Source organism: Pararhizobium sp. (genome assembly GCF_965279435.1).
In the GTDB taxonomy this organism is placed as follows: Bacteria; Pseudomonadota; Alphaproteobacteria; order Rhizobiales; family Rhizobiaceae; genus Pararhizobium.
This window is the reverse complement of the sequence record NZ_CBDIHY010000002.1, coordinates 310,001-366,793: the sequence shown is the minus strand read 5'-3', so window position 1 is coordinate 366,793 and position 56,793 is coordinate 310,001. Positions and strand designations below refer to the sequence as shown.

Below are 56,793 nucleotides of genomic sequence, written 5' to 3'. Positions count from 1 at the left end.
GCCGGCACGGTCGGTAAAAAAGCCGCGGCCCTGGCTGGACCAGGCGAAATTGGGCATCTGCGTTTCGGTCAGCCAGTGCTTCCACTCGTCATCGGAGGCAGCCACGCAACCCGCCCAGATTGGCTCGCGCATTTCCGCCAGTGAGAAGTTGTTGGAAAGAGCTCCGGGCACTGCCTTGCCGTTTGACTGCGCATAGGCAACCGCCTCTTGCAGCCGCGCGCGGGTCCAGTTCGACCCACCAAAAACACCACGGATGCGCCCGGCGCGAACCTCAGCGTCCATCGCATCGACGAATTCGCCGACCGGCACCTGCTCGTCGTCGCGGTGCATGAAATAGACATCGACATAATCGGTCTTGAGACGATCAAGCGATTGGGCAAGCTGCTTGCCGATCTGATCCGGATAGACCAGGGGCGAATGGGCGCCCTTGCCGATCAGAACAACCTCCTCGCGCGGCACGCTGCGGCTCGTCCACCATTCGCCGAAGATCGCTTCGGTGACCCCGCGATTGTAGATCCAGGCCGTATCGAAGACGTTGCCGCCGGCCTCGTAAAAGGCATCAAGCGTCAGTGAGGCGGCGGCGAAGTTTGGAAAGAATTCGAAGCCGAGCGCCACCGGCGACATCGGCTTGGCAATTCCAGGAATCGTCCGCCGCCGCAGGGTATTGCCGGGGCGAACGATCTCGCCACGAATGTTCACGCGGCGTTCGGCCGCCTGTTCATGACGATATTCAAGGCCGATGGCAGCGCGCCACTGGTCCATCACCCGCAGATTGCCGATGGTATCGGCCCAGGTCACGCCGGGCGCGGCAAATTCCCCCCGGCCGTTGCGGATCGCGTCTCCGGCGGCGTCCACCTCGAAGGAATAGAGCCAGCCTTTTTCATCGATCTCCACCGTCTCGCGGTTGCCGTCATTGTGGATGATGTCGATCCTTCCGGTACCGCCGGTATGGCCCGACGCGAACCAGAAATCGGCAACCTCGATCCGGCCCTTAGCACCTATGATCCGCAACACATTGTCCTGCCGTGCGCGAATGGAACACGAAACCTCGGCGATGATGCCGTTTGGAAATTTGAGCAAAGCGGATGCCCATTCATCGACGTTGGTTTCGCCGATTTGACCGGTGCCGAGGACCTGCAGCGGCTCAAGGAAAGGCTTACCACACGCTGCACCGGCAATGAGCCGCGCCATGGAAACCGGATAACCACCAACGTCGAGGATACCACCACCGGCAAGCGCGTTGGAAAATAGCCTGTGTTCTGGCTTCACCGCGCCCATGTCGAAGCCGAAGCTTGACTTGATCATCCGAACAGCGCCGATCGTGCCGCTGCGAACCAGCTCGGCGATCTTGCGAGTTTGCGGATGCAGGCGGTACATATAGGCCTCGCCGGCAAACACGCCCGCCTTTTTGGCCTCGTGATAGATCGTTTCTGCCTCATAGGCCGATAAGGCGATCGGCTTTTCGACCAGCACATGCTTGCCGGCACGGATGGCCTTGATCGCCCATTGCGCATGACCGGTGTGCGGTGTGGCGATGTAAACCGCGTCAACCTGCGGATCGGCGAGCAAGGCCTCGTAACCGTGCAGAATACGCGCATTGGGGAAATCGTCCGAAAGGCCGGGTTTTTCCGGATTTCGCGTCGCAATCGCCGTCAATACACCGGTTCGGGAATGGGCAATGCCACCAGCAAAGGTTTTAGCAATGCCGCCAGGACCAATGATCCCCCAGCGTATCCGTTGTGTCTCGCTCATGGCGGCCGCCTCCAAATGTCTTTATCGAATACGATTTCCGGTGCTGTCGAAGAGGAAGGATTTTTCCGCCGAAAGGCCGACAGTCAGCTTGTCCCTGGAGCTTGCCCCGCGGAATCCCTCATGCTCGACGATGATCCGCTCCTCTGGGGAGATGTGGGCATAGACGTAGCTCGTATTGCCAAGATGCTCGGCAACATCGACTTCAAGCGTCAGGTCGGCATCGCCCATTCCGGCTCCAAGAAAATGCTCCGGCCGAACACCGAGACTGACATTGTCACCGGGATTAAGCGACGATGGGGTCAGCGGCAGGCTGAGCTTCACATCTGGCTGCTCGACAAGCACTATACCGGCACGCCCTGCCTCGACGGCGATAATCCGGGCTTTCAGAAAATTCATGCGCGGCGAGCCGATGAAGCCGGCGACAAAGGTATTGGCTGGGTCATCGTAGAGGTCGAGCGGCGCCCCGACCTGCTCGACCACACCGGCCCGCAAGACGACGATCTTGTCGGCAAGCGTCATTGCCTCCACCTGGTCATGCGTCACGTAGATGACTGTCGATTTCAGCGCCTTGTGCAGCTTGGCAATTTCAACGCGCATATGCACACGCAATTCGGCATCGAGGTTTGAGAGCGGTTCGTCGAAGAGGAAGACGTCCGGGTTGCGCACAATGGCGCGGCCGATGGCGACACGTTGGCGCTGGCCACCCGACAGCGCCTTCGGCTTCCGCTCCATCAGCGGACCCAGCTCAAGGATGCGGGCGGCATCGTTGACGCGCCGGGCGATTTCCTCTTTGGCCATGCCGGCGAATTTCAGGGCAAAACCCATGTTCTCGCGCACCGTCATGTGCGGATAAAGCGCATAGGATTGAAAAACCATGGCGATGCCGCGCTTGGACGGATCGACATCGTTCATCCGTGTCCCGCCGATCGTCAGTTCGCCGGACGTAATGTCTTCAAGGCCGGCGATCATCCGCAGCAGGGTCGATTTTCCGCAACCGGACGGCCCGACGAAGACAACGAACTCGCCAGTCTTGATCGAGAGGTCCACGCCCTTGATGATCTCCAGGGCGCCGAAGTTTTTGCGTATGTCGGTCAGGCGAACATCGGCCATGGGAGCTTCTCAGTTGATCGTGAAGGTGATGGTCTGGGTGTCGAAGCGGTGGCTTTTGACCGTAAGGTTGAGCACACCCGGCTCGTCGCCGGCTTCCACCCAAAACCCCGTGGCGCCGCCTTTGAGCGTGTGGTCGATAGGGCCGATGATGCGGCCGGGGCCTTCAAGCGCCAGCGACACCGGCTCTTCAAAGAACGGCAGCAGATTGCCGCACTGATCGAGCGCGCGGACAACAACACGAACGGCATCCTTCTCGCCACGGCGCAACACCGTCTCGTCGGGTGTGACGTCCAGTGTGGTTGGTACGGGATCGGCGGGCATGGTGATCGTCTTCACGGGATTGCCATCGACAAACCCTGTCAGCGTGCCTTCGCGCCAGACGCGCCCCCAGGTGCCGAATTCCTCGGGCGTCACGGTGCGCAGGTCGAGTACCACGGGCGGATGCGGCAGATGCGGATAATTTTCCGTGTCGGGATAGATGCGTTTGGCTGGCCACTCTCCAAACTTCACATCGATATAATCGCAGTTGGTCAGGATGATCAGCGGCAGCACACCACCAATATTGCGCTCGCCGCGCGCCCAGAACGTCACCGGCTGCAGCACGACATTGTCCTTCGGATCGCCCTGCGACGAGTAGGCGTAAGCAGCGAGTTTCGGGATGCGGTACATGTCGAGCACACCGTGATAGCAGATGCGGTCGCCGGAGCCGAAGTCCTTGTGGGTGTTGTAGTCGAACATGCACCAACCGGTGGAGCCGGAGATATTCGTATCACCGGCCACGGCATTGAGGATCAGCAGGTGACGGGTGACATGCTCGGCCTGGCGCTGCTCCTGGTCGAAGCGTTTTGTCGGATACATGTGGCCGTTATACTCGGTGATCATGTAGGGGATCGGCTTGGTAATGCCGGTTGTCTCCACCCGGTCGCGCAGGACGACCCGGCCGCGATTGTTGCCCGGCATTTCCTCCTGGCCGAGAATGAAATCGTTCATCGTGTAGACGTCTTCCAGCATCTCCGAATTGGTGATGAAGCGAACTCCGCCGGTCTGGCGTGACGGGTCGAGTTCGCGCGCCAGCCGGTTCGTCTCGGCGTAAAAGGCGTGGTTGTCCTGGCTTTCATTGATGCGGACGCCCCAGATGATGATCGAGGGGTGGTTCCAGTCGCGCTCGATCATGCGGCGGACGTTTTCGATCGATTCCTGTTGCCAGGCTTCGCCGCCGATATGCTGCCAGCCGGGGATCTCCTCGAAGCAGAGCAGACCGATCTCGTCGCAGCGGTCGAGGAACCACTTCGACTGCGGGTAGTGCGAGGTGCGCACGATGTTGCATGCGAGTTCATATTTCAGGATGTCGGCATCTTTTTCCTGCGCCCGGCGTCCCATCGCATAACCCGTGTGTGGCCAGGCCTGGTGACGGTTGAGGCCACGCAGTTTCAGCAGTTTGCCGTTGAGGAGGAAACCATCCGGCGTGAATTGCGCGGTGCGAAAGCCAAAACGACGGGTCAGGACGTCTTCGCCATGTTCCGTTTCCAGCTTGAGCGACAGGGCATAGAGAATGGGGTTGTCGAGATCCCACAGGTCGATGCCGGAAAGATCCGAGAAAGTCAGGAAGGCTTCTTTGCCGCTCACGGTCACTGTCGCGGAAGCGACTTCGCCGCCGCCCGGCCGGCGGATTTTTGCAGCAAGCGTGCCGGAGAGGCTGAGGCCTTGCGGGTTGGCGAGGAAGACGCGCACCGTCGCTGTCTTCACTTCAGCAAGGGCATCCGGCGTTTCGATCTTGACGTTTGCGATCGAGACCGGGCTTGCGATCTTCAGCCAGACATCGCGGTAGATGCCGGCATAGCAAAGGTAGTCGATCTGGCCGCCGAACGGCGGGATTTCGGGGTTTTCCGAACCGTCGACCTTTACGGTAACCAGGTTTTCGCCACGCTTCAGATGCGGTGTCAGCCGGGCCTCGAACGGCGTGTAGCCATCCTTGTGGGCGATGATTTCCTTGCCGTTGAGATAAACGACGCTGTCGGCCATCGCCGCATCGAAGACCAGCGATACTTCGCGGCCCTCGAATTCCGGCCGCCACTCAAAGCGCTTCTGATAGGTGAAGGGCTTCTGGTATTCGGTCTCGTCGAAATAATTGTAAGGCAGTTCAACGGCGCTGTGCGGCAGGCGTACCGTTTCGCCCGGCTGCGGGCTGTTGACGCTGGCCTGATCGAAGCCGTGGCTGAAAATCCAGTTTCCGTTGAAACCTTCTGTAATGCGCATTGACGGAATTTCCTATTTCACTGAGCCCAGCATGCCTTGGACGAACTGGCGCTGCATGACGAAGAAGACGAGGAGGGTGGGGAGCGTGGCGAGGATCGTGCCGATCATGACCACGCCGTAATCGGGGTAATAGGCCGAGGCGAGCGAGGAGACGACGAGCGTAATCGTCTTGGTGTCATTCGATTGAAGGACGATGAGCGGCCAGAGGTAGTTGTTCCAGTTGACCATGAAAACGATCACGAAGGCGGCCGCATAGGTTGAGCGCATTACCGGAACATAGATGTAGAGGAAAATCTGCCATTCCTTGAGCCCGTCCACCTTGGCAGCATCCCGCAGCTCCGTCGGAAATGCTTTGGTCGACTGGCGGAAGTAGAAAATGATGAAGGCAGAGGCGATCGTCGGCAGCATGATGGCGACATGCGTGTTGATCAGGCCTGTCTTTGCCATCATCATGAACAGCGGGATCATCAGCGCGGCAAAGGGGACCATCAGCGTCAAGAGCACGAGCGAATAGATCCGGTCGCGTGCCTTCGATTTAAACATCTCGAAGCCATAACCTGCGAGCGATGAAACGAGGATCGTCAGCAGTGTCGCGAGTACGGCGACTTTCGCCGAATTCCAGAAAACCAGTGGCACATCGACCAGCGTGAAGAAATTCACGACATTGGTGCGCAAGGCGTCGCCCAACCCCATCCGGCCGCTGATAATGTCGATCGAGGTGTTCGTCGAACTGATTACCATCCAGAGGAACGGGAACAGCGACAGGAAAGCCGCGACACCAAGGAAAACGTATTGCGACGCCGTTGTCAGGATGCGCGAGATGTTCATGAGCGGTCCCTCGCGGCATAGAACTGCAGGAAGGACAAGAGAGCCACCATGAGCACGATGACGTAGGAGATCGTCGCCGCATAGCCGAAACTCGGCATGAAGCGGAAGGTCAGATTATAGATGTAGAGCGATAGCGTGATGGTCGCGTTTGCCGGGCCACCGCGTCCCTCGGTGAGGTTGTAGACTTCGTCGAAAAGCTGGATCGTGCCGATCGTCGAGATGATCGTGGTGAAGAGGATCACTGGCTTCAACATGGGCACTGTGATGTAGAGAAACCGCGCCCATGCCGGCACGCCGTCAATCCGCGCCGCCTCATAGATCGACTTGTCGATGTTCTGGAGCGCTGCCAGATAGAAAATCATGTTGTATCCGGTCCAGCGCCAGGTGATGGCAAGGATCACCAGAACCTTGGCCCAGAAGGGTTCCGTCAGCCAGCCTATGGGTGTGTCAATGAAGCCAATCGCGAACAGGGCCTGGTTCACGACGCCATCGACCGAAAACATGCTCTTGAACAGAACCGAATAGGCGACCAGCGAGGCGACGCAGGGCAGGAAAATCGCCGTGCGGAAAAAGCCGATAAATTTCAACCGGTCATTGTTGAGCACGGAGGCAAGCAGCAGCGCCAGCACGATCATGATCGGCACCTGCACCACGAAGAAGGTGACGGTGTTTTTCAGTGCCTGGAGGAATACCGGATCGTTCCACAGCCGGACCACGTTTCCGAAGCCGGCAAACTTCATCATCATGCCCTTGCCGGAAAAGAATGACAGATAGAGCGAACGCAAAATTGGAAAGACAAGGAATACTGAGATCAGAAGCAGCGAAGGGGCGATGAACAGCCAGCCATTCAGATCATAATAGCGTTTCAACCCGCCTGTTTTGCCGGCAGCCATGGGACGACCTTCATTGCCAAGGGACAAGGACCGGAATGCCACGCGCCAAGGGACGCGCGACATTCCGGGAGAGAGGCGGGCGGCGACCGCCAGCCGGGGAGGATTTTTACTGAATCTGGCCCTGCGCCTGGCTGTCGATTGCCTTGAGCACATCGTCAACTGGAGTTCCCTGTCCGAGGGAGGGCAAATGTGCCGTCACGGCCGTGTCCACCTCGTTGGTGAAAACGCCATAGTTGACGGCGGGAACTTTCACCAGCCAGTCGGAAAAATTCTGCCAGACCTTTTCACCACCGAAGAATGGATCGGCTTCCGAGTAAGCCTTGCCGGTGCGCGCGGCGAGCAGTGAACCGACGGCGCCCCGCTCGGTCAGAATCTTCTGATAGAAATCGATGTCCTTGGCGTAGACTTCGTTCAGAAAGTCGATCGCCTCGTCTTTTTCTGCGGAATTCGCGGTGACGTACCAGCTCGACCCGCCGAGGTTCGAGGCATTCGAAGCGCCCTCGACATTAAGTTTGGGTATCGGCGCGACGCCCCACTTGCCGGACTGGTCAGCCTGCGCCTTGACGGTGCCGGTAATCCAGACGCCCGTCGTTACAGTCGCGACATCGCCCGTGGTGAAGGTTCCGACCCACTCGGTCCAGCCGGCGGCCGGCTTGTAGATGCCTGCCTGCAGGATCTTCTGTTCGGTTTCAAGGGCTGCCTTCAGCGCCGGATTACCCTCGATGGACAGCGCGCCGTCCTTGTCGAAATACCAGCCGCCGGCGGACTGCATCAGGATACGGATGAAGCCGGCGTCGTTGACATCCAGGCCAAGCATCTTCTTGCCGGTCTTGGCCTCCACCTGCTTGCCGATCTCGATGAAGCGGTCCCAGGTGAGGTTCTGCATGTCCTCCGGCTTGAAGCCGGCCTGTTCGATATAGTCTTTTCGGTAGTAAAGGCCGGTAACGCCGGAATCGAATGGCATGCCGTAAACGGCCCCATCGACCGTCATCAGCTGAACCTTGTAGGGAGCGAACCCGGAAAAATCGATCTTGCTGGAAAGCTCGGCGAAAGCGCCGGGGAAAGATTGGAGATATTTCTGCGCGCCGTAATCCTCGATCAGGACAATGTCCGGCAGCGCGTCCGTCGTGCCGGAAGCAAGTGCGGTCTGCAGCTTCTGCTCGACGTCGGCCTTGGCGAAATCGACGATGTTAAACGTGGTGTCGGGATGCTGCGCCGTGTAACGCGCGGCAGCTTCCTTCATGATGGCAACGTTGAAATTCGGGTCCCAGCACCAGATGGTGACTTCGCCTGCAAAAGCAGCCGTGGATGCAAAAAGGCTTGCGCCGGCAAGGGCACCAGCCACAAAGCGCGACAGAATCGTCCTGTGATACATCGTTTCCTCCCAAGAAACTCTAATGGGGCAGGGTTCTCCTCTCCTGCCAGCCACACAAGATTTACCGAATTTGGGAAAACACGCAACAGAAATTTAGTAAATATTTATCTCGTTATTACCAAGCACAAGAAAGCGCTACAATTCCAGCGGCTTGCGGCAACTGTTCCGCCAAATCAGCTCTGTGGCGATGCGAACCTGCTTCCCGTAGCTGCGGCCGGAAAGGCGCTCCAGGAGCAGATCGACGGCGGTCTCGCCGATATGCTCACCGTGGATCCGCACGGTGGTGAGCGGCGGCGTCAGAAACTGTGCGACGGGAATGTCGTTGTACGAGATGACGGCAATATCGCTCGGGATCGAAAGACCGGCTTCTTGAATGGCACGATAGGCGCCAATTGCCATGTTGTCGTTCGAGGTTACGATGACGTCCGGCCGCTCTGCCAGAGCCAGAAGCTCGCGGGCAAGGCGGTAGCCGGTTTCAAGTCTCAAGCTCTGCCCGCCTGAGCAATCGGCGAGCGCCAGCAAGGCAGGATCAAATGTATTTTTTTTCTTCTGCCAGTCGATATATGCCGCGCAGCGCCGTTCGGCGAAGCGCTGCACGCTACCATTGAGGCTCTCGTGGCTACCGATGAACCCTATCCGGCTGTAGCCGCTGGATTTCAGAGAATCGAGGATTTTCAGCGTCGCAAGACCCATGTCGGAGAAAACGCTGTCGATCCAATCTCGGCCGGGATCGAAATCGGCAAAGACGACATGTCGCGCATGGCCGCTCAGCCATGTGATCTCGTTGTCGGAATGCTTGCCAATGACGATGACGCCGGAGGCGCTTTCGAGCAGCCCAGCCTCGGGCAGCGCGTCGGAGTGGAAGACTTTGACAATCTCCGTCTTGAGATCCCGGCAGCGGGTTTCGATGCCGAGCCGGACGCCGACATAGTATGGATCGGCGATCTCGTCGGATGGCTCCAGGAAGTGGACGATGACAAGTTTGGTCAATGGGCTGGGCGCCGTTGCCCCATTGGCCTTGTTGCGATTGCGCGGCGTCTCGTAGTTCAGCGCCTCGGCGGTCTCGATGATCGCCTGTCGCTTGGTTGGGGAAATCGACAACACCGGGTCGTAATTCAGTACCCGCGACACGGTGGCAGAAGACACGCCGACCGCCTTGGCGATTTCCTTGATCGTTACCATGCCCGTCATTCCGTTCTTTTCAAGCACCGCACTCTGCCATATTCGACAAATTTCCGAAATGGTTTCAGTAAATTTTTACTTCGAAATATGAGGCATGCCAGTACATGAGCGCCATAGCCCATTCGCGGGAAGACAGCAAAGGCCATTGGGGAGGGAGAACAGGCGTTCTTTACAGATGAGCCTTCAGGAAGGCCCAACCGCCTGAAATTCGGGGATCAAGACGCGAAGTCTTCAAGCCGGCAACACCGCCGGACATAGGGCGATGCGACCGGTCAGGCTTTGGCCATGCTCCAGCGTCACCAGCCCTGCGCTTGACGGCATGTTGTGGGCATTGGGCAGGTGGGTCATCGGTTCGAAGCAGAAAAAGCCGGCGTCGGCATCCGGCGAATAGATCATGAAGCAGTCGAATGGGCCTTCGGCTGTGAGCGTAAGACCAAGGCCGTGTTCCGGCCACTCTATCCGTGCCTTTGCGTCCCACCCATCATAGGCATTGTTGATCCAGTGCGGGGGAAGGGGACCCGCTTCCGTAAAGTCCAGATGTCTGGGGATTAAGGTAGGAGCATCCGGCAAGTGCCCGCTACGTTCGCTCCAAAATCGGCTTGCCTTTGCCTTCAGGCGGGTTTGCGGTGTGCGCGCAAAGAAGGGGTGAAATCCGATCCCGAACGGCAACGGTTCGTAGGAGGTGTTGGTGACCGTCAGCGCCAGTGTCAGCGCATCGCCATCGAGCCGCACCGTCTGGATGACATCGTAGGCATACGGGTCTGACGGATTTTGACGATGGATATACCGCAGCACCGCTTCGCCGCCGTATTGCGACAGGATTTCCCATTCAGCAAGCCAGCCGTCGCCATGCAGGCAATAAGGATCGGCTGTGTTGGGCACCATCGAGAAATGCTTGCCCGAAAAATCGAAGGCGTTCGCCTCGATCCGGTTGCCGTAGGGCACGAGCGGAAAGCTTGCCTCGGCTCCGAAACGGTGCGACGCGAGCCCGGCGGTCGTCGTTGGCTTCAGGAAAGGGACGCCGCGATAACTTCCAGTTAGAAGCGAGCCACCGAAGCGGCTCACGTCTACCGAGAGATCGCCATTCCGCAGATGCAGAACGTCCTGATCCATCCGCGGATCACCCACGCCGGCCGGCGGCCACGGAGCGCAGATTGTCGAGCAGAACCGCCAGCAACAGGATCAAACCGCGCACTACATATTGGTAGAAGGCCTGGATGTTGAGCAGGTTCATGACATTTTCGGCAATGCCCATGATCAGGACACCGACGATGACACCAGCCATGGCAGCGCGACCGCCAGCAAGCGAGACGCCACCGAGAACACAGGCCGAAATAACCGAGAGTTCAAGGCCAGTTGCGGCATTCGGCTGGCCGGAGGTGATCCGGGAGGCAAGCAGCACGCCGGCGATGCCGCAGACCAGTCCCTGCAGCATGAAGATCCAGATGCGCATGCGGGCGACGTTGACGCCGGCCAGCCGCGAAGCCTCGGGATTGCCGCCGATTGCCAGCGTGTTCTTGCCGAAGACGGTGCGGTTCAGCAGAAAGCCGAAGGCGAGGAAGAGGATACCCATGACCCAGATCGGTGTCGGCACACCGAGGAATTTTGACAGGGCCAGCTGGTAGAAACCGGAATCGTTGATGCCGACGGCGCGGCCGTCTGACGAGATTAACGCCAGGCCGCGAACGATCTGCATGGTCGCCAGCGTCGTGATCAGCGCATTGATGCGAAAACGGGCAATGACGACGCCGTTGACCAGGCCGACAAAGCCGCCACAAACCAGCGCCGCAAGCAGGCCAAGAACGATCGATCCAGTGGCATTCGACGCCATGACGGCGATCATGCCGGAAAACGCTACCGTCGAGCCGACGGAAAGGTCGAAGTCGCGCGACGCCAGGCAGAACATCATGGTGCAGGCAACGATGCCGATGGTGACCACCGACTGCAGCAGGCCGAGCATGTTGCGCTCGGTCAGGAAGTTGGGAACCGTCAGCGAGACGATCGCGAAGGCAAGGGCGAAAATGACGACCAGTCCCTGTTCGCCGAGAAGAAGTTTTTTCAAGGATGTCATCGGCTCTGTACCTGTTGAATGGGAAGGTCGGCGGCATTGGAAACGTCCGGCAGGGCAGCGGCCAAGATGCGCCGATCGTCGAAATCAGGTCGCTCGATCTCGGCAGCAATGCGGCCTTCGCACATGACCATAATCCGGTCGGTAATGCCCATGATCTCCGGCAACTCGCTGGAGATGACGATGATGGCCATGCCTTGTGCCGCAAGCTCATAGAGGATTTCGTAGATTTCCGATTTGGCGCCGACGTCAATGCCGCGCGTCGGTTCGTCGATCAAGAGAACCTTGACGCCCTGCTCGGAAAGCCAGCGGCCGAGGATCACCTTCTGTTGGTTGCCACCGGACAGATTGATGATGTCCTGCTTGCGGGACGGCGTGCGCACACGCAGCTTGGCGATAAAGGTTTCGGCCAATTCACCTTCCTTCTTCGGGTTAAGGATACCGAAGGGCGAAAAGTGGCGGCGCGAGGAAATCGCCATGTTCTCTTCGATGGACCGGCCCTGAATGATGCCGTCCAACTTGCGATCTTCGGGACACAGAACCACACCGGCACGGATCGAGTGCGCGGGGCTATCGGCGGTGACCGTTTCTCCGTCTACCGCGACCGTGCCCTGTGACCGTGCATCGGCGCCATAGAGGAGCCGCGCCATTTCGCTGCGCCCGGCGCCGATCAACCCGAAAAAGCCGAGGATCTCACCTTTCCGCACCGTGAAATCGATTGGTTTGGGAAGTTTGGGGCCGGTGATATTTTCGACCCGCAGCCGTTCGGCGCCGAGCGGCCGGCCGCGCCATCCCCAGATATTGGCGATCTCGCGCCCGACCATCTCGGCGATGATCTGATCGCGTGTCACCTTGGAAATGTCCGAATGGTGGGCGGCAAGCTTGCCGTCGCGTAGCACTGTCAGGCTGTCGCAGAGGCGAAAAATCTCGTCGAGACGGTGCGAGACATAGAGAATGACAGTGCCGTTCGCCCGTAGGCGGTCGATCAGCGAGAACAGGATTTCGCTTTCTTTGGAAGATAATGAGGAGGTTGGTTCATCCAGTGCGATAACGCGCGCATCGACCATCACGGCCTTGGCGATCTCGACCATCTGCCGTTCACCGATGGACAACGAGGCGACCTTCGCCGCCGGATCGACATCGATGCCCATTTCAGTGAGTTTTTCAGCCACGACACCGAGCAGCTTGCGCCTGTCGAGCACGCCGGCTTTGGCTGGGAAGCGGCCAAGCCAGAGGTTTTCGGCAACAGTCAGCTCGGCGACCAGCTGCAATTCCTGGTGGATGACGATCACGCCGGCTTGAAAGGCGTCGCGGACGGATTTGTACACCTGCCGTTCGCCACCGATGCGGATTTCACCGGTATCGGCAGCCTGATCACCGGACAGAATACGGATCAGGGTGGATTTCCCGGCACCATTTTCGCCCATCAGGCCGTGAACGGTCCCTTTCCGGACGGAGAAAGAGACGTCGGACAGAGCCTGAACGCCGGGATAACCCTTTGATATGGATTTGAAGTCGAGAAGGTCTTGCATAGCCGCGCTCCGAATAGGGGCGCCCAGCGGTTAAAGCCGCCGGGCGTTTTCGTTGATGCGACGATTATTCGATACCAAGTTCCTTGCGGACCGCTTCATAATTGTCGCGCAAGGCGACCTGGCCTGCCGTCAGGGTCAGCTTTTCCGGCTCCTTGCCGTTGGCGATCCAGTCGTACATGTTCAGCGCAGTCTCATAGCCGTGACGCTTCGGCGAGATGATGATCGTGCCGAAAAAGCCGGTTGCCGTTGGCTTCTTGAATTCATTGATCGCCGAATCCGCACCACCGATACCGACGCCGATCACGCTGTCTGCTGGAATGCCGACACTTTCGGTGGCGCGCACGGCACCGAGAACGGCTTCGTCATTGAGGCCGACTGCGACCCATTTCTTGATATTGGCATTCTTGTTGAGAACGACGGTCGAAGCGTTGAGTGCGGCTTCCGTATCGGTCTTTGCCTGTGGTGCATCAAAGATATTGGCTTCCGGGAAACCGTTTGCCTTCAACACGGAAAGGGCGCCTTCGATACGATCGACGGCCGTTGGAAGCTGGTCGTAGGAAACGCGGATCGCGCCGACTTCGCTCATGTTCCAGCCGCGCTTCTTGATCTCGTCGACAATGGACTGGCCAACCGCTTCGCCGATCTTGGTGGCGGAAATGCCCATGTGCGGCACATCTTCGATCGGGCTGCCGTCGGCGTTGACCAGGCGGTCATCAACCGTCATCAGCTTGAGATCGTTGGCAGCAGCCTTGGCGATGATGCCGGGGCCGAGCTTGACGTCGGGAGTGCAGATGATGAAACCCTGCGCGCCCTGTGCGCCGAGGTTGTCAATTGCGGACTGAACTTTTTCGCCGTCTTCGGCGCCGATCTTGACCAGCGTGAAGCCCTTTTCCTTGGCGGCAACTTCAGCAAACTTCCATTCGTCCTGGAACCAGGGCTCTTCAGGCTGCTTGACGATGAAACCGATTTTCACATCGGCAGCATAAGCCGACGTGGCAGCGAAAACGGCGACGGTGCCAGCCAGGATGGCTGCTTTTAAAAAGCGCATGGTCTCTCTCCCTAGATCAAACTGCTCCCTGCAGTGGTCATTTGTGTAGGACGAAACATCATACTGGTCAATTGCCTTTGTATGATGATTAAAATATCTATGTATGATACTGAGAATGAACGTGATGGTCCGTTCGCAACGGTCGCCATGCAATTCAAACTGCGATATGCATCGCCGAAGGCTCGTTGAGCGTGCGGCGACGGGGATGGAGATGCCGGTGGAAGGACAACAGGAACGATCAGCGGATGACGCCGGCGACAAGGCCGTCCGGCGGCCGCGTGTCCAGAAAAACGTGACGAGGGCTATCGCCGCTGATATCTGCGCCGACATCTTCTCGGCTGGCGACTTCCTTCCGACGGAGAACGAACTTTGCGAGCGCTACGGCGTCAGCCGCACGGTCATCCGCGAATCCCTGAAGATCCTCGAATCCAAGGGCCTGGTGCGCGGACGCTCGCGGGTCGGTACCGTTGTCTGCCGCAAGGACGAGTGGAACATCCTCGATCAGCAGGTGCTGGAATGGATCGGTCCCAGAATCTTTGAATTCGATCTCTTGAATTGCATCCTGGAAGCCCGCCGGGCGATCGAGCCGGCTGCTGCCGAACTAGCCGCCGAGCGGGCGACGGTACAGGAAATCGCCGATGTCGAACGCGCCTGGCACGAGATGCGCGATGCCGATGGCGATATCGAGCGCTTCACCAAGGCTGACGTCGCCTTTCATACCAATCTCCTGAAGGCGAGCCACAATCAGGTGTTTCTGCAATTGGCGAGCATCATCCAGGTGGCCTTGGAGTTCTCGCTGCATGCGTCCAACGAAGCGGTGGATACGCGCGACGAGGCAATCGATATCCACCGGCAGCTGGTGGAAGCGCTGCGCATGCGCGACACGGCCGCCGCCAGGAACTGCTCCTTGCAACTGCTGTCTCTGGCCGCACGCGATCTTGCTGTCGCCGTTAAACGGCACGTGCCGCAGTCCTCCTCCTAACAGTCCGGCGCACAAGCGCTTTGGCGCGAAAATTCCGGACCGACACTTCCCTTCGACACAGGACCTTCGCTGATGAAGATCACCAAACTGACCACCTATATCGTTCCGCCACGCTGGCTGTTTCTGAAGGTCGAGACAGATGAGGGCATCGTCGGCTGGGGCGAGCCGGTGGTCGAGGGGCGTGCCCTGACGGTGCAGGCTGCCGTTCACGAACTGGAAGATTACCTGATCGGCAAGGATCCATTCCTCATCGAGGACCACTGGAACGTCATGTATCGTGGCGGCTTCTATCGCGGTGGCGCCATCCACATGAGCGCCATTTCCGGTATCGATCAGGCACTCTGGGACATCAAGGGCAAGGCGCTCGGCCAACCGATTCATTCGCTGCTCGGCGGCCAGGTGCGTGACAAGATCAAGGTCTATTCCTGGATCGGTGGCGACCGTCCGGCTGACGTTGCCAACAATGCCCGCGACGTGGTTGCCCGTGGCTTCAAGGCGATCAAGCTGAACGGCTGCGAGGAAATGCAGATCGTCGACAGCTACGACAAGGTCGAAAAAGCCGTCCAGACCATCGCCACCATTCGGGAAGCGGTCGGTCCCTATATCGGTATCGGCGTGGATTTCCATGGCCGCGTCCACAAGCCGATGGCCAAGGTGATGGCCAAGGAACTCGACCCTTACAAGCTGATGTTCATCGAAGAACCTGTTCTCTCGGAAAACAAGGAGGCGCTGCGCGATATCGTCAATCACACCTCGACGCCGATCGCGCTTGGGGAACGCCTGTATTCGCGCTGGGATTTCAAGCAGGTTCTCTCCGACGGCTTCGTCGATATCATCCAGCCCGATCTGTCCCATGCCGGCGGCATCACCGAATGCCGCAAGATCGCGGCCATGGCGGAAGCCTATGACGTGGCGCTGGCGCCGCATTGCCCGCTTGGGCCGATTGCCCTTGCCGCCTGCCTGCAGATCGATGCTGTCAGCTACAATGCCTTCATCCAGGAGCAGAGCCTCGGCATCCACTACAACAAGAGCAACGATATTCTCGATTACATCTCCAACAAGGAGGTCTTCCAGTATGCCGACGGCTTCGTCTCGATCCCGCAGGGGCCGGGCCTCGGCATCGAGGTCGATGAGGCCTACGTCATCGAGCGCGCCAAGGAAGGCCATCGCTGGCGCAACCCGATCTGGCGCCATGAAGATGGCAGTTTTGCCGAGTGGTAATGGAGGAGTAACGCGATGACGGACCGGCTCAAGGGCAAACGGATCATGATCACCGGAGCGGCACAAGGCATCGGCCTTGCGATCGCCCGGGCCTGCATCAAGGAAGGCGCAAGCCTGTTTCTCATCGACCTCGATGCCGGCTTGCTGGAGACGGAAGCAAAGGCATTGCAGGCGGGCGGTGCCACAATCGGCTATGCTATCGCCAGCATCACCGATACATCTGCAATTTCCGTAGCCGTCGAACGGGCCGCAACCGAGATCGGCCCAATCAATGCGCTGATCAATAATGCCGGGGTCAACGTCTTTCATGAGCCTTTGGATACCAGCGACGCCGAATGGCAGCGCTGCTTCGACATCAATCTGAAAGGTGCCTGGAATTGCTCGAAGGCCGTGCTTCCCGGCATGATCGGGCAGGGCGGCGGCGTGATCCTTAACATCGCCTCGACCCATGCCTTCACCATCATTCCGCACACGTTCCCCTATCCGGTCGCCAAGCACGCGCTTTTGGGCATGACAAAATCCCTCGGCATCGAATACGCGCCGAAGGGCGTGCGGGTGAATGCGCTGGCGCCAGGTTATGTGCTGACGCAAAAGGCCACCGAATACTGGAACAGTTTTCCTGATCCGGTTGCCGCCGAGGCTGCGACGATGAAGCTGCATCCGGGCGGGCGCATCGCTACGGCCGACGAGATCGCGCTAGCTGCACTCTTCATGATCTCCGACGAATGTCCGTTCATGAACGCTACATGCCTGACCATCGATGGCGGCCTGAGTGTTCAGCACCACCCGGTCTGACCGGGCGCGCTGCATTACACACTTCCTTAATGAGGAACGACCCGATCGCAGAGGCCTGCGGTCGGGTCGTTCTGCTTATGGGCGTCACGATGATTTCGCGCATGTTGCATGCTTGACGAATAATAACTCCGATTATATGAGAATATATAAGAAATCGGAGGAATGCCCATGTCCCGGAAACTGAGATCGCAAAACTGGTTTGGCGGGCTTGATAAGGATGCCTTCATCCATCGCAGCTGGATGAAGAACAATGGCTTGCCGGACGACGTCTTTGACGGCCGCCCCGTGATTGGTATCTGCAACACCTTCTCCGAGCTAACGCCCTGCAACGCGCATTTCCGGGGGCTGGTCGAACAGATCAAGGTCGGCGTGCTGGAAGCGGGTGGCCTGCCGCTGGAGTTTCCTGTCTTTTCCTGCGGTGAATCCAACCTTCGCCCGACGGCCATGCTGTTTCGCAACCTGGCATCAATGGATGTCGAGGAGGCCATTCGCGGCAATCCGATGGATGGTGTCGTGCTGATGGCGGGCTGCGACAAGACCACGCCATCGCTGGTCATGGGGGCTGCATCCTGCGATCTGCCCGCAATCGTCATCTCCGGCGGGCCGATGCTGAACGGCCGGCTGAAGGGCCGCACCATCGGCTCGGGCACCGATGTCTGGAAATTCTCCGAGGATGTGCGGGCCGGTGTCATGTCGCCAGCGGATTTCATGGCCGCCGAAAGCGCCATGTCGCGCTCCCCCGGCCATTGCATGACGATGGGTACAGCCTCCACCATGGCGTCGATGGCCGAGGCCCTTGGGCTGGCACTTCCCGGAAACGCTGCTTACCCGGCGGTCGATGCGCACCGCGCCCGGCTAGCGCGGCTGACCGGCCGCCGCATCGTCGAGATGGTTGCCGAAAACTTGCGCCCGTCGCAGATCCTGACCCGGCAGGCCTTTGCCAATGCCATCAAGGTGAATGGTGCAATCGGCGGCTCGACCAATGCCGTCGTCCATCTCCTGGCGATTGCGGGCCGGATCGGCACCGAATTGACGCTCGATGACTGGGACCGTTTCGGCCGTGACGTACCGACCATCCTCAACCTGATGCCGTCCGGCAAGCATCTGATGGAGGATTTCTGTTACGCCGGTGGTCTGCCCGTGGTGATGAAGCAGATCGCCGACATGCTCGACCTGACCTGTCTGACGGTGACAGGCAACAGCGTCGGCGCCAACATCGAGACTGCTGAAAACTACAATACGGATGTCATTCTGCCGCGCGAAAAGGCTTTGACCCAGCAAGGCGGCATCGCCGTTCTGAAGGGCAATCTTGCACCGCAAGGTGCTATTCTCAAGCCTTCTGCGGCTACAGCCAGCCTGATGCAGCATCGGGGCCGGGCCGTGGTCTTCGAAACCATCGATCACTACAAGAGCCTCGTTGACGACCCTGATCTCGATATCGATGAAACCTGCATCATGGTGCTGAAAAACTGCGGACCCAAGGGTTATCCCGGCATGGCCGAAGTCGGCAACATGGCGCTGCCGCAGAAGCTGCTGAAAAAAGGCGTGCGCGACATGGTCCGCATCTCCGACGCCCGCATGTCCGGCACGGCTTTTGGCACCGTCATACTGCATGTCGCGCCGGAAGCGGCGGTGGGCGGGGTACTGGCGCTTGTCGAGAACGGTGACTTCATCGAACTCGACGTTAAAAACCGCAGGCTTCATCTCGAAGTTGACGACGCTGAACTGGAAAGGCGGCGGGCAAAATGGAGGCCGCCTCAGCCCGCAATGGCGGGAGGCTACCAAGGCCTTTATGTCGAACGGGTCATGCAGGCGGACACGGGCGCCGATCTCGATTTCCTCGTCGGTGGCCGCGGTCATGCGGTCCCGCGCGACAGTCATTGAGGCGGCGGTTATGAACAATTTCCGGGTGCAGGATCTGCACGGCATTCATGCCATTCTCTACGCGCTGTTCGATAGCGACGAAAAGCTCGATCGCAATGCGATGCGCCGGCAGGTCGAACTGTGTCTGGCCAGTGGTGTGCACGGCATGGCAGCGCTTGGTCTTGCCACCGAGGTCTCCAAGTTGAGCGAACATGAGCGGCTGACGGTGATGGAGTGGACCGTCGAGGATACGGCCGGCCGCGTGCCGGTGGCGCTGACGATCTTCGGGTCCTCCGTCGAGGAACAGGTGCGCCAGGCCCGCCATGCGGCCAATGTTGGCGCCGACTGGCTGATCCTGCAGCCGCCGATGATCGGGCAGTTCGCGGCACGCGAATATATGCAGTTCTTTGGCCGCGTCGCGGACCAGACCGATCTGCCGGTCGCCATCCAGAATGCCCCGGCCCTGATGGGGCGCGGATTGTCGGCCACCGATATTCGTGATCTGGTTCAGCAGCACCCGAATATCCAGCTCGTCAAGGGTGAGGGGCCGGTCGTCGATATCGCAGCGCTGATCGAGGTGACCGATGGAACACTTCCGGTCTTCAACGGCAGGGCAGGGCTGGAACTGCCGGACAATCTGCGCGCCGGCTGTCGCGGGCTGATCCTGGCACCTGACTGCATCGACTACGCCGTCAGGGTTTACGAATTCTTCTGCGACGGATGGGAGGAACACGCTGAGGACGACTATCGCCGCATGCTGCCAGCGGTCGTCTTTACCATGCAGGGCATCGAAAACCTGTTGTGCTATGGCAAACGCCTCTTCGGGGAGCGTGCAGGAATCCCCATCTACGATCGCGCACCGGCGCTTCGCCCCAGCGACGCAGGTCTTGCGATGACAAAGCGCTATGCGGAGGATCTTGGCGCATTCGAGGTGTCGTACCAGCCTTCGTGTTGGCCTTGACTGGACAGGTGCATGTCGTCTGTACTTGCCCTATGACATGCAGAGCACAATACGTGAATGGATGACGGATGAAGACCTTTGCCATCGGAGACCGGGGGCTTCCGGCGCAAATTGCCGGCGAGATCGGCCGGCGCATTACGCTTGGCGAGCTCAAAGTCGGCGAGATCCTGCCAACAGAATCCGACCTCCTCACCAACCTGCGGGTCAGCCGGACGACGCTGCGGGAAGCGTTGAAGATCCTGTCGACCAAGGGGTTCATCGAGGCCAAACCGCGTCTTGGCACCCGCGTCAGATCTCCGGAATTCTGGAACACACTCGATCCGGTGGTTCTCGCCTGGCAGGGCGATGCCGATGATCAGGACGCGCTGGCGGAAGAGCTGTTCGAAATCCGTTCGGCTGTCGAGCCGCTGGCCGCCAGCCTTGCCGCGCGTCGCGGCTCCGACGCCGAACATGCGCAGATCAGGGCGGCGTTTTCCCGTATGGCCGAAGACCACGCGACGGCACAGGCGGCAATCGAAGCCGACATCAGCTTCCATCTGCAAATATTTCAAGCCGCCCACAACCGGTTCCTGCTGCCTGTCTCCTCCGTCATCCGCGCGGCACTGACGATCAGCATCCCAAAGACGTTGAAGACGTTCGGAGGGCTGCAGCACTCGTTGAAAATGCACGAGGCCATCATCGACGCAATCGAGGCTCGCGATGAGACACGCGCCTCCGAAGCTGCGGAACGACTGATCCGCGCCACCTACCAACGGAATTTTCCCCTCCGTGTCAGGGAAGTACGCTAATACGTTTCAGGCAGCACCGCTTGCGGCAACAATCGCTTCCAGCACCATGCTGGCTATGATCGTGCAGCATCATCTCTGTGCTCGCGCGTCGTATCGACGCCAACCCTGAAACTTTCGCGTAAAGCTGAGAGACACATGCGCGTTTGCGTTTCGTCGGCCGGCTACTCTGCAAACACGCAATCTGCGCTCAGAGCGCGTCTCGCTGGGTGCGCAGGTTGGAGACCACACGGCGGTTTTGCACCTTGCAGGAGCGATCCGTGCAGTCGCGGACTTCGCGGTCCTTGCCGTAACCCTTGGCCCACAGGCGTTGGGCGTCCACACCTTTCGAAGTCAGATAGGCCATCGTCGCATCGGCGCGCTTCTGCGACAGCGCCTGCATTTTGGATTCCGATCCGGAATCGTCGGCAAAGCCCTGCAGCTTGACCAGCCAGCGCGGGTTGCTGTTGAGCCAGACCGCCTGGTTGTCCAACGTTGCCTTGGCGACAGAATCGAGCGTAGCCGAATCCTGCGTGAAATAGACCCGGCGGCCGACATTGAGGATGAAATCCTCTTCGCTGCCAGCCGAGACGGTTTCGAAGCCGGGTGCGGGATCGTTGGTCTGGCCGGTCATCGGGACCGCCGCAGGCTCTTCGACGGAGGCGATATCGGTGGTGTTGCAGGCAGTGAGCGCCAAGAGCATGGACGCGGCCAAAACATGCCGCGCGTATCCGATCATTGCAGACATCAGGGGAAATTCCTCATTCGACCGGGGTAGCGTCGCTGACCTGGGGGGCCTGGTCGGCAATATGCGGCAGAACCTGCACTGCGGTGCCAATGGGACAACGCTGGTAAAGGTCGATGGCGTCTTCGTTGAACATGCGGATACAGCCGCTGGAGGCATCCTTGCCGATGCTGCCCGGTTCCAGCGTGCCATGGAAGCGATAGCCGGTATCGACGCCGTCGCGATGCAGATACATGGCGCGGGGGCCAAGCGGGTTCTTCGGCGAGCCGCCTTCGACAAATTCCGGCAGCTCAGGATGGCGCTTGCGCATATCGGCCGGCGGCGTCCAGCGCGGCCACAGAGATTTCTGATCGACAGTCGCCCGGCCGAACCACTTGAAGCCATCGCGGCCGACGCCGACGCCGTAGCGGATGGCCGTCTTGTTCTCCATGATCACGTAGAGAAAATGGTTTCTCGTATCGACGACCACGGTACCGACCGGCTCGGCGCTGAAGTATTTAACGACCTGGCGGCGCCACTGCTTGTCGATCTTGGCAAAGTTGGTCGTCCGGAACGTTACGCCATTATCGACGGCGGTTCCGGCGAAATAGGAAGCCGCCGCCGCAAACGCCGGATTCTGGACCGCGCCGGCGCCAAGTAACGCCAAGCCACCAAGCAACATATCTCTACGCGTCGACACCATCGGCAATATCCCCCAAAGCCAATCCGCGAAATATCAGTAAATCAGATTTTTCAATTGCCACAACAGAAATCTCTTCGGCGTTGATTGTTTCGCAGAACTTCCAGGAGGCCACCCGGACGCTCACTGGCGTGCAGATGTGATCATTTTCGCAAATAGATCGACGATGGATCACTACCGATGAATTTTGACTGTAACGATCTGTGTGGACAGACAGATGATGACAACTCCACTTTCCTATTGGGTTCCCTTGCAATGTTGGCTTTTCCACACCCGTGATAACCGATTACAGCTATGATGCTTGAATGAAAGCAGATATGCCAAAGCCTTGAATAATTACAGGATTAGGCCGCTTGCTAACCCAGAACTTGCAGCAGTATTCAAACGATGGAGACTGTAAAATGATCGCACGTGTGTTCTTCACTGGACTATTGCTGATCACAACGACTGTTTTGGCTCACGCTGAAGAATACGATCCCAATGCCGTCAATATCGTTGATGCTATCGACTGCAAGCTCGAGGCGCCTCAGTATATGGGGTTTTCGATCACGTTGGGTGACGAGGATGGCGGGTTTAAAAAAAGGGGCTGGAAGAAACAGGAATCCGGCAACCTGTTCCTGTCACAGTATCTGCTTCCTTCGCCAATCACGATCGCCGGCCATGAAACCAGCACGATTGTTTTCAGTGCCAATGCTGTGCTGGCCGTGCTTGATGTTGCAGATCCAAGCCAATTGGCGCTCCAGGAAAACATCCAGAACAGTTTTCCGGGAACCGACAAATTCCTTGGTGAGCGTGAGCTGATCAACAAGGTCGAAAAGGATCAGGAAACGGGCTGGACCGTCACCACGCGCATAACGCGGAATATATCCAATGTCAGCAGTCATCCGGGCAAAACCCTGGTCGGATGCTCCTACGATACGAGCGTAAAATTGCCTGGTGAAGAATAGTCTTCCCGAAATCCGGAGCCTATACAGGAGGCTTTGAACGGTTTCGCCACACGCAGCCGGAATCTCAGCGGTTCGATGGAGATGGCCTTTTCTTAGCGCACCAGCCAGCCGCCATCGACCGGGACGGTAATACCGGTGACATAGCTGGAGGCGGGAGAGGAAAGGAATAGTACCGAGGTGGCGAGATCGTCCGGCGTGCCCCAGCGGCCCATCGGGATGCGGGCGGAGATCTGGGCATTGCGGTTGGTGTCGTTGCGCAATGCTTCGGTATTGTCGGTTTCCATGTAGCCGGGCGCGATGGCATTGACGGTGATGCCGAACGGCGCAAGTTCGTTGGCCATGGCTTTGGTCAGGCCGGCAATACCGTGTTTGGATGCAGTATAGGCGGGCACGCGAATGCCGCCCTGGTAAGACAGCATCGACGCGACATTGATGATCCGTCCGGGCCGCCTAGTCTCGACCATGTGGCTTGCCACGGCCTGCGACAGCAGAAAGGCCGACTTCAGGTTGACGTCGAGGACAGCGTCCCAATCCTCTTCCGAATGATCGAGCAGATCGGCCCGGCGGATGATGCCGGCATTGTTGACGAGGATATCGATGCCCCCGAGTGCAGAGACGACCGAGCCCATGACCTCTTTTGCATCGAATTTTTGCGAAAGATCTACTTCGAGCGCATGAAACCGGCGGCCGGTCTGGCCGATGGCTTCGGCCGTTTCCGGCATCGGACTGGAGCCGAGGGCGGCGATATCGGCGCCCGCGCGGGCGAGCGCCAGCGCCATGCCCTGGCCAAGGCCCGTTCGCGCGCCGGTGACCAGCGCCACCTTTCCAGAAAGATCAAACAGCGTGCTCAAGGCGCAACCCCTTCTCGTTGAACAGATGCAACGGCGCCGATGACAGTGCCAGGCGGATATCCGCTCCCGGCGTCAGGTTATGCTGTCCTTGCGCGACGACCAGGATTTTCTGACCGGCGACATCGGTGTGAACGATGGTCTCCGAACCCAGCGCTTCGACCAGCCTGATCTTGGCCGCAATGCCTTCGCCGTTGGTACCAATCGAGACGTGCTGCGGCCGGACGCCGAGCGTGATGGCGGAACCGTGGGCAAGGCTGCTGGCGGCGACCGGCAGTTCCAGCCTGTTGCCGCCGGCGAAGGTGGCGACGGCCTTGCCGGTGGATGACGGTTCCACCGAGCCTTCGAGGAAATTCATGTGTGGCGAGCCGATGAAGCCGGCGACGAAGCGGTTTGCCGGGGAATTGTAGAGTTCCATCGGCGTGCCGATCTGCTCGATGCGTCCGGCACGCAGCACGACGATGCGGTCGGCAAGCGTCATCGCCTCGACCTGATCGTGGGTGACGTAGATCATGGTTGCGGACAAGCGGGCATGCAGGGCAGCCAGTTCGGCGCGGGTTGAGCCACGCAGTTCAGCGTCGAGGTTGGACAGTGGCTCATCAAGCAGGAAGGCGACGGGACGGCGCACGATCGCCCGGCCGATAGCGACGCGCTGGCGCTGGCCGCCAGAGAGCTGGCCGGGTCGGCGGTCGAGGTAATGCTCGATCTCCAGCATGCGGGCCGCTTCGGTGATGCGGGTGTTAATCTCCGCCTTCGGCATCTTGGTATTTTCGAGCCCGAAGGCGAGGTTCTGGCGCACGCTCATATGCGGGTAGAGGGCATAGGACTGGAACACCATGGCAAGCCCCCGATCGGCGGCGGGAATGGCGTTGACCACTTTGCCATCGATGGCGAGTTCGCCGCCGGTCGGCTTTTCGAGACCGGCGATCATGCGCAGCAACGTGGACTTGCCGCAGCCGGACGGGCCGACGAAGACGACGAACTCGCCGTCAGCAATCTCCAGATTGATGTCATGGAGCACGTCGATTGCCCCGAAAGACTTTGCGACATTGGTGAGTTTGATATGTCCCATGATGAACCCTTATTTCAGGCCGGTTCCGGCGATGCCGGTGGTGATGAAGCGCTGCAGGAAGAGGAAGACCAGAACCACGGGGATCATGGTCACGACCGTCATCGCCAGGATGAAATGCCATTGCACGTTGAGCTCGCCGGAATAGATGCTGAGGCCCACCTGCAAGGTATAGAGCTCTTTGCGCGACAGCACGATCAGCGGCCAAAGGAAGTCGTTCCAGCGCCAGACGACGGAGAAGATGGCGAGTACGGCGAGCGCCGGTGCTGTCAGGGGCAGGATGATGCGCCAGTAGATCTGCCATTCAGACGCCTTGTCCATGCGGGCGGCGTCCAGCAGTTCGTCGGGGATGGTCAGCATATATTGGCGCAGGATGAAAACGCCGGTCGGCGTCGCCACCGTCGGCAGGATCACGCCCCAGAGATTGTTGAACAGGCCAAGCGCCGAGACGATGGAATAGAGCGGCACCATGATGACCGACAGCGGCACCATCAGCGTCGCGAGGATGAGGAGCATCGCGAACGTGCGGCCGCGAAACTCGTATTTGCTCAGCGCAAACGCCGCCATGGAATTGACCACCAATGTGATCAGCGTTGCGGTTACCGTGACGAAGACGGAGTTCCAGAGGTAGCGGACGAAATCGAAATGGGTGAAGGGCTCGGTATAGTTCTCGGTCGCAAACGACATCTGCCGGACCGGCGTGCGCTTGGCGATGTTGACCTTGATGATCTCGGCGGGCTTTTCGGGATCGACCATCTGGCTGACGGTACCGATGCGGCGAACTTCAGCGAGCGTCGCCGTGCTGCCATCTTCCAGCGTCGCGGTGTAGAGATCGAGCGGCTTGTCATAACCTTCAACCGTCACCTTCTGGGTGACATAGGGCAGGATGGTCGGCGGGAACTCGGCAAGGGCTGCGGGCGACTTGAACGAGGATGCCGTCAGCCAGACGGCCGGGCCGAACATCACGAACAGGCCGACGATCAGCCAGACCCAGGTGACGATATCCGTCCAGTGCCAGCCTTTGCCGCCTTTGCGGCGAAACAGGAATTCGATGGCCCGGCTCATTTGCGGGCTCCCTTCTTGTCACGTGAACGGCTGAGGCCGAGTTGCACGAGTGTGAGGACAACGAGCACGAGGCCCATCAGGATCGAGGCAGCGGCGGCAAGGCCTGGATTGCGCAACTGTGCAGCAAAGCCGGTCTCGTAAATGTACTGCGTGACAAACAGTGTGCTGGTGCCTGGACCGCCGCCGGTCAGCACATAGACTTCATCGAAAATCTGCACGGCACGGATCAGCACCAGCACGATGACGACCAGCAGGTTCGGCATCAGCAGAGGCAGGGTGATACGGCTAAAGACGCGCATCGCTCGCGTGCCATCCATCTCGGCGGCCTCGTACAGATCCTTCGGGATAGCCTGAAGGCCTGCGAGAATGATCAGCGTGTAGAAGCCCATATGCGCCCAGATCGAGACACCGACGGTGGCGGCGAAAGCCCAGTTACGGTCGTTCAGCCAGACATGCGGATCAAAACCAAAGCCGTAGAGACCGAAGTTGAGCAGCCCCTGCCGCTGCAGGATCCATTTCCAGATCAGGCCGACGACGACCGGCGACAGCAGCACTGGGAAGAAGAACACCGCGCGCCAGAAACTGCGGGCCATCAGGTTGCGGTTGAGGATCAGCGCGGTGATCAGCGAAACCGCGATCATCAGTGTGACCTGCAGGATGACGAACCAGCCGGTGTTTCCAACTGCTGTCCAGAACGTGTCTTCGGCGCAGGTATTGGGGTTCAGGTAGTTCGAGCAGTCGAACAGCCTGGAATATTGGTCCGCGCCGACGAAGGTACGGTCCGACAGGAACAGCGCGGTGCCGCCAGTCATGGAATAGGCGAAATTGATGAAGAACGGCAGAAGTACGAAGATGCCGAAGATCAGCATGTTGGGCAGCAGGAAGAATGCCGCCATGCCGCCCAGACCAAACTTCTTCTGGACCCAGCGCAGGGGGGCATCGATGATGCCCATGGCAAGGCGCACCGGCATCATGGCGGCCTCGCCCAGGCTTTGGCCCGTCTGGCTGGTCTGGCGGGATATCTCTGCCATTATTGATCTCTCTCCTCTTGCGCGGCGAATGGCGCCACGGCCCGGCTTTCATCGAAGATATGAAGCGGGCGACGGAGCTGGATTGCCCGCCGCCGCCCGCATGTTTCCACCTTAGAGAGCCGAGTCCTTGACCTTGGCAGCGATATCCGCGTCGATACGGGTATAGGCCTCATCAAGCGTCATCTCGCCGGCCGCCGCCTGGCTGACACGGGTCACGAGTGCACCGTAGATCGTGTCGGACCAGCCCCAACCCGGCAGCTTGCGCGCCAGGTCAGCCAGAGAGGTAGACGCCGTGACGAAGATGCCGAGCGCCGTCTTGGCCTGCGCATCGTCCGTCTTGAAGTCCAGCCCCTTCTCGATCACGCCCTTGTGGGCCGGCAGGAACAGGGTGCGTTCGGAAAACTCCTTCACGACCGGCTCGCTGGCCAGATAGTCCATGACCTCGGCAACGTCTTTCGGGTTCTTGGTGTACTTGATCGCCACCAGACCCGCCCCGCCCGGCATGCCGGTGCAGTTTGCCGGGCCGCAGGGACTACCGGTCGCGACCCAGTCAAAGTTCGAGCCGATCTTGGTCGAGAAGTTCGGCACCTGCCAGGAGCCGGAATAGTAGAACGCGACCTGGCCGTTGATGAAGTCGTCGGCACCGGCGCGGTAGGTCGAGCCGGCTGCCGATACCCAGACGTCCTTGCTCATCGTACCGTCTTCGATCCAGCCGATGAACTTGGAGATGAAAGCCTTGGAGCTCTCGTCAAGCGGCGCCGGTTTGCCGTCAGCGCCGATGTAATTGGCCCCGAATGCAATGTCGGGCGCGGTCAGGCGATGCCCGGAGCGATCCAGCGCCATCGGGAAGGGGATCTGCTGGCTTTCGGCGACCTGCTTGGAAGCCTTGGCCCAGTCATCCCAGGTCGCATCCTTGCCAGGCAGGGCAACGCCGGCCTGTTCGAACAGCGTCTTGTTGGCAAAGCCGCCGGTCAGCGTGATCTGTGTCATAAAGCCGGAAATCTGGTTGGTGCCGTCGGGGCGCATCCAGTCCGCCTGATCGCCGAAGTTCGTGTCCCAATAGGCGGCGTCGGCAACCAGCGGCCTGAGATCCAGCCAATGCTTGCTCAATGCCTTCAGGGCAGTGACGCGGGCAATATCGGGACCGTCGCCGGCCTCAAGCTGCACTGGCAGCTGTTCGCGCACAACGCTGTAAGACACGTTGTCGATGGTGACCTTGATATCCGGATTGTCCTTCATGAAGCGGCCGATCAGGTCCTTCAGGACCTCGCCCTCGACGCCATCGGAATACCACATGATTCGTACGTCCCCGGCCAATGCTGCCGTGGACGTCAAAAGCCCGACGGCGAATGCCGCGAGCATCGTTCTGGTCCTGGTCATGCTTTCCTCCTCCTTTGTGGACGGGCTTCTCCTTGCCCGCATTGCAACCGGCGCCGGTTTCTCCTCGCCGGCGCTTCGTCGTTAGTGTGCGGCCAGCATGGCGACTTCGCCCGCGACCGTGAAATCCCTGGGGACGATTGTCCGCCCTTCGGCCTCGACCGACCCATCCTTGCGGAACGTGACCGTGCCGTAGTCGGGGTCTTCGACGACCAGCGTGCCGTCTGCCGTCTCTGCGACGGACAGTGAGGCGAACCGGCTTTCCACCGTGTTAAGATCAGTGGCTTCGCAAACCCGAACGATCCAGCGGGTGTTCTGGCCGTATTGGCGCAGTTCCGCATTGGCCGAGGGACCTGTGGTCACTGGCTGCAGGTCGGTGCTGCCGAGCAGGATCACCGCACCGCCACCGCTGCGGGCGATGGCAAGGCGTCCGCGAACAGTGCTTTCGTCGAATTCGGCGATCGGGAACCAGGCATGGGTGAAATCAGGCTGTTCTTCAAAGGTCACAAAGTCGAGTACGGCCAGCCCCCGATACTGGTGAGCGCGAGGGAGAGTGCCGCACCCACCCCAGAAGGACGGCCGGCCGTACCCGAACTGAATGGTTTCGCCCGGATGGTTGATCCAGACTGCGGCTTCGGGCCGCTTGCCGAGGCGCAGATGCAGGATGGTTTCCTGATAGCCCCATTCATTCCAGCGATAATGCGCGGCGGAGCCCATGGCGAAATCGCGGCCCTTGTAGTGATAGAGGGCTGCAAACCGGTCCTGGCCCTGGGCAAACCGCCATTCCTGATGTTCGTCTGCCTGATGGCTGGCAACGGCGGCGAGCGTTTCTGGAATGACCAAATCATGATCGCGCAGGCAGACAGCAAGCTGCGGAAGCGCATGGACGCGGCGGCCATACCAGCCAGCACCCCAGAGCAGGCGGGTGACGCCAGAAAGCTCCAGTGAGCGGCCGGCGCAGAGCGTGTGCTCATAGGAACGTCCTTGTGCTGCCGTGACCATGCCGTGGTGCGCAGAGCGGGCAATCACTTCGCAGAGGCGCACGATGCCCTTCTTCGCCCGTTCGGCGATATCCGCATCGGGCGACAGCGCGGCGAGCGCCGTCAGGCCCTTGAGATCGATCGGGAAGTAGGGCGCCGAGTTGAACTCGGCCATTTCCCAAGCTTCGAAATGATCGAGCCAGGCGCGCACACGGGTGGCACCAATGGCGCTCTGCTCGGCACCCTTGCGGCCGGAGCGGGCGAAGGTTTCTTCTGCCAGCAGGTGTCCTGCGAGATAGGCGGAAGTGTGGAAAAGCAGGGCGTGGTTTTCGGAGAAATACCACTGAACATCGTTTCCGGGCTCGTCCATCCAGTAGCGGAAATCGAGAATGGCCCGGTCGATGCGGGCGCGGGTCTTTTCGCCGATATCCTTGCCCCAGACGGTGCGCGACCAGATCAGCGGCACGAGGGAAAAATCGGCGCAGTCGTGGCAATCCTCGATCGACGGCAGGATCTCCTCGATCATCGCATCGGTATCGGCACCGCTCCGGCCGCTCGCCAGCCGGGCGAAAGCGCGGACAGTGTCGCGTTCGGAAAATTCCGAGACTTCGGTGAGCGTCTCCGTGATGCGCTCAGTAAGCGTCGCCGGTGCCGTGCCTTGGCGGCCGGTATGGCATATCTCGATACCGAGCGAGCGCGAGGCAACGAAGTTGCCGGCTTTCAGCGCGATGCGGAAATGGCGGAAATCGGCGGGTGCAGCTTCCGAAGGGCCGATGACCAGACGCGCGTCGCCAGCCTTGAGGATAAAGTCATAGTCGAAGCGTTCGGTCGACATGAAGTCGCCCTCAACCGTGACATTGACAGCGACATCCACTGGCAGGGGCTCGGCAAGCCGCAGCGTGATGTCGCCTTCGAAATAGGCCGTGCGCTCGAAATGCATGCTGTCGAGGGCGGCCTCGATCGTCTCGGCCACCTTGCCCTCGATCGGCACGGGAACGGCAATGCTGGCCGCCGGGCCATTGAGGTAATCGAGCTGGAAGAAGTAGCGGGCGTCGCGTTCGGCCAGATCATCGAAGAAGATCGTGACCTCGTTCAGGCCTTCCTGCAGCGTCAGGTCGAATTCCGCCTTTGCCTCCAGATTGCGACTATAGGGCGCCATCCAGCCGGCTTCGGTACCGTTCACCCAGAGGACCGCGCCGCCACAGGTGCCGAGGCGAACCTTGGCGGTTCCGGCTTTCTCAGCGGCAATGAATGTGCGGGCAAAGGTGGCAAGCCGGGTCGGGCGGAACCAGAAGCCGGAGAGATCGAGGCGCGGCGAGCCGAACGGCAACCACCAACGGACCGCTTCGAAGGCGCCGCGGACATCGGGGCGCTTGCCGCGATAGGTTTCGGCAAAGATCGTCCGGCAAGGATATTCGTGCGGAATGAAGTTCTTGTGCTTGGTGAGAAAGAAGAACGGATCCATCTCGCCCTTCATCGGTGCATCGGGCACGTCGAAGCGCTCTTCGGCAATCGTTCCGAGCTGCCAGTAGCGGATGGCGTCGCCAGCGTTCAATTTGCGGTTCATCAAGGATCTCATCGGGGTCATTTCAGCTCTGCCAAGGCCACCGGGGCCACGTCGTTATATTCCTGGTTTTCTCCGGTCATGCCCCAGACGAAGGCATACGGGCCGGTGCCGGCGCCCATGTGGATAGACCAGGCGGGTGACAGGACGGCGTCGCCATTGGCGACGATCAGATGGCGCGTTTCTTCGGGTCGGCCCATCAGATGAATGATGCGATCTTCCGCCGCCATGTCGAAATAGCAATAGGCTTCCATGCGGCGCTCATGCAGGTGCGGCGGCATGGTGTTCCAGACGCTGCCTTCGGCGAGATCGGTTATACCCATCAACAGCAGGCAGGATGGGGTCACTTCCGGATGGATGTACATGGCGAGGCGGCGCTTGTTGGAGCGGCGGCCGTCGCCCAGGTCGATGGCCTTCGATTCCGCCTTCTTGATCAGCTTGTGGGGGATATCGGCACCAGCGGGGACGGAGTTCATGTAGAAGCGGGCCGGGGTCTTTCCCGACAGGCTTTCCATTGAAATCTCGCGGGCGCCACGGCCGAGATAGAGCACGTCGCGATTTTCCAGGGTGAACGCCTGCCCGTCAACGGTCACAGTACCCGTACCGCCCAGATTGGCGATGCCCATTTCACGCGCCGACAGCAGATAGGGCGTACCGATCTCGTCGCCGGAACCGAAGGTCACGCTTTTGGACACCGGCATGGCGCCGCCGAGAAGGAGGCGATCGACATGGGTATAGGTGAAACTGGCGGCGTCCGGCACGAACAGGTCGGTCATCAGGAAGGCGCTGCGGAGTTTTTCCGTGTCATAGCCTTTGACGTCTTCGGGGGCCGCGCCGTACAAAATCTTCATCGTCATGCTGCTTGTCCTTCTTGTCCGACGTGCTGCAGGCCTTCGGAAAGGCACAGGATCGCCAGTGCCTGGCCGTAGCCGGTCGGTTGAATGGGAATGTCCTTGTAGAACTGGAGGTCATGGCCCATGCGGGTGCCGTAGGAAACATTGCCAACGGTGCCAGTCTCGTCGATATTGTCCATCACCACCTGCAAGGCCTTGAGGCCGGCTTCGCGCCACACCGGAGTGCCGAGGCCGAGGCGATACCCCTTCAGCAGGCCGTAACCGATCCCGGCCGTGGCGGAGATTTCCTCATAGGATGTCGCATCGTCGAGCAATGTGCGCCATGCGCCGGAGGGGGCCTGAAGCGACAACAGTGCATCGACCTGGGCGACCAGTACGCCCTGAAGGAAGTCCTTTACGGGCTTGGCAAGGTCGGCGAGATCGAACAGATCGAGCAGGCCCGCTGTGATCCATGCATTGCCGCGCGCCCAGCGCGCCCGGGCGAAATTGTGCCGTCCGTCAAACGTCCAGCCATGGAACCAGAGGCCGGTATGGGTGTCGGCGAGGTAGCGGGTGTGGACGAGGAACTGGCGCGAGGCTTCGTCAATCAGTTCGCGACGGCCGCTGGCCTGACCATAGGATGCGAGAAACAGGGCCACCATATAGAGCGTGTCGTCCCACAGTTCGTCGTGATTGACCTTGTCGGAGACGTGATGTTCGAAGCCACCTTCCGGCGTGCGGCCAAGCTCCGCCATCACCCGGTTTGCCCATTCATCGAGAACCGGCTGCCAGCGTGGATCACGGGTTTTTGCCCAGAGCACCGACAGGCCGAGCATCGGCGCGGTGGTGTTGACGTTGAGCTGTGGCAGCCCGGCATCGATACGCTGCTGATACCAGTCTTCGACCAACTGGCGCAGGTCGTCGCGGCCGGTGAACAGCCAGAGCTTGATCAGGCCATAGAGACCAACGCCCTGCGGCCATTCCCAGCTGTCGAAGCTGATGTAATCGCCAGCCGTACCATCGAGATTAGGCTCATGGAAACGGCCGTCGTGCCTGAGGCCGGTTGTTCCGGCGACAAGGCGATCGAGACCGTTGCTGATATCGCGGCCATCTGGACCCATGAATGCTCCTCCACATGTGCCGCTCTTGGGGACGGCTCGTTGGGGAAATAAATGCACGCCGAATTTCCTTGCGCAATCTGAAAATTTTTCTCATGTTGGTGCAACGGAGATCGATATGGCTGTCAAACCCATCGCGGGCAAACGCGGAAAGAAGAGCAAGCGTGTGCGTCTGGAGGATATCGCCGAGGCCTGCGGCGTATCGCTGAGCACGGCGTCGCGGGCGATTGCGGGCGAAAAAGGTGTGCGGCCGGAAATCCGCCAGCTGGTGCTCGAAGCGGCGAAGCTCGCCAATTACGTGGTTCCAACGGCGATTGCAGGCCAGAAGGTCATTCTGGCGGCATCGAGTGCTGCGATGATCGACTATGTGCGCAACCAGTTCACCCTCTATGTGCTCGAGGGTCTGAAGGAACGGGCGCTGGCACTGGGGCTTGAGATCGTCACGCGACCGATCGCCGATCGCAACGAGGAACTGGCCGTACTCAAGGAGGCGCAGGATGATCCGCAGGTTGCGGGCCTTCTGTTCCTGACCGTCGATGACGAGGGCATGCTGGCCGCAACACGCGGCTTCGACAAGCCGGTTGTGCTGCTCAACAGCGACGATCCGTTCATGCGGCTTTCCAGCGTCACCCCCTGCAACCGGTCCAGCGCGCGGCTGGCAGCCGATCATCTGATCGGGCTCGGTCACGAGCGCATCTTGTTCCTGATGCGGCCGGGGCGGCGCACCATCGAGCGGCGTTACGAGGGCTGGAAGGATGCGTTGCTACATCACGGGCTTGCCGCAGATGCGGATCTGGTTGTCCCCGTCGATGACTGGCTGCCGGAACTGGCGGCGCAGGCCATTGCGTCAAGGATAGAAGCGCATGGGCTGGATTTTACTGCAGTTTTGGCCGCCGGCGACAGCCTGGCCGTTGGCGCGATGATGGGCGTGCAGCAGCGGGGCTATTCCGTTCCAGGCGATGTGTCTGTCATGGGTATGGACGACCTGCCGCAGGCCTCTTTCCTCAATCCACCGTTGACGACAATGCACATCCCGATGCGCGAGATCGGTTCGGTTGCCCTCGATCTTTTGCGCGACAGCCTGTCCGGCCTGCCGATGCCGCCGCGCCGCGTCGAACTCGCCTGCCATCTGGTGGAGCGCGCGTCGACAGCCATCTGCAGGCCTCTTCCAATCCTATAGTTTCAACAGGAAAGTATAGGCTTGCGGCTATTGCCGGGGCTTGGGAGACGGCTGCCAACTTCGCTCCTGCACGTCTACGCTTGCGACCTGAGCGAAAACCGGATCCGTGCCCTGCGATAGGCGTCCGGGATGGAGAGCGCCCAGATGAACAATCCACCTGCATGCCGTCCGAGAAAGGATTGTTCCGGCGTGGTGGTCATGTAGGTCAGGAACGAAAACAGAAGCACGAACAGCGCGAATGCCAGCCCACGGCGGGCCTCGCCGATTGCAACATGGCCGGCGCCGGGCAGGATGATCGACAGAAGGAGAACGAGGTAAGGGTTTACCGGCTTCGACACATCAGTCCTCACGCAACTTGCAAGACAGGCGGCCTGTCTGCTTCGGAGTAAATCGTACTCAAACCGGCCGCCAGCACAATGGCCTGGGTGATCGTTGCGGCAGGAACCGTCTCAAGAGAAAACCGCGCCTGCCGCAGAAACATATGCGCCGCCCGCTCACCTTGCGATGCCTGATAGACAAGCCGGGTTGCCTTCGCGGTGATCACCGCTTCCTTGACCTTTTTATCAGCAAACAGACGCTGAAAATGACGGCCGGCGATCGCCACTTGCTCAGCGGTCGCACGCCCGTCGCCGCGCATCAGCAAGGACATGTCCATCTCGGGCGGCCGCATCCATTCTGCAAAGCCATGAACGAGTGAGTAATATTCCGAACCGGTCGGACGGGCGAGCGCGCCGAGCGATGGGCCGTCACGCAGCGCGCCTTCGAACAACGTCACTTTCAGCCAGAGTTGCGGCAGGCGGCGCGTCACCATCGTGTCGGCGATCAGCTCAAGCCTGACACGGCGGCCGTCGCCGATCCGGCCCGTAACGATGGGAAACTCATCCGCCGCCATGCTGATGCCGGGTTCGCTGAGCAGCCCGTGGGCTTCATCGAGCAAGCAGCCGCGCTGCTGCATAGCCTCCCGATGTCCGCGTATGGCCGCACGAATAAACCAGGCGACAGCCAAAAGGGCAAAGGCGAAGAGCAGATAGGTGATCGTCAACGCTGATCCCTCCAGATGCTGGACCCGCAGCCATTGATGCGGCTGCGGGCTGTGTTCAGATCAATACCCTTCAGGCCGCGGCCAGGGCATGGTGAACTGATCGCCACGGCGCACGAACCGGTAACGCCGGAAGTGGAACCACAGCGATGCGATAATATAGAAGCTGACCATCGCGATCAGCTGTGTCCCGTACCCTAAGAAGACGGCGACATAGGCTGTGGCGCAGAGGATCAGGAGAACGATCGTCGGTAGCGGGTGCATCGGATGGACATAGCCGCGCTTGATGGTATCGAGCGGCCATTTCCTGCGGAACATCACCATGTTGAACGTCATGAACGTGTAGCCCAGCAGTCCCGACAGGATCGAGAAGGTGACGACCTGGTCGAGCGGTGCGCCGAGTGCGAAGATCAAGGCGATCGGCACGAGGAAGATGATCGAGCGGTACGGTGTGCGATAGACCGGATGCACGGCACCGAACCAGATCGGCAGATAGCGGTCGCGGCCCATCGAGAACCAGGCGCGCGAAGCATCGTTGATGCAGCCGTTTGCCGAGGCAAGCGTCGAAAACATCGTGCCGATGAACAGCAGAACCATCAGGCCACGATTGCCTGTGACGCGGGCCGCGTCAAACAGCGGCGTTCCGGCCTGACCGAGATATTCCCACGGGATAAGCCCGGAGCAGACATACCAGGTCATGGTCGCAGCGATCAGCAGCGTCATGATGCCGGCCATGGTGCCGTAAGGCAGCGAGCGAGCGGGCGAACGGACTTCCTCGGCCGCCTGGCAGGTACCCTCGATGCCGAGATAATACCAGAGACCGAAATGCAGGGAGGCGAGAATGCCAATCCAGCCATAGGGCATCGGATCCGTCGTTACCGCCGAGAAATCGAGCGGCACGCTCGACACGCCGAACTGCACCGACAGGAACAGGGCGATGATGGCCATGAACGCGACTGCGGTGATCACGAGATTGAATGTCAGCGTCGCCAGCACGCCGCGATAGTTCAGCCATGCCAGAAACATCACGCAGAGGACGATGAACGGCTGCTGGTGCAGGCCCGTATGGCCTTGCATCCCAGCCACCGTGTCGAGCAGAAAGCCGATGGTGATGGCGTTGGCGGCCTCAAGCATCGTATAGGCCATGACCAGAAACAGCCCGACATTGAAGGCCATCAGCGGACCAACGATGTGCTTGGCCTGGGCGTATTGACCGCCGGCTGCGGCAACCGTGGATGTCACCTCGGAATCAATCATTGCCACGCATGTATACAGCAGGCCGGCCACCCAGCATGCGATCAGGCCGGCGATCATGCCGCCTTTGCCGACTGCGAAGTTCCATCCCATATATTCGCCGACAAGAACGATGCCGACGCCGAGCGCCCAGATATGGGCGGGGCCGAGAACGCGCAAAAGCTGCAACCGTTCAGGCTGGCCGGAGGTGGTTTTCGTGTCTACCATATCCGGCCCCTTACAGCGTGTGACGTTCGGCTGCCGCTTCGATCTCGCCTTCGCGGGATGATGTCAGCAGGTCGTTGTCATAGGTCATGTCGATACGCACCATGTCGGAGAGCATCAAAAAGGCGAAGAGCGCAGAAAGGGCCCAGGCCGCGTATTCCAGAACAGTCCAGATATCCATTGGTGCCCCCACTATTTCTTCTTGGCGCCGAAGCGCTCCGCGATGACGTCGCGATATTCCCTGTCAGACAATCGCACCACCAGCACGAAATAGCCGATGACCAGGATTGCCATGACCACGAGGGCTATCCAGCTGAACGAATAGTCGAAACGGGCGGTGATGATATCGTTGGCTGCCGCCGGATCAGTGATACCAAGGGCTGCCCACTGCTGCTGCTCGGTGGCATTCTGGCCGAGCGTCTCCCATGTGGGATTGGCGATGGGTGCTGGGGTCTTGGCCGCTCCTGCGAGGCCAAGATAGAGCGGAAGATAGAGCGCACCGACAGTCAGGACCAAGAGGGTGATGACGTCGAAAATCTGCCCGGCAAAGCTTTGTTTTGGTGGTTTGTAAGCCATGATCCCCTCCTAGCGCCGGCGCCGGCGCATCTCGTCGAGATGCTTGAGGTCGAGCCCGTAAATGAAATGCTTGTCTTCGCTGTAGTGCTTCAGCATCGCGATGATGGCCGCCGTGTTGAACACCAGAACCAAGCCGCAAGCGGTTGTCAGGATGATCCGGATGGCGGGTACGGCGATGTAGGGCCAGATCGTCACCAGGGCGAACACCATCGTGCACCACAACACTGTTATGAAGATAATCAGGCCTGCCCTGTCGCGGGAATGCATCTTGTCGATGCGCGTCGCAAGGTGCGCGTCGGCACCTGCCTCGTGGATTATCATGCGTTCCTCCCAGAATACGCTTTCAAGTCCGATATTGCCTTAAAGGCAAATTATTTTCCTCCAACGAATATTCCGCCCCGACCGGTTGGTCAAGGCAGGCATGTGCCAAAATGCCGCATTTGCCAAAAAAGAAGCCGGTGATGAGCACACCCGTCCCACCGTCCCTGACGGTTGGGTTCACTTTTTGCAAGGAACGAGGGGTTGGCTCAGATGGAAGAGATTGCATCATCCAGCCAGCTCAACTTCCGGAAGACTACCGGCTGAAAAGTCCGTACGAAAATGTGCACTGGGGATCTCAGAGACCGCTTTGGCCTATGGGAAACATGATGTCATGCCCACACTCATAACAACAGCCTCACCCGACGGCGTCATTGGGTTGCGCGAAGCCCGTCTTAAACGCTGTGCAGGTAGCTGGCATATTCCAGGTCGGAAATATCGCGGTTGAACACGGCAAGCTCCTGGCGTTTGCAGGTCGAGAACATCTCGATCAGTTTCGGCTGGAAAATCCGTTTGACGATTGCGCTTTGCTCGAAGAGGTCGAGGGCGGCCAGCCATGTTGCCGGGAGGGACTTGGCGTCGCTGGCATAGGTGTTGCCGGCCGTTGGCATCGGCGGTTCCGCGCGCCGGGTGATCCCGTCAATGGCCGCGCCCAGAATGGCTGCGACCACAAGATAAGGGTTGGCGTCGATACCGGCGACGCGGTGTTCGATCCGCCGGGCAACGGCAGGACCACCGGGAATGCGGATAGCTGCCGTCCGGTTTTCATAACCCCAGGCCGCCGTGGTTGGCGCCAGGCTATCCGGGCAGAGCCTGCGAAACGAGTTCAGATGCGGCGCAAACAAAGCGGTGCAATCGGGCATGGCGTCGATCAGGCCAGCAACCGCTTGCCGCATCAAAACCGTGCCTTCAGGGCCACCGTTGTCGAAGACATTGCGGCCTTGAGCGTCCACGATGCTGAAATGCACATGCAGCCCGCTGCCGGAATGTGCGGGGTAGGGTTTGGCCATGAAGGTTGCAGCAAACCCGTGCTTGCGCGCCATGTTGCGAACGATCTGCTTGAAGAAGACGGTGTCGTCGGCCACCCTGAGCGCATCGGGACCATGCACCAGGTTGAATTCGAACTGGCTCGGCCCGCTTTCGGACGTGGCGGCATCGACGGCAACGCCACATGCGGCGGCCATCGCGTAGACATCGTCGAGGAAAGGCCCGACCTCGGCCAGTTCCTCCAGCGAGTAGATCGTATCCTTGGCATCCGCATGGCCGACCGGCATCTGCGTCAGCGGCTTCGCCCGTGGCGATTTGGGATCGATCAGATAGAATTCAACTTCCGTCGCCACGACAGGGGTCAGTTGAACGGCACGAAACCTGTTGAGGATATCGGCCAATGTACGGCGCGGATCACCGAAAAATGGCTCTCCGGTTTCCGCACGCATCCACATCGGCACGAATTGCGCCCGCGTTGCGGTCCAGGCCAAAGGGATCGGCCCACGCTCCGTCGGCTCACAAATACCATCCAGATCGCCCTGATCCAGCGTCAGAGAATTCGCAAAGACATCGGTGCCCCAGATATCGACGCCGATGGAGGACATCGGCATACGGATGCCGTTCTTCAAAATCTTGTCGAGCGATGCCGCTTCCACGCGTTTGCCACGAAAGCAACCGTTGAGATCGCAGGTCGCTGCGAGAACGTAGGCACCGCGCCCTGCGTCGTGTCCAACCGGCAAACCCTGCTTTTCATTAGACATGATCTACTCCGTAAGGGCGTTGGCGTCGCATGGGTTTCATTGCAATTTTCGAGACGAAAATCGCGTGTCCAAAGCATCAGTACAGCGGCGACGCAAACCTTGCCAGTGTCGAGGAACGATCCGGGGCGATGAAATATACTCCATCGTCGGCATCACGCCGTTCTTGTATCGGTTTGCGAAAAATCGTTGCCTTTGTGGAACAAGCGCTCCGGCCGGTATGGCCTCAAACATGGTTGCGGTTGATATTACACGGGACATCCGCAGTTTTGCTCGCAAGTCATTGCTTCCGGCTCGTTTTGAGCAATCGCCAAAATGGCGGAGGTATCCATAACCATCAGTTCAGCAAGCCGTTCTCGTCATAGCCGATGATCTCGTCATCAGAGCGACTATCCAGAACGGGTAGTGCACTCCATCGACGGCGGCTGGCGGCCATGTCATCGAGCAACGCAGCTTTACGGGCGTCAGAGCCAACGCGGCGAAGACGTTCTTCCAGGGCATGACGTATGGCCGTCGTAATGCTCTCGCCTGTACGCTCAGCAAGAGCACGGGCCAACTGCACGGTCCTGGGGTCTTTGATACTGAGCGCCACCGCCGGGTTCCTATTTTTCAATATCCTACCCAAACAGCGCTACGTCGCCGCCGCAGCAAAGGGATACTGCTGGTAATCGGCATCGTAACCAAAATACCGGGGGCCGACGAGGCTAATACCCGCCGGCGTCCACCATTGGGGATTAAATCCGGCGCCGCACAGATGATCTTGCCATCGCGCTTCGATCAAGCGATCCATAAGATGTTCTCACAAAGCCACCGGAACCGCTTTTTTCGTGCATGCGTTTCGGCGTGCTGTCAATCGGATCGAGGTGACATCGTTCCGCAGAGAGGCCCTCCATCAGGCAGGGCCTCTCCTTGCCTTGCTCAGGCAGCGTATTTCTGGACAGCGCCTGCAAGCTTGGACCATTCCGCATACCATGCATCGAACAAGGCGAGCTGTGCCTCGGCGTAGCCGCGCTGGCTGGCAGACAGGGCGTCGGTCTCGTAAAAATTCAATGCGTACTCGGCATGCCCCTTCAGGACCATCATGTGCTTGAAGTAGAGCACGAGATCGGGACCTTCATCGAAGGAAGACAGCACGGCCAGCGCCGCTTCCAGCTCCAGCGCCCGCCGGCGTGCATCGACATCGCCTTTCGCAGCCGCTTGCGAAAGTGCCACCATATGCAGGACTTCCTTCGGAAGCACGTTGCCGATACCCGTGATCGCACCGGTTGCGCCGCAATTGACGAAACCGTGGAAGACTGCGGTATCCACGCCAATCATCAACGAGACGTTTTCATCCTGGCTGGTGATATTTTCGGCCGCATAGCGCATGTCGGCCGGTCCGCCGAATTCCTTGAAACCAATGAGGTTCGGATGTTCGCTGCGCAGCGCAAAGAACAGATCGGCGCGGGTCGCAAAGCCGTAATACGGGCTGTTGTAGATAACGGCCGGCAGATCCGGTGCCGCTGACAGAATGGCCTTGAAGTGATGGCGCTGGGCCGCGATCGACGGGCCACGCGAGAGAACGCGGGGAATAACCATCAAACCCTGTGCACCAACCTTCTGCGCGTGCGCGGCATGTGCCACAGCCTTGGCTGTGTTGACGGCGCCCGTTCCAACGATAACCGGAATGCCGGCCTTCACGAGACGTTCGACGCCCTCCATCCGCTGTTCATCGCTGAGCAGGGGCCAGTCACCCATCGAGCCGCAATAGACGACCGACGCCATGCCAGCAGCGATCAGATCCTTGGCGGTATGGACCAGCGTTTCAAAATCCGGGCTGCGGTCGGCCTTGCATGGCGTCATCAACGCCGGGATACAGCCGGAAAAAATGCCGTTCTTCATGACGATTCCCCTTTTAAATAGGCTGCGCCCACAATCGCAAACCGCCAGCCCTGATTAATTCCTGAGGTCGATAATACATCTTGTATTTTATTTGTCGACAAGAAAAATCATCGCTGATGTGACACTTGATATTCCGCTATCGAAGGCATCAAACTGACAGAGCGCGGCGCCGCCGCCCGTCAAAGTGGAACGCTGACCCGCCGGTCGCTTGCTATCATCTGCTGTATCTGTTTGACGATCTGGTCCGCATGGGCAGCGGCCAGCTGATCGGCCAGATCGATATCCCGCGCCTCGATCGCCACGATCATATCCTCGTGTTCGACGACGTAGCGATGGGGCAGGCGGTCTTCGAATGACGAGTAGTAAATCCGCATGATACGGCGCCCTTCATCCAGCAGGCGGCAGAAGAGCCCTGTGAAATAGGCGTTACGCCCCGCATCCGCGATGGCAGCGTGAAAGTCGCGATTGGTTGATATCATCGCCAGTGCATCCTGTGCAGCCACTGCCTCGGCGAAGTCGTTCTGCTTTTGGCGGATGATGTCGAGGTCGGCGGATTTGTAATGTTGCGCGGCAAGGCGGGTCGTGACCCGATACATCAGCGTGATGGCGTCGAAGAATGTATGAAGGTTCAGAAAGTCGATCGGGGATACGACCGTAGACCTGTTGGGAAGGGTGGTCACCAGCCCTTCACTCGCCAGCCTGACCAGCGCCTCGCGGATGGGTGTTCGCGACATAGACAGCCGCTGCGACAGCTGAATCTCGTCAATCGGGCTTCCCGGCTCAAGCACGAGGTTCAATATGTCGTCGCGCAAGATTTCATAGACGAATTTTGCACCTTCGCCCCGCTTCCTTTCAACTAGAGCCGGTTGCATGTCTTCACTCATCGCGGAATCCTTCGTGTCGACCTGATGGATAGTGCCTCCTGCCCAATCGGGCAACAGGCGCGTGCGGGTCCAGACGAACCGCCGATGGATAAAGCGCCGCAGGCCGCCCAGCTTGACTTCTAAGCGGTTTTGGCTAAACGCAACGAGATGATGTCGCGTATCGTGATCCACCTTCGGCGAGAGTCTAAACTCTCGAAAACCGGCACTTAGCCCGAACGTTGAAGAAGCCCTGGCTTGACGTTCGGGACGGCCAGGTTTCTGACATGATCACTCTACCGCCTTTGCGCACCCGTTACAGTTCGACGGGATTCCGATACCCATCCATGTTTGATCGCGCGCTGCCCTGTTGATTGGCTGCGCAACTGCAAACGATGTGGCGTGTCTCAGCGCAGTCCAGGCAGCAAAGCTTCCGGAATACTTCGACTTGGCTAAACAAGCATTCGACAGCGGCGCACGCGCAACCATCTGCCGTGCGCTTTCCAAACTTGGCTATTGTTCGCGCACGCAAGCCGAAACACTGATCGCCGAACGGCGCGTGACGCTGGGCGGGCGGGTGGTCACCGATATCCTGACATGGGCAGACGTTCATAAGGACATCATTGCGGTCGACGGCATCCGGCTGGTTGCGCAATCCAGCGTCTATCTCATGCTCAACAAGCCACGTGGTATGGTGACGACAAGGGTCGATCCTGAAGGGCGCCCAACGGTGTTCGATTGCCTTGCGCAGATGGACAATCCCTTCCTTTCCCCCGTCGGCCGTTTGGACAAGGCAAGCGAGGGATTGCTGCTGTTCACCAATGATACGGTGCTCGCCCAACGCCTGCTCGATCCGGTCACCAATGTCGGGAAGATCTATCACGTGCAGGTGAGGAGCACCCCGACGGACGACATGATTGCCCATATGCGCCGCGGCGTATGCGAGGGCGGCGAGATGCTCAAGGCTTCATCCGTCGAGATTCTGCGGTCGGGAGGAAGAAGCACTTGGCTGGAAGTCGAGCTGCGTGAGGGCCGCTACCGTCAGATCCGGAGAATGCTCAAGGGCCTGGATATCGAATGCCTTCGATTGGTTCGCGTCGCGATCGACGATATCAAGCTGGGCGAGTTGGCGAAAGGGTCGGCCCGCGCTCTTGACCGGCACGAGATCGAGATCCTGCGGCGGCGAACGGGAACCGCATAGTGCGGGTGTGCGACGCTTCAAAAACAGGTCAAAAAAAAGGCCTCCAGTAAACGGAGACCCTGAGTTTTGAAGGATTAACCTCCAGAGGGAACGGTTGAAAAACGATGGCCCGGGAGGAGAGGGCACCGAGAACTTCAACCGCCGTCAGTATGCTCAATGCAGCGGCCGCAAACAACGAATGACATCCTGCTCCGTTCCCGAATTTAAACGTTTTGCCCAAAGTCCGGTCTCAACCCGCACTTTTTTACCCACCGTGAAACCCGCATCCATCCGTTTCTGCGCATGACGCCTGGGGTAACCGTTTGCCAGTCGCCACTTCCCTGAACGCTTGGCGCCCATGTCATCCTGAAAGCTGAAAAACACTTTTCCCGTGAGTTTTTCCGTGTCCTCAACAACCGGCAGGCTCGAATTTCCGCAATCGCGGTCACGGATAGTCTGCAGTTTCTTTTGTCTACTAAATTTATGGATAATAATGCTCACTCTACCCTGATCGACAGATCATGGGATTTCGCGTTGCAGATGTGAGGACATAATGAGCTTGCTCAGACATTTTGACCGCCTTCAAACCATGAGGGACCAGTTGGAAGCAAAGCTGGACCTGGATGATGCGGGCTTTTCCGGAATGGGTTACCGGGCACGACGTGATCTGCGCGAGCGCATATCCGAGATTTCGCAGGAAATCTCAGCACTGGAACGGTCTCGCTCTTTCCAAAGCTGACGGCGTTAGACGGTGAGGAACAACCAAATGACATCCACCCTGATCCTGCCTGGGCTGAACGGGTCCGATGACGGGCATTGGCAACGGTTCTGGCTCAAGGACGATAAGGAAAGCCGTTTGGTCGAGCAGGACGACTGGAAATCCCCAAAGGTTGAAGCTTGGACAGACCGTCTTGAAGAGGTGCTTGTTCAGGAAGGGCCAGCCTATATCGTTGCGCACAGCCTTGGTTGCCTGCTGGCCGCGAAATGTGCGGACCGGCCATCGGCAAGATTGATCAAGGGCGCGTTGCTGGTTGCCCCCTGCGATCTGTCGACCACCGAAAGGCTTCATCCGGGCGCGATCCATTTTGGCCGGATGCCGACCCGCACTCTGCCCTTTCCAACCATCACGGTCGGAAGCCTGAACGATATCTACATGCCGCTGGAAAGCCTGTCGCTCTACAGCCGCCTCTGGAAGACGCAGGTCAGAAACCTCGGGCCGGCCGGCCACATCAACATCGAAAGCGGTTTCGGCCGGTGGACAGGCGGCTACGAGCTGCTGTCCCTGCTGAAAATGAAAGCGAAGGCTCGCAGAAATTACGAGCTGCCCCCAGCGCAGAATGCCGAGGCGCTTGCCGAACAGGCGATCAAGTCCGGCATGTCCCACTGAGAGAATAGTCCGGAAATTTTCTCGATATCTGGGCGTTTCGTCTCAGGCGGCGGCCTCGACGGTTTCTTCTGTCAATTCCGATAGCGCCGCACGGTCGAGTTCACGGGCGATGCGTCCTTGGCTCATCAGGACGCCGCGATCACACATGTGGCCAATCACCCCCGCATCATGGCTGACGAGGATGAACGTCATGCGATGCGATGCCTTCAGATCGTTGAGCAGGTTGAGGATTTCTGCCTGAACGGTCACATCGAGGGCGGATGTCGGCTCATCAAGCAGCAACAGTTTCGGCTTCAACAGCAAAGCGCGGGCAATCGCGACACGCTGCCGCTGGCCGCCCGACAACTGGTGGGGATAACGCCCTGCAATGGCTGGTGAAAGGCCGACCTGATCAAGGGCGATACGCACCGCGGCATCGATACCTTCAGCGCCGTGAACCTTCAGCGGCTCGCCAAGGATATGCGCGATCCGGTGCCGGGGATGCAGCGACGAATAGGGGTCCTGAAATACCATCTGGATATTGCAGCGGGTGTCACCGGTGATCTTCCGGCCCGGTTCGAGCTTGGCTCCGAAAATGTCGATCAAGCCGGTCCAGCTGGTATTGAGCCCGGCAATGGCGCGCAGAACAGTGGTCTTGCCACATCCGGACGGACCGATCAGGCCGAAGGTTTGACCTTCCTCAACAGAAAACGCGACGTTGCTGACGGCCGTGAAGCGTGTCTTGGCTGACGGGAAGGAAATCGACAGCTGTTCGACCGAAACGGTTGATATCATGATGGGTTTCCACTGTCTTCAAACACCGGCAGCCGCGTTCCGTAGGTGGCGAACGATGGCCGGGCTGCCCAGAGGCCGCGCGTGTAGGCCGTTTGCGCCTGCGCAAGCTCGGATGCCGGCAGACGCTCGACGATCTCCCCCTGGCGCATGACGATCACCCGGTCGGCATAACGCGACACCTGCTGCAGATCATGGCTGATCAGCAGCAGCCCCATGCCGAATTCCTCCGTCAGCGAACGCAGGAGGGTGAGCACCTGATCCTGCAGACCGCGATCAAGTGCGGAGGTCGGTTCGTCGGCAATGATCAGCTTCGGCCGGTTGATCAGCATGGCGGCAATCATCACGCGCTGACCCATGCCGCCGGAGAGTGCTGCGGGATAGCTTGCATAAATCCGTTCCGGATCCGGCAATCCGACCTTTACCAGCATATCGAGGGCGCGCTGCTTGCGCTCCCTTGCAGAAAGCTTGGTGTGCAGCAGCAGCGCCTCCTCGACCTGGCGGCCGACGCGATGGGCTGGGTTGAGCGAGAATTTCGGATCCTGCAGGATCAGCCCCATGCCGCTGCCGCGCAAACCGTTCCAGCCGGATGGACCGAGCGTCTGCAAATCGATGCCCTCGAACAGCATGCGGGATGCGCGAACGTGCGCGCGGCGCGGCAGGAGGCCCATGATCGCCCGCCCGGTCAGCGATTTGCCCGATCCGGATTCACCGACGACGGCGACGATCTCGCGGCCGACCGTGAGCGAGATGGATTTGACGACCGGTACAGGCCCGTTATCCGATGGAAACGAGATGGTGAGGTCTTCCACTGTCAGCAGGGCATCAGTCATTGCGGGGATCCATCAGGTCGCGCAGACCGTCGGCGAGCAGGTTGAAGCCGAAGGAGGTGATGAGGATGGCAAAGCCCGGCGTTGCAGCGATCCACCATTGATCGAAGATCACCTGCGTGCCGTCGGCGACCATCGAGCCCCATTCCGCCGTTGGCGGACGAACGCCAAGGCCAAGAAACCCCAGTCCGGCTGCAGCCAGAATGATGCCCGAGAGATCGAGCGCCAGGCGGATGACAGCCGACGGTAGTACAAGCGGCAGGACATGGCCGAACAACAGGCGAGGGCCCTTGATGCCGACCATTTCTGCAGCAGCAAGATAATCGCTTTTGGCCAGCTTTGCCGTTTCGGCACGCGCCTGCCGCGCATAGGCGGGCCAGCTGGTCAGCGCTAGCGCCAGCGCACCATTGAGCAGACCCGGTCCCATGATGGCGACAAAGGCGAAGGCAAGCAGCAGGCGTGGAAATGACATGACGATATCGGTGATGCGCATAAGGCTGCGCTCGACGAAACCGCCGAGATAACCTGCGAGAATACCGATGGTGATACCCACGGGCGCCATCAACAGCACGACGAACAGCACCAGCAGCAGCGTCGGACGGGCGCCATAGATCAGCCGCGAGAGAATATCACGGCCGAACGCATCGGTCCCCAGCCAGTGCTGCTGGCTCGGTGCCATCAGCCGGTTAGCGGTTTCCTGAAGCGTCGGATCATACGGCGCAAGCCACGGTGCAAAGATCGCCATAAACAGCACGATCAGGATGATGGCGGCCCCGGTCGTCAACGATGGCGAACGGGACAAGCGGAGCCGCAGCCAGCGTGCCGGCGAAATTTGCGGTGTTGTCAGCGCACTCATCGAGCCTGCCCTTTGTGGATTCGGGCCGCAGCCACATCGGTGAGCGCGTTCAGGAGCACGAAGCAACTGCCGACGACCAGCGTGGCGCCGAGAATGGCGGGCATGTCCCCGGAAAACATCGCAGTCGTCAGGTAGCGGCCAATACCCGGCCAGGCAAACACTGTCTCGGTCAGCACTGCGCCCTCGAGCAGACTGGCATAGGCAAGCGCGATGACGGTGAGAAGCGTGCCGGCAATGTTCGGCAGGATGTGGACAAAGACGACACGGGAAAGGCTCGCGCCCTTGGCGCGCGCAGTCAGCACATATTCCTGCCCAAGCTCGGAGAGGATCGAGGCGCGCGTCAGTCGGGAAATCCCGGCAAGGGCGTGAAAAGCCAGAACGATGGCGGGCAGGGCCAGATGCGCCAGCGCATCGCGGAATGCTCCGGCCTTGCCCGACATCCAGGTGTCGATCAGGGCAAAGCCGGTGACGGGCTTCACTGTATATTGGAACATGACATCGAGCCGCCCCGGCCCGGGCGCCCAATGCAGGCGCGCGTAAAACAGCAGCAGCATCAACAGGCCGAGCCAGAAGATCGGCACGGAATAGCCAAACAGCGAGACGAAGCGGGCAATTGCATCGACCAGCCCGCCCTGGCGCATGGCGGCGGCAATACCGAGCGTCAGGCCGATGACGCTGCCGATGATGATCGCAGCGGTAGCAAGCTCCAGCGTGGCGGGGAACGTTCGGGCAATATCGGAGGCGACCGGTTGGCCTGTCGAGATCGACTGGCCAAAATTGCCGGAGGCCGCCTGTTGCAGATAGCGCAGGAATTGAACTGGAAGCGGCTGGTCAAGGCCGAGCTCAAGCCGAGCGGCCTGGTAGGTGGACTGGCTGGCATGGTCGCCGACCATCTGCAAGGCGGGATCAATCGGCGAGAGCCGCGTCATGGCAAATGTCACCAGCGCGAGGCCCAGCAGCGTCATCGCAAAGGACACGAGCCATTTTGAAAAAGGCCCGAGCAAAGACAACTCCCGCCAGCGATGCTGGCGGGAGTTGTTTGGCTCAGGCAGGCTGCGGAGGACCGCTTTCTGCAATGACTTATTTCTCCACGTGATCGTAATAAACCTGATCGGCGTTCAGGCCCTGGACATAGTTTTTCACCTTGTCGCTTATCACGACCTGATCGTTACCCTGAAGCAGGAAAACGAAAGGCGAGCTTTTCTGCACCTTCTTCTGCAGGTCTTCGTAAAGCGCGGTGCGCTTGGCGGGGTCCTGTTCCTTGACAGCAGCCAGCGTCTCGTCGGTCAGTTCCGGGATCACCCAGCCGGCATATTTTGCAGCCGTATTAGTCGAGTTGTCACGGTTATTGGAGAATGCGCTGGCGTTGGAATGCGGATCGAAATAATCCGGAATCCAGTAGCGCAGCGTCATCTGATACTGACCCGACCGGCCCTTGGCGTAGATATCGCTGGCAACACCCGGCTGGATATCAAGCTCGATGCCGGCCTTGGCGAACGACGACTGCAGCGACTGCGCAATCGACAGGAACGGCTGATCGTTGAACACGATGAACTCGACCTTGACCGGCGTCTTGATACCAGCATCGGCGAGCACCCTCTTGGCCTTTTCGACGTCGAGCGAGAATGGGGTGTCAGTGAGTGCGCCGGGGAAACCGACCGGCAGGAAGGCCTGATGCACCTGGCTCTGGCCGCGCAGGAGATCCTTGGCGATACCGTTATAATCGACCAGATAGCGGGCGGCTTCCCAGAAGGCGGGATTGCCGAGCGTTTCGTTGGCCTTGGAGTTGATCAAGATGTAATCCGTGCGGGCAGATGGAACCGAGAGCACCTTGATACCGGGCTTGTCCTTCAGCGCGTCGATCTGGTCGGCGCCAAGGCCACGGGCGATATCGGCATCGCCCTGCTCAACCAGCAGGCGACGGGCGGCGACGTCAGGCACGTTGCGCAGAATGACGTTTTCAAGCTTTGGCTTATCGGCCGACTGGCCGTTGGCTTCCAGCACCAGCGCCTCATGCGGCGTATAGGAGGCGATCTTGAAGGCGCCGCTGCCGGCCGAATTGGTCTTCAGCCAACCATTACCGAAGTCATTATCCTTTGCTTCGGCCGAAACAGTCTTCTCGTCGATAATCGAGGCGATCGGTGCGGTCAGCAGCGACAATGCAAAGGCTGGGCCGACATCGGCGGTCCATGTCAGCTTGACATGCGTGTCATCAATCTTTTCGACAGCGTTATCGACATTCTCTGCCGTCCAGCCAAGTTCGTTCAGGATGAATGCCGGCGACTTGTTGAGCTTGACGGCGCGGGTCAGCGAGAAGATCACGTCTTCCGGGCGAACCGGATTGCCGGAGGCGAAAACCGACTTGCCGGTCAGTGTAAACGTCAAGCTCTTGCCGTCGGCGCCAGATTCCCAGGAGGCTGCAACGGCCGGACCGATCTTGGTGCCGTCAGTGCGGTCGGATTCGATCAGGCGCTGGTATAGGTTGTTGAACGACTGTACCGTCGTTAATTCGAAGCCTTCAGCCGGATCGAAGCTGACTGCGTCGTCGATCGACTGGGCAACTATCAGGGCATTTGCGGGTGTTTCGGCGTGGGCTACCCCTGCCGTGGCGGCAAGCGCAAAGCTGAAAACGGCGCCGAGAAGCTTGGCCCGGCGGGATCGTCCATTCATCATTCGTCTCCTGTACATAAGTTCGTTTGAGCGCGTCGCTCGTTCGGCCGAAATTAGAGGCAGATCGGCGTAGAGCACAGTAAAATATACCTAATTTACAGACAAACTTAGCAATCCCGTACTTTTGTATCATCAGCCGGTGGTCCCTGCCGCAGATGCAGATTGGCTGACGGCTGGAGATTATTGGCAGAAGCGCAGCCGGCAAGAGAACGCCGAAAATTCGGCAAGACCCTACTGCAAGAACTGGAGCAGTGCCTTATATGAAGGGGCGGGTCCAAGCATGAAAGCACCGGGATACAGAGGCCATGAAAAACGCCGCAAGCAAACCCGAATACCTCCGCGACGCGCTTGCCTCGCTGCCAGAACCCCTCGACCTGCAAGATCTCGTTCTGCCAAACAATCGCAGGCACAACAAGGAGGATTTGCTCAAAGAGGCTTTGGAGGAACCATTCCCTGCAAACGCGCCCCTTTCTCTGCAACCCATCCGCTGAACAAGCCTCGTCAAATCAGAAACAAAGGAACCGAGTTATGACCGACAAGACACCGCGTGCGCGCCGTATGGCACCTTTGAGAACACCGTCCGGCCTTTCAGAAGACGCGACCCGGGATATCTCCGGTGCTTTGACAGCTTTGCTTGCCGACGTGTTTGCCCTCTATCTGAAGACGAAGAATTTCCACTGGCATATGTCCGGTCCGCATTTCCGCGACTATCACCTGCTCTTCGACGATCAGGCCGCACAGATCCTGGCAATGACCGACCCCTTGGCAGAGCGGGTCCGCAAGATCGGCGGCACGACGCTGCGCTCGATCGGCCATATCGGCAAGATCCAGCGAATTTCAGACAATGATGCCGATTATGTCGATCCGCAGGATATGCTGGCAGAGCTGCGCGACGACAATTCGGATCTTCTGTCCCGCATGCGCGAAACGCGCTCCCTTTGCGACGAGCATGGCGACGTTGCGAGTACAAGCGTCCTGGAAAACTGGATCGACGAAACCGAAGAGCGCGTGTGGTTTCTCTTCGAGACAAGCCGCAAGGGCAATTCCTGATACACAAGTAGAAAACGGGTATTGCGTCGTACAATGTGGCATTGATTGCGACAGGGCACGGCAGCCGGCTCTATCTTTGCCAACGCGATGGTCCCCAAGCCGTTGATAGGGGAGGGGGCCACCATACGATCAAGATCCGTTGAAAGAATGGATGAAAAGATTGCTTGTACGTTACAAGCCACGTCCGCTCCAACGCCGGAATCACGCACTTCAAGCGCACTATCTCTGCCGGTCGGCGCCATGCTCCTTATGCAGATGCCTGCTCAAATGCCGCAATTTGGGCGATCCCGGCAGATCTTTGGACGATACAGCCGCTTGTAGTGCCCTTCCTGGAACCGGATCTTCTGCTTGCGTTGATGTTCGATCAATTGCGCGGAAGGCGCATGAGACCTTTCGCTATCGACCGGCGTGGATGTCGCGCAGCCTGCTGTGACAAAGCCAATCGTGGCGGCAACGGCAAAGGCTTTGAAGGTCGTCATTGCTTTTTGCATCCCGCGTCTCTCCGCCTGCTTTTTTGCACCGTGAAGGCTATCGCAAAATGGATGAACCCCGGCTGAACCGTCAAACCGGCGACCGCCGCCAGATTCCTCCCTTGACACAATCTTGCCTTTCAACTGCGCGCTTTCCGTCGTGTTTGATTAAAAGTTTATTAATCCGGCCTTCCTACACATAGACCTTTGCTAAATGACCTCTAGATGAACAACGCGCTCATCAAAGGTTCAGATCAGCGGCTCTAATTCTGAGGCGAAGCAGCCGCTTCGTTCGACAACACCGAGGAAATCACATGAAGGCTATCGGCATCCTATTCGCATCCCTGTTCGTGGCCTCTACGGCTTATGCAGATGATATCTCACTTGGCGTACCAGGCTATGGAGGCAGCGGCTGCCCCTCCGATAGCGTATCGGCGACGATCAGCCCCGACGGCAAAGCCCTCAGCCTGCTGTTTGACAACTATGTTGTGGAAGCCGGTGGCGAGACAGGCAAGTCCTTTGATCGCAAGACCTGCAATGTCGCTATTCCGGTCCATGTCCCGCAAGGCCGCAGCGTTTCGGTCCTGGCCATCGACTACCGCGGTTTCAATCAGTTGCCACGCGGCGCACGCTCGCAGTTCAACGTCGAATACTTCTTTGCCGGCGCCCGCGGTCCATCCTTCACACAGACGTTTACCGGTCCCCGCGAGAAGGACTACCTCATTTCCAACAAGCTCGTGGCAGATGCCCTGATCTGGTCGGCCTGCGGCGAAGACGTGAACTTGCGGACAAACTCCAGCATTCGCGTCAACACCACGAAAAACAAGGAAGCCATGGCAACAGTCGATACGCAGGACGTTAAGGCTGCCATCGTCTACAAGCTTCAGTGGCGTACCTGCCGCTAATTTTAAAACAGATTGGGGCAGCATCGACACGCTGCCCCTTACTTTTCTTACAGGGTAAGTTGTCATGCGTTCCCCCGTTTATCTGACTGTGAACTTGTTTGCCTTTGCTGTGTTCAACGCCGCCGCCGGCACGGCATATGCTGCGAATGGCTGCGCTGAAGGCACTTTTTCGAACGTTCCCTCGCCGGATGGCAACGCCACCAGTGTCTTGTTCGACGATTTTTCAGCAACTGCGGGCGGCGGCTCTGGAACCCAACGCGCAACAAGCACCTGCAACTTGAGCGTTCCCGTCACCAACCCCGGTGGTTTCACCGTTTATCAGGTTGACTATCGCGGCTTCGTCACCACCCAAGACGGGCAGGGGGCCTCTATCGTCACGCGGCAGGACGGCAAGACGGTTCTAAACCACCAGATCACTGGCCCTTTGGAAGATGATGTCTCCGTTGGTAATCGGATCGGGGTGTCCGGTTCGGATACGCTCGAACTGACAGTTATCGTTGGGGCAACAGGGCCTTTGAATGAGGCGGACCTTGAGGCTGGTCTTTTTCTCGATTCTATCGATTTTGCACGGCTGGGGTTTACCACAGCAAAGTCGGTGACAAATTCGGTTGACCAGCTGGCGCGCCAGAGACAATCAATCGTGCTGGATCTAATGGACACCGCGCAAAATCTGCTCGGTCAATCTCAGCGATTTGACAGCGGCAATTATCTCAGCGCGTTTGGCAGCTCCGACGCTGCCGCCGGGTTCAATGGACGCTGGAACGCTGGCAATGGCGTGAGCTTTCTCGGCGGCGCCGCCGTTGTGAACCCCAACCGGACCGATGTTTCCATCGATACACTGGTTCTTCTGGCCGGGGCGGCACGGTATACCACGCCGGAGGCGCAATGGCGCGCGTTTGGCGAGATCGGCGCCTGGGGCTCCCCCAAAGTATCAGCCAACCTGTCGCGCAGTTACGTGAACATCAATGATATGGTCTTCGCCGGTGGCGCAGTATCCGGGCCGCTGTTCAGTTCCTATGGACGTATCGGGGCAATCTATGCGCCCGATGATGCCAATGAAATTGCCTTTTCTGCCCGGTTTACCCGATCCTGGCTGAACCTCGATGGCTACCGCGAATCCGCCGCCGGCAAGAACCTCTTTGCAGCCACAGTGAAGGGCGGCCGCTCCACGGCCGATACCGTGAGCGCCGAAGTAGCCTGGAGCCATGATACCGGCGGACGACTAGACTATACGGTGGCAGGCGCCATTGGCCGGACGTTTGCAGGCAAGGACGGCGCCAAGGCCTCGGTCGATTGGGTAGGGGATGTCACCGGCACGGCCGACGATCAGAACTTCGCCACCCTTGGCGGCCGGGTCGGCTGGAAGATCGATGACGTCTGGAAGGTCGAAACGTCGTTATCAGCGACATTCCGTCAGCAAGACAAGCCCGATTGGAATATCGGCGGACAGTTGAAGGCTTCGTTCTAAGCCCGGATCCCATAGTCGAGTGAGAAGCGGTAATCCAGTGCCCGCAGGCCGGACCGCAACGACAGCCCATCATCGCAAGACGGCCTCCACCGTGGGCTTACTGTTCGACGGCTTGATGCGGTTATTGGTCTTTTATCATCTCCCCCTTTTTCCATCCCCCTTTGAACGCCAAAAAGCCCGCGTCCGTTTCCGGATCGCGGGCTTTTGTGTATGTTTGGTTGCGGGGGCAGGATTTGAACCTGCGGCCTTTGCTCCTGCCGCTTGCCGTCCCGCTTTTCCATCCCCCTTTGAACGTGGAAAAGCCCGCATCCGTTTCCGGATCGCGGGCTTTTGGGTGTTTTTTTGGTTTTAAGTTTGGTTGCGGGGGCAGGATTTGAACCTGCGGCCTTCAGGTTATGAGCCTGACGAGCTACCGGGCTGCTCCACCCCGCGTTATCTCTGCATTCGGCTTTAGCCGAATGTCGGAACCGTGCAAATCCGTTAGGATTTGTCGCGTTACCAGCGTATTCGGCGAAGCCGAATATCGCGACAAGGAAACCGCCTTCTGGCGGTTTTCGTCAATAGCGCAAACCGAAGGTTTGTCGCTTACAGGTTGGGCTGTATTTGCCTTCCCTTGTTCATTTCAGCGCAAATTCGCAGAATTTGTCGCCTTGATGTTCCGTATCAGGCAGAGGCCTTTAGCGGAACCGGCTGTTTTTCGATCGAAAGACAGCCGGTTTGTATATTTTCCGGCATTATACCGAAGCAAAAAGGCCGCTTGAGGGCGGCCTGCTGTTCGGCTTTGGCCGGGTTTTGTTCTGAGAAGATAGTGTATTTGGTATAATTCTTGCCATTAATAGACCTGGCAGCGACCTACTCTCCCGCGTCTTAAGACGGAGTACCATTGGCGCAGGGGCGTTTCACGGCCGTGTTCGGAATGGGAACGGGTGCAGCCACCCCGCAATAACCACCAGGTCAACTAAGGGCAAGAATTGCTCCGGCGACGGAGCAAAACCAAATGAGAAGCTGGCGAGGGAGGCGTTGCCTCTCTCCTTTTTAGTCTTTGAACACGTTTTGTTGCTCTTCTTCCGGTCGAAGACCGCAAGCGCAGAGCGCGTCGCCAATCGTTTGGCGCGCCGTCCGCAGCGCAGCCGCCTTGCGGCGACAGCGTGAGGACAAAACAGATGGCTTAAGTTCATCTTCGATGAACATAAGCAATGAGAACAATCAAGCCAATCGAACGATTAGTACCGGTAAGCTTCATGCATTGCTGCACTTCCACACCCGGCCTATCAACGTGGTAGTCTTCCACGGTTCTCAAGGGAATACTCGTTTTCAGGTTGGTTTCCCGCTTAGATGCCTTCAGCGGTTATCCATTCCATATATAGCTACCCTGCTATGCGGCTGGCGCCACAACAGGTCCACCAGAGATATGTCCATCCCGGTCCTCTCGTACTAGGGACAGATCCTGTCAATATTCCTACACCCACGGCAGATAGGGACCGAACTGTCTCACGACGTTCTGAACCCAGCTCACGTACCGCTTTAATTGGCGAACAGCCAAACCCTTGGGACCTGCTCCAGCCCCAGGATGCGATGAGCCGACATCGAGGTGCCAAACAACCCCGTCGATATGGACTCTTGGGGGTCATCAGCCTGTTATCCCCGGCGTACCTTTTATCCGTTGAGCGATGGCCCTTCCACACGGGACCACCGGATCACTATGACCGACTTTCGTCTCTGCTCGACTTGTCAGTCTCGCAGTCAGGCGGGCTTATGCCATTGCACTCGACGAACGATTTCCGACCGTTCTGAGCCCACCATCGCGCGCCTCCGTTACTCTTTCGGAGGCGACCGCCCCAGTCAAACTACCCACCATACACTGTCCCGGATCCGGATAACGGACCGCGGTTAGACATCCATGACGATAAGGGTGGTATTTCAAGGATGGCTCCACGAGAACTGGCGTCCCCGCTTCAAAGCCTACCACCTATCCTACACATGCCGACACGAATGCCAGTGTAAAGCTATAGTAAAGGTGCACGGGGTCTTTCCGTCTGACCGCAGGAACCCCGCATCTTCACGGGGAATTCAATTTCACTGAGTCTATGCTGGAGACAGCGGGGAAGTCGTTACGCCATTCGTGCAGGTCGGAACTTACCCGACAAGGAATTTCGCTACCTTAGGACCGTTATAGTTACGGCCGCCGTTTACTGGGGCTTCAGTTCAAAGCTTGCACCTCTCCCTTTAACCTTCCAGCACCGGGCAGGCGTCAGGCCCTATACGTCGTTTTGCAACTTCGCAGAGCCCTGTGTTTTTGATAAACAGTCGCTACCCCCTGGTCTGTGCCACCCCTCCATACTTGCGTACGAAGAGGTCACGCTTCTTCCGAAGTTACGCGTGCAATTTGCCGAGTTCCTTCAGCATAGTTCTCTCAAGCGCCTTGGTATACTCTACCTGACCACCTGTGTCGGTTTCGGGTACGGTCTATACGGTGGAGCTATTTCCTGGAACCGCTTCCTCGCCCACTCAATCCAATAAGAGCAAACAAGTTACGCAATCCGTCACTACCACCAGGCCCACGAATATTAACGTGGTTCCCATCGACTACGCATTTCTGCCTCATCTTAGGGGCCGGCTAACCCTGCTCAGATTAACTTTAAGCAGGAACCCTTGGTCTTTCGGCGAGGGGGTCTCTCACCCCCTTTATCGTTACTCATGTCAACATTCGCACTTCCGATACCTCCAGGACCCCTCACAGGTATCCCTTCACAGGCTTACGGAACGCTCCGCTACCACTGCGGCAACCCGAAGGTTGCTACAATCCTCAGCTTCGGTGCATGGCTTTAGCCCCGTTACATTTTCGGCGCAAAGACCCTTATTTAGACCAGTGAGCTGTTACGCTTTCTTTAAATGATGGCTGCTTCTAAGCCAACATCCTGGTTGTTTTGGGATCCTCACATCCTTTCCCACTTAGCCATGACTTGGGGACCTTAGCTGGAGGTCAGGGTTGTTGCCCTCTTCACGACGGACGTTAGCACCCGCCGTGTGTCTGCCGACTAGTACTCCTCGGTATTCGGAGTTTGGTTAGGATCAGTAAGACGGTGAGTCCCCATAGCCCATCCAGTGCTCTACCCCCGAGGGTATTCGGTCGACGCACTACCTAAATAGTTTTCGCGGAGAACCAGCTATTTCCGAGTTTGATTGGCCTTTCACCCCTAGCCACAAGTCATCCCAATCTATTGCAACAGATGCGGGTTCGGTCCTCCAGTTGGTGTTACCCA

The 56,793-nt window shown here is 59.1% G+C and carries 53 protein-coding genes, 1 tRNA gene and 2 rRNA genes (2 of these 56 only partly in view); 14 read left to right on the top strand and 42 right to left on the bottom strand.

The features are described from left to right. The 11 genes from ACQY8Q_RS03255 to ACQY8Q_RS03205 all read right to left on the bottom strand — a co-directional run. Positions 1–1,752, bottom strand: partial view of an aldo/keto reductase gene (locus ACQY8Q_RS03255; protein ID WP_428424593.1) — the 5' portion only. It extends 258 nt beyond the left edge of the window; only the first 1,752 of its 2,010 coding nucleotides appear in the window; the start codon lies at positions 1,750–1,752; its stop codon lies beyond the left edge, outside the window. 21 nt (positions 1,753–1,773) lie between these two features. Then, positions 1,774–2,862: an ABC transporter ATP-binding protein gene (locus ACQY8Q_RS03250; protein WP_428424591.1), complete on the bottom strand. Its 1,089-nt coding sequence runs from the start codon at positions 2,860–2,862 to the stop codon at positions 1,774–1,776. A 9-nt stretch (positions 2,863–2,871) separates the two neighbouring features. Beyond that, a complete protein-coding gene (locus ACQY8Q_RS03245) occupies positions 2,872–5,118 on the bottom strand; it encodes a glycoside hydrolase family 2 protein (RefSeq protein WP_428424589.1) in 2,247 nt (748 codons plus the stop codon). Between the two features lie 12 nt (positions 5,119–5,130). Beyond that, positions 5,131–5,946 (bottom strand): carbohydrate ABC transporter permease, encoded by an 816-nt coding sequence (locus ACQY8Q_RS03240; RefSeq protein ID WP_428424587.1) that lies wholly within the window; start codon positions 5,944–5,946, stop codon positions 5,131–5,133. Further along, positions 5,943–6,839 carry a carbohydrate ABC transporter permease gene (locus tag ACQY8Q_RS03235; RefSeq protein ID WP_428424585.1) on the bottom strand — a complete coding sequence of 299 codons (897 nt, stop codon included), beginning with the start codon at positions 6,837–6,839 and terminating at the stop codon, positions 5,943–5,945. The genes ACQY8Q_RS03240 and ACQY8Q_RS03235 overlap by 4 nt, the downstream gene beginning before the upstream one ends. A 106-nt stretch (positions 6,840–6,945) precedes the next feature. Next, the gene (locus ACQY8Q_RS03230) at positions 6,946–8,214 is read right to left on the bottom strand and encodes an ABC transporter substrate-binding protein (RefSeq protein ID WP_428424583.1); all 1,269 of its coding nucleotides are present in this window, start codon (positions 8,212–8,214) and stop codon (positions 6,946–6,948) included. A 135-nt stretch (positions 8,215–8,349) separates the two neighbouring features. Continuing rightward, positions 8,350–9,396 carry a LacI family DNA-binding transcriptional regulator gene (locus ACQY8Q_RS03225; RefSeq protein ID WP_428424581.1) on the bottom strand — a complete coding sequence of 349 codons (1,047 nt, stop codon included), beginning with the start codon at positions 9,394–9,396 and terminating at the stop codon, positions 8,350–8,352. A 231-nt stretch (positions 9,397–9,627) separates the two neighbouring features. After that, positions 9,628–10,509 (bottom strand): aldose 1-epimerase, encoded by an 882-nt coding sequence (locus ACQY8Q_RS03220; RefSeq protein ID WP_428424579.1) that lies wholly within the window; start codon positions 10,507–10,509, stop codon positions 9,628–9,630. A gap of 7 nt (positions 10,510–10,516) precedes the next feature. Continuing rightward, positions 10,517–11,467 carry an L-arabinose ABC transporter permease AraH gene (gene araH / locus ACQY8Q_RS03215; protein WP_428424577.1) on the bottom strand — a complete coding sequence of 317 codons (951 nt, stop codon included), beginning with the start codon at positions 11,465–11,467 and terminating at the stop codon, positions 10,517–10,519. Continuing rightward, positions 11,464–12,996: an L-arabinose ABC transporter ATP-binding protein AraG gene (gene araG / locus ACQY8Q_RS03210; protein WP_428424575.1), complete on the bottom strand. Its 1,533-nt coding sequence runs from the start codon at positions 12,994–12,996 to the stop codon at positions 11,464–11,466. The genes araH and araG overlap by 4 nt, the downstream gene beginning before the upstream one ends. A 64-nt stretch (positions 12,997–13,060) precedes the next feature. Then, on the bottom strand, positions 13,061–14,044 hold the full coding sequence (locus ACQY8Q_RS03205) for an arabinose ABC transporter substrate-binding protein (protein WP_428424573.1): 984 nt from the start codon (positions 14,042–14,044) through the stop codon (positions 13,061–13,063). Between the two features lie 205 nt (positions 14,045–14,249). On the opposite strand from ACQY8Q_RS03205, the gene ACQY8Q_RS03200 reads away from it, so the two are divergent. The 6 genes from ACQY8Q_RS03200 (at position 14,250) to ACQY8Q_RS03175 (ending at position 20,654) form a co-directional block, all read left to right on the top strand. Further along, positions 14,250–15,026 carry a FadR/GntR family transcriptional regulator gene (locus ACQY8Q_RS03200; protein ID WP_428424571.1) on the top strand — a complete coding sequence of 259 codons (777 nt, stop codon included), beginning with the start codon at positions 14,250–14,252 and terminating at the stop codon, positions 15,024–15,026. Positions 15,027–15,098: 72 nt separating this feature from the next. Further along, a complete protein-coding gene (gene dgoD / locus ACQY8Q_RS03195; protein WP_428424569.1) occupies positions 15,099–16,247 on the top strand; it encodes a galactonate dehydratase in 1,149 nt (382 codons plus the stop codon). Between the two features lie 15 nt (positions 16,248–16,262). Next, positions 16,263–17,042, top strand: coding sequence for an SDR family oxidoreductase (locus tag ACQY8Q_RS03190; protein ID WP_428424567.1), 780 nt, complete (start codon positions 16,263–16,265; stop codon positions 17,040–17,042). Between the two features lie 168 nt (positions 17,043–17,210). After that, a complete protein-coding gene (locus tag ACQY8Q_RS03185; RefSeq protein ID WP_428424565.1) occupies positions 17,211–18,926 on the top strand; it encodes an IlvD/Edd family dehydratase in 1,716 nt (571 codons plus the stop codon). A gap of 10 nt (positions 18,927–18,936) precedes the next feature. Then, positions 18,937–19,866, top strand: a complete 930-nt coding sequence (locus ACQY8Q_RS03180) for a dihydrodipicolinate synthase family protein (RefSeq protein WP_428424563.1) — start codon at positions 18,937–18,939, stop codon at positions 19,864–19,866. A gap of 68 nt (positions 19,867–19,934) precedes the next feature. After that, positions 19,935–20,654, top strand: coding sequence for a FadR/GntR family transcriptional regulator (locus tag ACQY8Q_RS03175; RefSeq protein WP_428424561.1), 720 nt, complete (start codon positions 19,935–19,937; stop codon positions 20,652–20,654). Between the two features lie 187 nt (positions 20,655–20,841). Here the strand turns inward: ACQY8Q_RS03175 and ACQY8Q_RS03170 are convergent, their stop codons facing one another. Then, positions 20,842–21,378: an OmpA family protein gene (locus ACQY8Q_RS03170; RefSeq protein WP_428424559.1), complete on the bottom strand. Its 537-nt coding sequence runs from the start codon at positions 21,376–21,378 to the stop codon at positions 20,842–20,844. A 13-nt stretch (positions 21,379–21,391) separates the two neighbouring features. Continuing rightward, entirely contained in the window at positions 21,392–22,057 is a 666-nt protein-coding gene (locus ACQY8Q_RS03165) for a L,D-transpeptidase (protein WP_428424557.1), read from the bottom strand. 398 nt (positions 22,058–22,455) lie between these two features. Between ACQY8Q_RS03165 and ACQY8Q_RS03160 the strand changes: the two genes are divergently transcribed. Further along, the gene (locus ACQY8Q_RS03160) at positions 22,456–23,001 is read left to right on the top strand and encodes a hypothetical protein (RefSeq protein WP_428424555.1); all 546 of its coding nucleotides are present in this window, start codon (positions 22,456–22,458) and stop codon (positions 22,999–23,001) included. Positions 23,002–23,093: 92 nt separating this feature from the next. Here ACQY8Q_RS03160 and kduD read toward each other — a convergent pair whose 3' ends face one another. The 8 genes from kduD to ACQY8Q_RS03120 all read right to left on the bottom strand — a co-directional run bounded on the left by kduD (position 23,094) and on the right by ACQY8Q_RS03120 (position 32,889). Next, a complete protein-coding gene (gene kduD / locus ACQY8Q_RS03155) occupies positions 23,094–23,852 on the bottom strand; it encodes a 2-dehydro-3-deoxy-D-gluconate 5-dehydrogenase KduD (RefSeq protein ID WP_428424553.1) in 759 nt (252 codons plus the stop codon). Continuing rightward, complete coding sequence (locus ACQY8Q_RS03150; protein ID WP_428424551.1) at positions 23,836–24,921, bottom strand: ABC transporter ATP-binding protein; 1,086 nt, start codon at positions 24,919–24,921, stop codon at positions 23,836–23,838. The genes kduD and ACQY8Q_RS03150 overlap by 17 nt, the downstream gene beginning before the upstream one ends. A gap of 9 nt (positions 24,922–24,930) precedes the next feature. Beyond that, positions 24,931–25,983, bottom strand: a complete 1,053-nt coding sequence (locus tag ACQY8Q_RS03145) for a carbohydrate ABC transporter permease (protein ID WP_428424549.1) — start codon at positions 25,981–25,983, stop codon at positions 24,931–24,933. Beyond that, entirely contained in the window at positions 25,980–27,014 is a 1,035-nt protein-coding gene (locus ACQY8Q_RS03140; protein WP_428424547.1) for a carbohydrate ABC transporter permease, read from the bottom strand. Before ACQY8Q_RS03140 ends, ACQY8Q_RS03145 begins: the two co-directional genes overlap by 4 nt. A 111-nt stretch (positions 27,015–27,125) precedes the next feature. Beyond that, positions 27,126–28,394 carry an ABC transporter substrate-binding protein gene (locus ACQY8Q_RS03135; RefSeq protein WP_428424545.1) on the bottom strand — a complete coding sequence of 423 codons (1,269 nt, stop codon included), beginning with the start codon at positions 28,392–28,394 and terminating at the stop codon, positions 27,126–27,128. 81 nt (positions 28,395–28,475) lie between these two features. Continuing rightward, entirely contained in the window at positions 28,476–30,959 is a 2,484-nt protein-coding gene (locus ACQY8Q_RS03130) for a hypothetical protein (protein ID WP_428424543.1), read from the bottom strand. Then, positions 30,956–31,792 carry a 5-dehydro-4-deoxy-D-glucuronate isomerase gene (gene kduI / locus ACQY8Q_RS03125; protein ID WP_428424541.1) on the bottom strand — a complete coding sequence of 279 codons (837 nt, stop codon included), beginning with the start codon at positions 31,790–31,792 and terminating at the stop codon, positions 30,956–30,958. The genes ACQY8Q_RS03130 and kduI overlap by 4 nt, the downstream gene beginning before the upstream one ends. Next, on the bottom strand, positions 31,789–32,889 hold the full coding sequence (locus ACQY8Q_RS03120; protein WP_428424539.1) for a glycoside hydrolase family 88/105 protein: 1,101 nt from the start codon (positions 32,887–32,889) through the stop codon (positions 31,789–31,791). The genes kduI and ACQY8Q_RS03120 overlap by 4 nt, the downstream gene beginning before the upstream one ends. A gap of 115 nt (positions 32,890–33,004) precedes the next feature. Between ACQY8Q_RS03120 and ACQY8Q_RS03115 the strand changes: the two genes are divergently transcribed. Then, a complete protein-coding gene (locus ACQY8Q_RS03115; RefSeq protein ID WP_428424538.1) occupies positions 33,005–34,066 on the top strand; it encodes a LacI family DNA-binding transcriptional regulator in 1,062 nt (353 codons plus the stop codon). Positions 34,067–34,140: 74 nt separating this feature from the next. Here the strand turns inward: ACQY8Q_RS03115 and ACQY8Q_RS03110 are convergent, their stop codons facing one another. The 11 genes from ACQY8Q_RS03110 to ACQY8Q_RS03060 all read right to left on the bottom strand — a co-directional run bounded on the left by ACQY8Q_RS03110 (position 34,141) and on the right by ACQY8Q_RS03060 (position 41,967). Beyond that, a complete protein-coding gene (locus ACQY8Q_RS03110; protein ID WP_428424536.1) occupies positions 34,141–34,404 on the bottom strand; it encodes a hypothetical protein in 264 nt (87 codons plus the stop codon). 8 nt (positions 34,405–34,412) lie between these two features. Next, on the bottom strand, positions 34,413–35,021 hold the full coding sequence (locus tag ACQY8Q_RS03105; RefSeq protein ID WP_428424534.1) for a hypothetical protein: 609 nt from the start codon (positions 35,019–35,021) through the stop codon (positions 34,413–34,415). A gap of 147 nt (positions 35,022–35,168) precedes the next feature. Continuing rightward, positions 35,169–36,566 (bottom strand): APC family permease, encoded by a 1,398-nt coding sequence (locus ACQY8Q_RS03100; protein WP_113247491.1) that lies wholly within the window; start codon positions 36,564–36,566, stop codon positions 35,169–35,171. A gap of 10 nt (positions 36,567–36,576) precedes the next feature. Continuing rightward, entirely contained in the window at positions 36,577–36,744 is a 168-nt protein-coding gene (locus ACQY8Q_RS03095) for a hypothetical protein (RefSeq protein WP_428425582.1), read from the bottom strand. 11 nt (positions 36,745–36,755) lie between these two features. Next, positions 36,756–37,139: a hypothetical protein gene (locus ACQY8Q_RS03090; RefSeq protein ID WP_428424532.1), complete on the bottom strand. Its 384-nt coding sequence runs from the start codon at positions 37,137–37,139 to the stop codon at positions 36,756–36,758. Between the two features lie 9 nt (positions 37,140–37,148). After that, positions 37,149–37,460, bottom strand: a complete 312-nt coding sequence (locus tag ACQY8Q_RS03085; protein WP_426232523.1) for a hypothetical protein — start codon at positions 37,458–37,460, stop codon at positions 37,149–37,151. Between the two features lie 392 nt (positions 37,461–37,852). After that, positions 37,853–39,205, bottom strand: a complete 1,353-nt coding sequence (locus ACQY8Q_RS03080) for a glutamine synthetase family protein (RefSeq protein ID WP_428424529.1) — start codon at positions 39,203–39,205, stop codon at positions 37,853–37,855. 334 nt (positions 39,206–39,539) lie between these two features. Next, positions 39,540–39,794: a type II toxin-antitoxin system VapB family antitoxin gene (locus tag ACQY8Q_RS03075; RefSeq protein ID WP_428424527.1), complete on the bottom strand. Its 255-nt coding sequence runs from the start codon at positions 39,792–39,794 to the stop codon at positions 39,540–39,542. A gap of 39 nt (positions 39,795–39,833) precedes the next feature. After that, the gene (locus ACQY8Q_RS03070; RefSeq protein WP_428424525.1) at positions 39,834–39,992 is read right to left on the bottom strand and encodes a hypothetical protein; all 159 of its coding nucleotides are present in this window, start codon (positions 39,990–39,992) and stop codon (positions 39,834–39,836) included. Between the two features lie 128 nt (positions 39,993–40,120). Beyond that, a complete protein-coding gene (locus tag ACQY8Q_RS03065) occupies positions 40,121–41,083 on the bottom strand; it encodes a dihydrodipicolinate synthase family protein (protein WP_428424523.1) in 963 nt (320 codons plus the stop codon). A gap of 179 nt (positions 41,084–41,262) precedes the next feature. Continuing rightward, a complete protein-coding gene (locus ACQY8Q_RS03060) occupies positions 41,263–41,967 on the bottom strand; it encodes a GntR family transcriptional regulator (protein WP_428424521.1) in 705 nt (234 codons plus the stop codon). Between the two features lie 424 nt (positions 41,968–42,391). Here ACQY8Q_RS03060 and ACQY8Q_RS03055 point away from each other — a divergent pair, with 424 nt between their 5' ends. Next, the gene (locus ACQY8Q_RS03055; protein ID WP_428424519.1) at positions 42,392–43,144 is read left to right on the top strand and encodes a pseudouridine synthase; all 753 of its coding nucleotides are present in this window, start codon (positions 42,392–42,394) and stop codon (positions 43,142–43,144) included. 153 nt (positions 43,145–43,297) lie between these two features. Here the strand turns inward: ACQY8Q_RS03055 and ACQY8Q_RS03050 are convergent, their stop codons facing one another. Beyond that, complete coding sequence (locus ACQY8Q_RS03050; protein ID WP_428424517.1) at positions 43,298–43,624, bottom strand: hypothetical protein; 327 nt, start codon at positions 43,622–43,624, stop codon at positions 43,298–43,300. 265 nt (positions 43,625–43,889) lie between these two features. Between ACQY8Q_RS03050 and ACQY8Q_RS03045 the strand changes: the two genes are divergently transcribed. Continuing rightward, positions 43,890–44,510, top strand: a complete 621-nt coding sequence (locus ACQY8Q_RS03045) for an RBBP9/YdeN family alpha/beta hydrolase (RefSeq protein WP_428424515.1) — start codon at positions 43,890–43,892, stop codon at positions 44,508–44,510. Between the two features lie 42 nt (positions 44,511–44,552). Here ACQY8Q_RS03045 and ACQY8Q_RS03040 read toward each other — a convergent pair whose 3' ends face one another. The 5 genes from ACQY8Q_RS03040 to ACQY8Q_RS03020 all read right to left on the bottom strand — a co-directional run bounded on the left by ACQY8Q_RS03040 (position 44,553) and on the right by ACQY8Q_RS03020 (position 49,637). Beyond that, positions 44,553–45,281 carry an ABC transporter ATP-binding protein gene (locus ACQY8Q_RS03040; RefSeq protein ID WP_428425538.1) on the bottom strand — a complete coding sequence of 243 codons (729 nt, stop codon included), beginning with the start codon at positions 45,279–45,281 and terminating at the stop codon, positions 44,553–44,555. Then, positions 45,281–46,114: an ATP-binding cassette domain-containing protein gene (locus ACQY8Q_RS03035; protein ID WP_428424513.1), complete on the bottom strand. Its 834-nt coding sequence runs from the start codon at positions 46,112–46,114 to the stop codon at positions 45,281–45,283. The genes ACQY8Q_RS03040 and ACQY8Q_RS03035 overlap by 1 nt, the downstream gene beginning before the upstream one ends. Further along, positions 46,107–46,967, bottom strand: a complete 861-nt coding sequence (locus ACQY8Q_RS03030) for an ABC transporter permease (protein WP_428424511.1) — start codon at positions 46,965–46,967, stop codon at positions 46,107–46,109. The genes ACQY8Q_RS03035 and ACQY8Q_RS03030 overlap by 8 nt, the downstream gene beginning before the upstream one ends. Beyond that, a complete protein-coding gene (locus ACQY8Q_RS03025) occupies positions 46,964–47,971 on the bottom strand; it encodes an ABC transporter permease (protein WP_428424509.1) in 1,008 nt (335 codons plus the stop codon). The genes ACQY8Q_RS03030 and ACQY8Q_RS03025 overlap by 4 nt, the downstream gene beginning before the upstream one ends. Positions 47,972–48,047: 76 nt before the next feature. After that, complete coding sequence (locus ACQY8Q_RS03020) at positions 48,048–49,637, bottom strand: ABC transporter substrate-binding protein (RefSeq protein ID WP_428424507.1); 1,590 nt, start codon at positions 49,635–49,637, stop codon at positions 48,048–48,050. Positions 49,638–49,942: 305 nt separating this feature from the next. Here ACQY8Q_RS03020 and ACQY8Q_RS03015 point away from each other — a divergent pair, with 305 nt between their 5' ends. Both ACQY8Q_RS03015 and ACQY8Q_RS03010 read left to right on the top strand, forming a co-directional pair. After that, positions 49,943–50,128 carry a hypothetical protein gene (locus tag ACQY8Q_RS03015; protein ID WP_428424505.1) on the top strand — a complete coding sequence of 62 codons (186 nt, stop codon included), beginning with the start codon at positions 49,943–49,945 and terminating at the stop codon, positions 50,126–50,128. Between the two features lie 37 nt (positions 50,129–50,165). Beyond that, positions 50,166–50,687, top strand: coding sequence for a Dps family protein (locus ACQY8Q_RS03010; protein WP_428424503.1), 522 nt, complete (start codon positions 50,166–50,168; stop codon positions 50,685–50,687). Positions 50,688–50,950: 263 nt separating this feature from the next. Here the strand turns inward: ACQY8Q_RS03010 and ACQY8Q_RS03005 are convergent, their stop codons facing one another. Next, complete coding sequence (locus tag ACQY8Q_RS03005; protein WP_428424501.1) at positions 50,951–51,301, bottom strand: hypothetical protein; 351 nt, start codon at positions 51,299–51,301, stop codon at positions 50,951–50,953. Positions 51,302–51,471: 170 nt separating this feature from the next. Between ACQY8Q_RS03005 and ACQY8Q_RS03000 the strand changes: the two genes are divergently transcribed. Both ACQY8Q_RS03000 and ACQY8Q_RS02995 read left to right on the top strand, forming a co-directional pair. Beyond that, the gene (locus ACQY8Q_RS03000; RefSeq protein ID WP_113247475.1) at positions 51,472–52,062 is read left to right on the top strand and encodes a DUF4360 domain-containing protein; all 591 of its coding nucleotides are present in this window, start codon (positions 51,472–51,474) and stop codon (positions 52,060–52,062) included. Between the two features lie 64 nt (positions 52,063–52,126). After that, positions 52,127–53,530, top strand: a complete 1,404-nt coding sequence (locus tag ACQY8Q_RS02995; protein ID WP_428424499.1) for a DUF4360 domain-containing protein — start codon at positions 52,127–52,129, stop codon at positions 53,528–53,530. Positions 53,531–53,885: 355 nt separating this feature from the next. On the opposite strand, the gene ACQY8Q_RS02990 is transcribed toward ACQY8Q_RS02995, so the two are convergent. The 3 genes from ACQY8Q_RS02990 to ACQY8Q_RS02980 all read right to left on the bottom strand — a co-directional run. Next, a tRNA-Met gene (locus tag ACQY8Q_RS02990) sits at positions 53,886–53,962 on the bottom strand. A gap of 407 nt (positions 53,963–54,369) precedes the next feature. Continuing rightward, positions 54,370–54,484 (bottom strand): 5S ribosomal RNA (gene rrf / locus ACQY8Q_RS02985). Between the two features lie 248 nt (positions 54,485–54,732). Further along, positions 54,733–56,793: ribosomal RNA gene (locus ACQY8Q_RS02980) — 23S ribosomal RNA — on the bottom strand (it continues 746 nt past the right edge of the window).

Bases quoted from the DNA above. Each gene is read 5' to 3' on its own strand.
- ACQY8Q_RS03250 (WP_428424591.1), bottom strand. From the start codon at position 2,862: ATGGCCGATGTTCGCCTGACCGACATACGCAAAAACTTCGGCGCCCTG.
- ACQY8Q_RS03245 (WP_428424589.1), bottom strand. From the start codon at position 5,118: ATGCGCATTACAGAAGGTTTCAACGGAAACTGGATTTTCAGCCACGGC.
- ACQY8Q_RS03240 (WP_428424587.1), bottom strand. From the start codon at position 5,946: ATGAACATCTCGCGCATCCTGACAACGGCGTCGCAATACGTTTTCCTT.
- ACQY8Q_RS03235 (WP_428424585.1), bottom strand. From the start codon at position 6,839: ATGGCTGCCGGCAAAACAGGCGGGTTGAAACGCTATTATGATCTGAAT.
- ACQY8Q_RS03230 (WP_428424583.1), bottom strand. From the start codon at position 8,214: ATGTATCACAGGACGATTCTGTCGCGCTTTGTGGCTGGTGCCCTTGCC.
- ACQY8Q_RS03225 (WP_428424581.1), bottom strand. From the start codon at position 9,396: ATGGTAACGATCAAGGAAATCGCCAAGGCGGTCGGCGTGTCTTCTGCC.
- ACQY8Q_RS03220 (WP_428424579.1), bottom strand. From the start codon at position 10,509: ATGGATCAGGACGTTCTGCATCTGCGGAATGGCGATCTCTCGGTAGAC.
- araH (WP_428424577.1), bottom strand. From the start codon at position 11,467: ATGACATCCTTGAAAAAACTTCTTCTCGGCGAACAGGGACTGGTCGTC.
- araG (WP_428424575.1), bottom strand. From the start codon at position 12,996: ATGCAAGACCTTCTCGACTTCAAATCCATATCAAAGGGTTATCCCGGC.
- ACQY8Q_RS03205 (WP_428424573.1), bottom strand. From the start codon at position 14,044: ATGCGCTTTTTAAAAGCAGCCATCCTGGCTGGCACCGTCGCCGTTTTC.
- ACQY8Q_RS03200 (WP_428424571.1), top strand. From the start codon at position 14,250: ATGGAGATGCCGGTGGAAGGACAACAGGAACGATCAGCGGATGACGCC.
- dgoD (WP_428424569.1), top strand. From the start codon at position 15,099: ATGAAGATCACCAAACTGACCACCTATATCGTTCCGCCACGCTGGCTG.
- ACQY8Q_RS03190 (WP_428424567.1), top strand. From the start codon at position 16,263: ATGACGGACCGGCTCAAGGGCAAACGGATCATGATCACCGGAGCGGCA.
- ACQY8Q_RS03185 (WP_428424565.1), top strand. From the start codon at position 17,211: ATGTCCCGGAAACTGAGATCGCAAAACTGGTTTGGCGGGCTTGATAAG.
- ACQY8Q_RS03180 (WP_428424563.1), top strand. From the start codon at position 18,937: ATGAACAATTTCCGGGTGCAGGATCTGCACGGCATTCATGCCATTCTC.
- ACQY8Q_RS03175 (WP_428424561.1), top strand. From the start codon at position 19,935: ATGAAGACCTTTGCCATCGGAGACCGGGGGCTTCCGGCGCAAATTGCC.
- ACQY8Q_RS03170 (WP_428424559.1), bottom strand. From the start codon at position 21,378: ATGTCTGCAATGATCGGATACGCGCGGCATGTTTTGGCCGCGTCCATG.
- ACQY8Q_RS03165 (WP_428424557.1), bottom strand. From the start codon at position 22,057: ATGGTGTCGACGCGTAGAGATATGTTGCTTGGTGGCTTGGCGTTACTT.
- ACQY8Q_RS03160 (WP_428424555.1), top strand. From the start codon at position 22,456: ATGATCGCACGTGTGTTCTTCACTGGACTATTGCTGATCACAACGACT.
- ACQY8Q_RS03150 (WP_428424551.1), bottom strand. From the start codon at position 24,921: ATGGGACATATCAAACTCACCAATGTCGCAAAGTCTTTCGGGGCAATC.
- ACQY8Q_RS03145 (WP_428424549.1), bottom strand. From the start codon at position 25,983: ATGAGCCGGGCCATCGAATTCCTGTTTCGCCGCAAAGGCGGCAAAGGC.
- ACQY8Q_RS03140 (WP_428424547.1), bottom strand. From the start codon at position 27,014: ATGGCAGAGATATCCCGCCAGACCAGCCAGACGGGCCAAAGCCTGGGC.
- ACQY8Q_RS03135 (WP_428424545.1), bottom strand. From the start codon at position 28,394: ATGACCAGGACCAGAACGATGCTCGCGGCATTCGCCGTCGGGCTTTTG.
- ACQY8Q_RS03130 (WP_428424543.1), bottom strand. From the start codon at position 30,959: ATGACCCCGATGAGATCCTTGATGAACCGCAAATTGAACGCTGGCGAC.
- kduI (WP_428424541.1), bottom strand. From the start codon at position 31,792: ATGACGATGAAGATTTTGTACGGCGCGGCCCCCGAAGACGTCAAAGGC.
- ACQY8Q_RS03120 (WP_428424539.1), bottom strand. From the start codon at position 32,889: ATGGGTCCAGATGGCCGCGATATCAGCAACGGTCTCGATCGCCTTGTC.
- ACQY8Q_RS03115 (WP_428424538.1), top strand. From the start codon at position 33,005: ATGGCTGTCAAACCCATCGCGGGCAAACGCGGAAAGAAGAGCAAGCGT.
- ACQY8Q_RS03105 (WP_428424534.1), bottom strand. From the start codon at position 35,021: ATGCAGCAGCGCGGCTGCTTGCTCGATGAAGCCCACGGGCTGCTCAGC.
- ACQY8Q_RS03100 (WP_113247491.1), bottom strand. From the start codon at position 36,566: ATGGTAGACACGAAAACCACCTCCGGCCAGCCTGAACGGTTGCAGCTT.
- ACQY8Q_RS03095 (WP_428425582.1), bottom strand. From the start codon at position 36,744: ATGGATATCTGGACTGTTCTGGAATACGCGGCCTGGGCCCTTTCTGCG.
- ACQY8Q_RS03090 (WP_428424532.1), bottom strand. From the start codon at position 37,139: ATGGCTTACAAACCACCAAAACAAAGCTTTGCCGGGCAGATTTTCGAC.
- ACQY8Q_RS03085 (WP_426232523.1), bottom strand. From the start codon at position 37,460: ATGATAATCCACGAGGCAGGTGCCGACGCGCACCTTGCGACGCGCATC.
- ACQY8Q_RS03080 (WP_428424529.1), bottom strand. From the start codon at position 39,205: ATGTCTAATGAAAAGCAGGGTTTGCCGGTTGGACACGACGCAGGGCGC.
- ACQY8Q_RS03070 (WP_428424525.1), bottom strand. From the start codon at position 39,992: ATGGATCGCTTGATCGAAGCGCGATGGCAAGATCATCTGTGCGGCGCC.
- ACQY8Q_RS03065 (WP_428424523.1), bottom strand. From the start codon at position 41,083: ATGAAGAACGGCATTTTTTCCGGCTGTATCCCGGCGTTGATGACGCCA.
- ACQY8Q_RS03060 (WP_428424521.1), bottom strand. From the start codon at position 41,967: ATGAGTGAAGACATGCAACCGGCTCTAGTTGAAAGGAAGCGGGGCGAA.
- ACQY8Q_RS03045 (WP_428424515.1), top strand. From the start codon at position 43,890: ATGACATCCACCCTGATCCTGCCTGGGCTGAACGGGTCCGATGACGGG.
- ACQY8Q_RS03035 (WP_428424513.1), bottom strand. From the start codon at position 46,114: ATGACTGATGCCCTGCTGACAGTGGAAGACCTCACCATCTCGTTTCCA.
- ACQY8Q_RS03030 (WP_428424511.1), bottom strand. From the start codon at position 46,967: ATGAGTGCGCTGACAACACCGCAAATTTCGCCGGCACGCTGGCTGCGG.
- ACQY8Q_RS03020 (WP_428424507.1), bottom strand. From the start codon at position 49,637: ATGAATGGACGATCCCGCCGGGCCAAGCTTCTCGGCGCCGTTTTCAGC.
- ACQY8Q_RS03015 (WP_428424505.1), top strand. From the start codon at position 49,943: ATGAAAAACGCCGCAAGCAAACCCGAATACCTCCGCGACGCGCTTGCC.
- ACQY8Q_RS03010 (WP_428424503.1), top strand. From the start codon at position 50,166: ATGACCGACAAGACACCGCGTGCGCGCCGTATGGCACCTTTGAGAACA.
- ACQY8Q_RS03000 (WP_113247475.1), top strand. From the start codon at position 51,472: ATGAAGGCTATCGGCATCCTATTCGCATCCCTGTTCGTGGCCTCTACG.
- ACQY8Q_RS02995 (WP_428424499.1), top strand. From the start codon at position 52,127: ATGCGTTCCCCCGTTTATCTGACTGTGAACTTGTTTGCCTTTGCTGTG.